This is a genomic window from Paenibacillus sp. UMB4589-SE434 (assembly GCF_030226685.1).
Taxonomy (GTDB): domain Bacteria; phylum Bacillota; class Bacilli; order Paenibacillales; family Paenibacillaceae; genus Paenibacillus_B.
In genome coordinates this window covers 1-57,671 of record NZ_JASOYK010000002.1, presented here as the reverse complement: position 1 = coordinate 57,671, position 57,671 = coordinate 1, and the positions used below count along the sequence as shown (strand labels likewise).

Below are 57,671 nucleotides of genomic sequence, written 5' to 3'. Positions count from 1 at the left end.
AAGTGAAGTTCCTTTTCAACTATCACGGTCAGGATTTCAGTGTTTTACAATACTATGGCAACAATGCCGATTCGGAGAGGATGTCTTATGTTACACAATTCATTTTTGATAACAAGCAACAACTTGCCAGTCAAACTGAATAAAAAACAGCAAGCAGCTCTTACTCGCCTTTTCAAACTTTTCAAACCTGGTAACTACGTGTATCCAGGAGTTTTAATTCGTGAATTAAACATTGAAATGAAAGTAGCTTATCAAATTTTAAATTTACTTAAAGAAAACGGCTATCTTAAAGAACTGTATGAAATTTATTGTCCTAGTGAATCCAAGTCTATTGGTAAACTTTACGACAACCTTTTGGACTTATTAGGAGATGATTTAGAGCAATATTGCCCAGAATGTGGTCAAATGATTAATGTACAAGAAAATAATATTTTGATTTATCAAGTACTACATCAGGTGGAGATTACTTATGAAGAGCAAACCTGATGGTTATAATGCATTAGAATTAATATTTGAACAATGTCATAGAGAAGCTACAGAATTTCAAAAATCTTTGCTTCTTAATGATGGAAACAAAGCGTTATTATCCACTTTAATCGATAAAATAGAAACAGAGACATTCAGCACAGAGAAAGAAAAAGGCGATGCACTTGAAACATTAACTAGAGAAACATTAAAAATGTTAAAGTTTTTTGATGCACTGCCGAATATTCATACTTCAACAAACGAAATAGATTTTCTTTGTAAATTATCTACAAGTGGTACTATCGCTAAAGCAAAAGGATATTTTAATTTTGAAGATGATTTTCTTATCGAGTGTAAAAACTATGCTCGACCAGTAGATGTCACCTATGTTGGTAAGTTTGCTTGCCTACTTATAAGCCAAAATAAATCATTTGGAATTTTAGTTTCTAAGAGAGGCATTACTGGATCTAATTGGTCAGATGCTTATGGGTGGACTAAGAAGTTATTTTTAAAATGTAATGTTCTTATTATTAGCTTTACAATGAATGATTTTAGGGAGCTTATAAATAATAAATCTTTCTTCGAAATTATAGAACAAAAAAAGACGGATATCATAAACGATACAGATATTAATGGGCATCTAAAAAAACATCCAGCAATGGAATATTCCCCTCCACAATGAATTGCATCCAATTGCTAAGGGGATTTTTTATATTGTTAACTGCTTTGAATCTGATAAAAAAATTGGAAGTATTATTTACAATTCTTTTTTGCTCTTCCAGCGGGGTAATGAAATTACTGATTCAACTACTTGAAGATATTGAGGATATACTTCACCTAATAACGAAATAAAAACAATTTTCAGTCGTACAGTACCTTGATTGCGGTCTTGAAAACATGATAGCGATTTTATGGTTTGGGAGGATGAGGAAGGACCTGACTTCCTCCCGCATCCAGATTTCATAAGGCATTCTAGACTTAACTAATCCAATCTTCTCTATGCACTGTAGTAGAACTTCCCCTATCATTTAAAACAAATTTTCGACCTACTTATGATACGGTTCCCCCCGATTAATCTTCACCGCTCGGTAAATCTGCTCCACCAGCACCAGGCGCATCAACTGGTGCGGCAGCGTCATGCGCCCGAAGCTGAGCTTCGACTGCGCGCGGCGCATCACGGCTGGCGACAGGCCTACCGAGCCGCCGATAATATACACGACATGGCTCGTACCATACGTGCCGAGCTTGTCCATATGCGCCGCCAAGTCTTCGCTCGACCAGAGCTGGCCGTCGATTGCTAGCGCAACCACATGCGCCTCCGGCTTCACGTGCGCAAGAATGCGCTCGCCTTCCCGTTCCTGCACCTGCAGCAGCTCGGCGTCGCTCATATTTTCAGGTGCCTTCTCGTCAGGCACTTCGATCACCTGGAACTTCACATAAGGCGCAAGGCGTTTGCTATACTCCGCAATGCCCTGCACCAAGTATTTTTCTTTTAACTTACCTACACTGATCAATTGAATAAACATAATCACTATCCCCGTTTCGATTACAACTCACAAATAGAATAATACGGGCAAATAGCCTTCATACCTATTTAAAATGGTATGCAGCTAATCCCCTAGAGCTGCTTGCTACAAGCTAGTGTACCCGAAGGGGAACCTTCTAGTCTATGTCCACCCACTGCTTCATTTTTCAAAGTGACCACAAACAACGTCACATTTCACCCCAGTCGGACTAGAAGGTAATTATACAATAAAGAAGACAGCCTTCTTTCGAAAGCTGTCCCTGTCCTTGCACTTCCTATAAATATGAGGAGTATCCATCATCATGGCTGTTCTCACTTCTGCTTGCATCTCTACAAACAACATGATTGGCTTGCTCTTCATTTACACACCAGTCCACAGACCATCCAATGAGCGCTACATCTCCCATCCATTCACCCGAGTTAAACCCTAGCTTCCCTTCAACGCCCTTATCCCTATTTCTTAAAATACTTAGGTGCCGATACCTGATCAATATACAATATACCGTCATACTGCTCAAATGGTACGCTGCTTACAGGGGACACACCAGTGTAGTAAGAACCCATCTGCTGTCTCATCCAAGAGTTATCTGTCGTCTCTGGTTTATATCGCATGTCTACAAAGGAGTAACGATGTCCTGCCCCCTTCATCACTTCCTCGATGGAGTGCGCCATTGGTGGCAGCACATCGAAAATTTCGCCTGTCACGTGGGCATTTTTGCCGCCCCCCATATACAGACCCATCACGTAGCTTTGATCTTTGAACTTTGTCTTCTGCATCAGCTCGCCCATATGCACACGCGGCAGCGAGTTTAACTCCTTGGAATACGCCTTGGAAATGTGACCGTTGTGCGCCCACACGATCATTTTCTCTTTCGGGTACACATTCGTTGCTAGCCAGACCAAGTTGTCCGCCATCATGCGGTCACGATATTCGGAGGACTTGATAACAGATTGATAGTCCATCGACTTGCCTAACATAAATCCGGTCGAAGCAATCGTCGTCTCCATGTACTCCTTCACCACTTGGATACGGTTATCAAGTGCACGCTCGACCATCTTCACGATGTGCGGGTTGTCCGGGAATTGACGACGCAGTGCAGCGGCACGTTTAGGCGTAATCTGGCGCACTTGTTGGTACACATTTAACAGCTTCGGCTTTGCTTTGGCATAAGCAGCCAGATCCTCGCTTTGCTCCCAGCGGTCCAACTCCAGCTCGGCCTCCTGGAAGCGCTTGGCCAGCTTGGCATCCCCCATCCATTCGCCTGAGAATAATGGCCCTTGCGGCTGCATATCGAACCCAGCCAACGCCAGCGGCTTCTTCGTCTTTTGCGTATCCTGAATATATTGGAACAACGGTACCGTCTCTTCCGCCTGCCAGATGCGGAAGATGGAATCCTTCATCGTTTGTACGGGCTTCTTGGACTTCACGTTCCCGTAAGCAGAAGCGGCATTGCCGAGATTCGTCTCAAACGCAACCACATTAAAGCCCAGTTCTTGATGCATATATTGAATGAGTCGTGTCTTCACCGAATTGTATTCAGCTGCACCGTGAGAACTTTCGCCCAAGTATACGATACGTTTGTCCTTTAGCAGCGTTTTTAATGGCGCCAAGTCTTTGAATTGGTCTGCCTTGACGACTGCATTCTTTGTAGCTTCAGGCTTGATGGTTTTCAATGCAATGGCATTGCTCTTCATCCACTGCTGCCAATCTTGACGCGTTTCTGTGCTGGTTCGTGCTCCATCCTGATCTGCTGCCTTCACTTCATTTGCTTTTTGCGCTTGTGCGCCATTCTGCGCCGCTGGTTCCGCTGTCACAGCTTCCTTGCTCTCAGCAGCAGCTCCATGAACAGTCGTTGTATAGGATAATAACGTTCCCAGTGTCATGATCGTAGCGAGGAACAAGGACAAGCCCCGCTTCTTCCAAGTTAGTGATTGTGTGTTCATCCGAACATCCTCCAAGTCATATATGTAGTGGCTTATTACTAAGCACGCGTTTACCTATTTAGCCAAGCAATCATGTAACCATTTGCTAAAAAAGAAGCCTGGTTATCCTTTTCTTCATTCCATCATCTCGCATCAGATCTTCCTTATTGCACAACTACCGTTACTCTCCTACTCGATGTAATTCGATGGCTTCACTTTATCGATATACAGAATGCCATCATACTGATCGCGCGGCACAAATGTCTCTGGGTACATGCCCCAATAGTATCCGGTACGCTTCTGAGTCATCCACGAGTTACCCGGTACCTTTAACTGATGACGCATGTCCACAAACGTATACGGGCGATTAGCCGACTTTATTACCGCTTCGATCGAGTTTGGCTGCAATGCCGCGACATCGATTGGATTGCCCGTGTTGTCCGCTGTCTGACCGCTGCCCATATACAAACCAAGCGAATAGCTGTAAGGCCCAAATAACGTCTCATGCATCCGCTCACCCATTGCTTTTGCCGGGATGAACGATTGTTCTATCTTCGATTGCGCTTTGCTGATATGGGTGTTATGTCCCCAAACGATGATTTTCTCTGTCGGATAGACCTCGGTAGCCAACCAAAGCAGATTGTCGGCCATCGCTTGATCGCGCCATTCAAACGTTTTTAACATCGGCGCATAGTCAGCATTTTTAATAGCTATATTGGCGTTGATGTTCATTTCCAAATACGCTTCTACCACTCGAATCCGATCGTCCAAAGTCCGGTTAACCAGAGCAACAATATGCGGGTTGTCTGGATACTGCTCCATTAATTGTTTTTCACGTGTTGCGACCTTGCTTTTCACATCTTTGTACAGCTTCAACAGCTCGGGCTTCACCTGCTGGTAAGCTGCCAGATCTTCGGAACCAAGCCAAGAGCCCAACTTTTTATCCATCTCGGTGTACCGCTTCGCTAACTCCTCATCTCCCATCCAATCACCAGACAAGAAAGCACCCATGGATTGCATATCCACGCCCGTTAATTGCAGCGGTTGAGCCGTTGCTTGTGTATCTTTTAAATATTGAAATAATGGCAGTGTCTCTTGAGCCCACCATTGTGGGAACACAGAGCTTTTCATCATCTGTTCTGGCGTCTTGCTCTTTACGTTTCCATACCCTGTAGCCGCATTGCCCATCGGTGTTTCAAAGGCAACTACGTTAAAGCCCAGCTCTTCATGCAAAAATTGAATGATGCGTGACTTCGCCGAATTGAACTCGGCTGCTCCATGAGAGCTCTCACCGAGGTATACGATACGTTTGTCCATTAGAAGCGGCTTCAGCATATCAAGATCTGAAAAGCTGCCTTTCGCAAACTTGCCATCCTTCATCGCTGCAGGCTGAATCGTATCCAGCGAATAGGCGTATGTCTTCATCCACTTCTTCCACTGCTCCAGCTGAGCCGCAGATGTTGTATCCTTTATTTCAATAGTAGTGTTAGAGGCAGACTTGCTTGCTTCCTCTCCTTGAGCATATATAGATGTTCCAAATGAGAACATGGAACCTAATGATAGGATAGATGCAAGCGCAATCTGGATCGTGCGGCGCTTCCAATTTGTTGTGAATGTGTTTGTGCTAGTCAACTTAAACATCTCCTCTGTGTCGTCGTTCTTGATGTCCCCATCTTAACCCGCTACACATATAAAAACCTTATAATACCGCCGAATTATACCCTTTTCAGGGTTGAGTGGAGCATCTAAATGGATGAATGGAACGCTTATGAACGTTGAAGGTATACCCCCAGTATCGTAATTCCCATCCATGATCTAGTCTTATCGCTCGATGAGTTACATCTGCATACACAGCAAAAAGACGCTGCCCCATTTTCAAGAGCATACGCCTTTGACCTAGCTTGTTTTGTACCACCTGTTCTTGTTACCTTACTACTTACTTCCTCGCGTCATCGATGGACACCGTTCTTTATTTCTTTACTTTTGCTATCGCTCTGTTGACTTCGTTACTTTAGTGCCATCACAATAAGCCTGTCTGTTGTCTGCCATTCGTCTATCGATCTAACGATATTTACTCTGCAGCAGCCAATGGCTTTTTGTCACCCTTCTCTTTATCGCTCGATAAGAACCAACCGCCTACAGCAATTAATACCAGCACAACATAGAACGTAATTTTCCACGCAGAAGAATGAGCAAACGATTCTGGAATAATGGCCAACGCCGGATGAGACATCGTATATACCGCCAGCTTCACCCCGACCCAACCTACAATTGCAAAGGCCGCAACCTCTAAGCCAGGCTTACGCTCCAGCAGCTTCACAAACAACGTCGCCGCAAAGCGCATAATGACCAACCCGACAAAGCCCCCAATAAAGATCACAAGGAAGTGACCACCATCCATGCCGCCGATATTCGGCAGCTTCGTAGCCGGGAGTGCAACAGCAAGTGCAACGGCTGCTAGAATTGAATCAACAGCAAACGCAATATCCGCTACTTCGACTTTAATGACCGTTGTCCAGAAGCCTGCGCCTTTTACTTTCTTAGCGGCAGCATCCGCCTCAGCTTGCGAATCGCCATGTTTCTTGAAGATTACTTTTCTGAAAATGTGGTTCAGCGACATAAATAAGAGATATAAAGCTCCGATCGCCTGCACCTGCCATACATCTACTAGATACGAGATCGCAAACAATGAGCCGAATCGGAATACAAAAGCGCCCGCGAGTCCATAAAATAACGCTCTTTTCCGTTCTTTCTCCGGCAAATGCTTCACCATGATAGCTAGAACCAGCGCATTGTCCGCTGCCAGGAGACCTTCGATGGCAATTAAGACTAATAATACCCATCCGTACTCCATCAATAATGCAAAATCCATCTTGATCCCTCCATTGTTATCTTATTAATGCCCATTTTGTCTGCACATGATGAGTGGATTGCCGCTTTGCAGGTTGTTCGCATGTTATTACACAAAAAAGACCTTTGCCTAAATAGGCAAAGGTCTCGCTAACAACGTTACGTTGCCAATAAAGCCGGAGAAGTTCATTCTCGAAATGACGACTTTACTGTAGCAGCTACTCCCCTTTGGAGTATGTCACACACTATGAAGTTCGACTTGTTACCTTCTTGCTCTTAATGACTACGTTACAAATACGCGCGTAGACGGCAGCAGGTTTCAAAACTTTTTATATTATTTTTTTAAAATCCTAACAAACGTCTAAACCAATAAAATAAGTCTTCCGTAATAGGAACGAGGCCGAATCCATGCTTCCCAATCACTACGACACCGTAGGCCCACTCGCCAATACTCCCTACACCAAGTGCCTTCTCTGCAATCACTAACGCGCCAAGTCCCCACTCTCCGATCGCAATAGCACCAACCGCCGCTTCGCCAATCGCGATGGCACCTATAGCAAATGGCGCTAAAGCGATTGCCCCTAGTGCGAGGCCATTGCTTATAGAGATGGCGCCCACTGCCAACCACAGAGCTGCTGCTATCGCTCCGACAGAGAATAACCCCAGGCTAATAACGCCAATCGAGATCAAACCAACCGCAATATCACCGATCGCAATCAAGCCTACCGCCACTTTGGGGCGGTGAAATTTCCCTTGTCGATAGGACAAGTTGCTTCTAATACTAATGATCGGAAAGCTTGAAGAAGGCCACTGGTAATCAATTTCCCTGTCGTGTCCGCTCGCATATTCATCTGTCATCATTCGTTTGAATCGTTGATGCCATTTCATGCTAACACCCCGCTCTATTATCTTCATGTACCTCTATTGTACTTCAGCCGAAGAAAATCGTGATCAGGCCGTGACTGTACAGCAGTTCCGTCCCTAGACCGATATATGCACAACTGTAAAAGAGTATGACATGCTCCTCAAACGTTCATCCACATGTGGATAACCTCATTTTTGCTTCCAATCCGACTTATCCCCAAGCAAATAAAAGAACAAGGGCTCGGTCTTCACACCATTACCCTTGTTCTCACATTCTCATCAATATATCCACAAGCATTCGCTCTGCTACAATCAGAGCTTCATCTTCCTAATGGCGCTCCGGCCATGCTTACACAACCAGAAACTGCGCTTCCGCTTCACAGTTCATGCAGCACTTGATCGGACGCTCCCAGTCACTGAACTGCGCATCGTCCAGATTAACGATATCCGGCGCATCTTCAAATTCATCCACAAACTTATCAATGGCGAGCTCCACGTGCTCTTTACATACTACGTACATGATGTTCCCTCTTTCTTGCCTTCTTGCTGACTGTGTATACGTATAACTCTACCCCATCAGTATGATTTGTTCAAGGGTGAAGCGTCATCCCACTATGATTCTGGCTTATCCGTAAGTGTGATTGCAACTGTCATCATCTCGCCATCGCGATAGAACACGACATTCATAGAATCGCCAATCTTCTTGTTCTCATACAAATATTTACGAAGCTCAAGGGTGGAACCGATGTCCTCACTGTCAAACTTCACAATAACGTCATTCAGCTTCAGGCCCGCCGTTTCTGCAGGTCCTGTTGCTTCAAGCACGATTACACCTTGAGTAACGGAATCAGGCAGCTTCATATCCGCCCGCTGCTCCTTTGTAATCGGTGCATATGGATTGTTAAGGTCAACCGTGTATACCCCAAGGTATGGACGAACGACCTTGCCGTTCTCCATCAATTGCTCGACGATAGACGTCACTTCGTGCGATGGAATCGCAAATCCCAATCCTTCTACACCTGTCGTGGAAATCTTCATCGTATTGATGCCGATGACACGTCCGCTCAGGTCCACGAGAGCACCGCCGCTGTTGCCTTCATTGATGGCGGCATCCGTCTGAATGACACTTTGCTCCCAGTCATAGACGCCATCTGCATTCAGCGAGACTGGTATTACCCTGTTTGTGTAGCTGATAATACCGGCAGTCAAGGAGTCGCCTAGGCCGAGTGGATTGCCGATGGCAATTACCGTCTCGCCTCGGCGCAGCTTGCGGGAATCACCAAGCTCCGCAACAGCCGAAATGCCAGCGCTGTCCATCTTCAGTACAGCAATATCTGTCACTTTATCCTTGCCGACCAGTTCAGCATGCTTGCGCTGTCCATTCGCCATCACAACTTCCAATAAATCAGCACCCTGCACAACATGATCATTAGTCATCACATAAGCTTTGCCATCTTCTTGCTTAAAAATGACGCCAGAACCAAGGCTCGCCTCTTGGGGCTTGCTTTCCTGCTCCATCAGATCCTTCTGCTTGTTGACGATGCTGACGACTGTTGGGCTTACTTTCGCTGCGGCCTGCACGATCCGTTCATATGGATCATTCACATATCCCCCGCTAGCTGATGCAATCTGCTGGCTCGGAGTCCCCGTTCCCGTAAGCCAGCTATATAGAATAACCGCCATTAATGCACTGATTACAGAGCTAATGACAGCAACCTTAACGGTTGATATCTGCCGTCTGCTCCGCGCTCTGCTAAGCTTGCGCCACCCTGTACGCGGTGCCTGTTCCTCTTCCAGCCAAGCACGTTCGCGCCTGCGTGATATTTTTGGCGAATAGAAATCATCATCAAACAAGCCCATCCGCAACCAACTCCCTCTCAACCAGGGCCCTCGCCCCTCCGGTTGTTCCCAATTCGAAGCCCTCACTTGGCTCTATTTCCATTTACACATGAATGCGACTGCTTCAAACGGTTAACAATATATATTAATGCATATGACAAGCTTACAATGAACATGAAATGAAAAGAATTCTGTTTGCCCATAAACGCTGAACAATTGTCATAGACTGTCTGTCTGATTCATATTCTATCACAAGATACTTCATAGAGGGCTTGATTACGAGAAAGTATTCTCTATTATTTCATCCCATTTCGAGAGGAGAATGAGCTGTGTCACGAATATCCCCTACTTGGTCGGACATCGACCTTATCGGTAAAATTGCCGATCTCAAGCATGACAATTATCGTCTTACCTTGGCCGTCTCCACCATGATGGAGCTGTTGGTCGAGAAAGGACTGCTAACGCATGATGATATCTCACGCAAGGCAGCCGACCTAGATGCCTTCCTGCAAGTTACAGATGAAGCGCCAACTTCTGCTCGCGCACGGTATCCCATGACGTAGGACGGTCATAATACGTATCTAGAATCTTCAGTTCCGACTCTTTGTAGAAATGGCCCCGGTCCTCCATCACATTCTGGACCGTCATCTTAGCCAAGTCCTGCTGATTATGCTCACGGCTGAGATGCGCCAGATAGACACGGCGCGTGTTACCAGTCATAGCATCACATAGCGCCTCACCAGCCGCTTCATTAGATAAGTGACCCATATCGCCAAGGATGCGGCGCTTGATGTTCCAAGGATAACGGCCCATGCGGAGCATTTCCACATCGTGATTCGACTCCAGCACCATAACGTCAGAGTCTATAATGGCATCACGAACCTTGTCGCTCATGTAGCCCAGATCTGTTGTCACGCTTAGCTTTGTATCACCCTCGTGAAACGTATACGCGACTGGCTCCGCTGCATCATGTGAGATGCCAACGGATTCGACACGCAAGTCGCCAAAGTCTTTTGCCTCCCCCGTCTGCATCACAATCCGATTCTCTTCTGCAATTGTCCCAATATGCTTTTCTAGTGCTTCCCATGTCTTCTCATTGGCATAGACAGGAACGTTGTGCTTACGTGCGAATGCACCTAGCCCCTTAATATGGTCCGAGTGCTCATGCGTAACTAGAATACCGTCAATATTAGCGCCAGACAGACCCTGTTCCTTCAAAAGTTCGTCTGTCCGCTTGCAGCTTAATCCAACATCTATCATCAAGGTGGCATCGTCATTTTGAATAACCGTTGCATTCCCTGTAGAACCGCTCGACAACACGGTAAATCGTAAACTCATAGCTTGCTCTCCTTCTTTCCTACTGGCACATGCTCTACTGCTCCGTTAATCGCGTTCATATAGTACGCGTCGCCACTATCCAACAATACTCTCCAAGTAGGTGCTGCTACCTGCGTATCCGTGTTAAACAATTGCCCATGATACCCGAGCCGCACATCTCTTACGACCGCATTGGTTGGCAATATTTCAATAACCCTGCCAAGTGCTTGTGTAGCAGGGAGTATTTTCTGCTCCTGGGCATCCTTCGAATCTTCCGGCTCCGCATATTGCTGGCTGAAAGCCTTGATCTTCTGACTTTCATAATACAACTCAAGCTTTACCTCAAATAGTGGCAGTCCGTTAGCCATTTGCTGATGCAGCACAAATACACGATCATCACCGGAAAATTGATCATAGTGGTACATTTCCATATGCTCAATTTCATCATCCAACCCGCGGACAAGCTCCTTTTGTGAGAAAATAATTTTCGTATCTTCCTGCTGCTTCAAAGGTGTCTTGTACTTCCTAGTTGTAATCCGATACGTCAACTCATGCAAGGACGGCGTCTCGGACGGTATGGTCGCCAACACTTGGATCTGCTTCTTATTCATAATAAGCTGCGTCTCCGCAGACAAGGAAGTCCAATCCAGCTCAGAGTGCATCTTATCTCGCAAATCCTGCCATAACTGATAACCGAGCACTACATTAAGCAGCAGAAACGCATAAATAAGCACACTTTTGGCACGGCTCCAATCCATCCTGGACACCTCCTTTTCTCTATTAATGGGGGAAAGCTATCGGAAGGCCTTTTATCACTCATGGCCCTCCGCATCGTCCTATGGTTCCAACAGCTCGGTTGTACCATCTGTATACTTTACTTGCCATACGGGATGTAATCGAATTTGCTCTTCACTCATAGACGGTTCATATACCGGGTTTATTTCAGCAATAAGCGCGTATTTAGATAATTTCTTCAGTTGCGCAATCAGTGCCTCGCCAGCGATCAACTTCTTGATCTGCTTCTCATCCGCATGAGCACCAAGTTGTATCAATGAACGCTCATAGTTCATGACCATCCCCTGCTGCAGCGTAACCTGCACATAACCAAATCGAGTGTCCTTTGTGCTAATAATCGGGTAAGATCCCCAATATTGCTGGAACACCAGCCGATTGTGCGTTCCGCTTAGAGTAGGGATGCCCGGACTTCCTTGAGCCATGTTCTCCATCACAGACAAACGAAAGCGACCACTCCAGCCACCGCGCTGATTAATGAAGTTAACGGAGGTCATCACATCACTCGTCATGTCCGTTCGTTCCTCTGTCGGCGCAGTAGCATCTGAATACGTAATCCAAAGCTGATTTCGCTGTACTTGCAGCCCCCGTTTACCATCTGTATATATCTTAGAGCCATCATTCTCTTGAATGATCTTTGTCAGGGTAGGGTCAAAAAATAAACTCCGCTGCATCTGCTCCGGTGAAAATACCGTGTACGGCAGCTTGACCTCTACCATCTCGATCGGCTCCTGCGGTACATAAAATGTTCCGTTTACCAGTCGATAAGGTGTCCCTGAGCTCCCGAATTCTACTAGCTGCTTTACATCTTGCACGGACAAGTCCGCTCTAGTCGACTCATAAATCCGATTATCTTCCGCCGTAAAGAAGAAGACTCGTACCTCGTTTAACTCTTCTGATGCGTAAAGCCATACTTTATATATACTTTCCGTCTGGAATGCCGCATCTTCTGAAATAGGCAGCACTTTCTGCAGCAGCTTTGCCGGTACAGGTGAGTTAAAGCGCAGTTCCAAGCCTTGCTTCTTCTCCTGTATTGCGGCCCAGTCTAGATCTATCCCTGATTTTAATTGGAACCCATCGTATGAGCGTCCTTGCAGACGTTTCATAATAAAGTTAAAGAAAATCGTTCCCGGGTCCATAATCGTATGCTTGTTGCCACCAAGGTGAAGCACCATATGTTCAGGATAAATCAGATTATCCACTTTCTCTTCCGGCCCCAAAGGGTCTGCTTTAATGTACGTGCTGCCCGCTCGTTTAACGACATCGAAGTTCGGCATGCTATAAGCCAAGAGGAAGCTTTGCACCAAACTTAGCAGTACAAGCACCGCCAGTACGATTGATTTACTCCGCTCCATCATACTTCAGCTTCACTCCCCTCAGTCTCCTCCGGCTGTGCCGATGACACTGGAGCAGACAATGGCAGTGTGAATGTAACACAGGTGCCCTCATTCCATTCCGACTCGATGCCGATTGTGCCGCCGTGTGAAATTACCATTTCCCGGGCAATGGATAAACCAAGGCCTGTCCCGCCCATATTACGCGAGCGCGCCTTATCCACGCGATAGAAACGTTCAAATATTCGCTCCACATCTTTCTCCGGTATGCCCATTCCATCATCCTGCACAACAATAGCGACATACTTACAATCATCTGTAATCGATGCAGACAATGTAATCGTGCCTTGTTCCGGTGTGTACTTAAAAGCATTCGATACCAGATTATCCAGTACCTGATCAATTTGATCTCGGTCCATTGTGACTTTCGGGATACCGAACTCTATCTGAACGACAGATTGAATATGCTTATTTTGAAATTGAAACGAGAAGCGGTCGACGACCTCCTCTAGTAATTCAGAGATCTCGATAGGCTGCATACGTATCTTCGCCTGCTTCGAATCTAGACGAGACAGATGAAGCAGATCCGTAACCAACCGGATCATCCGTTCCGTCTCGTTGTGAATGACACCTACAAAGCGGCCAGCTAATTGTGGCTCGTCCAACGCACCGTCATCCAGCGCTTCGACGTAACTTTTGATCGTCGTTAACGGTGTGCGCAGCTCGTGCGACACATTTGCTACGAATTCACGGCGAGATTGATCCAACTTCTCTTGCTCTGTCACGTCTTGAAGGACGACAATCGTACCCGTAATACCTTCTCCTCTACGGTGAATCGGCGTAAACGTGACCCGCAAAATGGAATCATGATCAGCTTCTCCCTCTTCCTCTGCATGAACAGGAAGCAGCATCCAATTGGTCTTGTCCTCAACCCGCTCCCTGAGCTCTAACTCCGATAAGCCAAGCAAGGCTGATAATTGCTTGCCTTCACATGCTGCAGGACGAATCCTGAGCATCAGGCTGGCCCGCTTATTCATCACGATAACCCGTCCGTGCTCATCCGTAGCCAATACGCCGTCACTCATGTTGGTTAGAATGGAGGCCAGCTTCTCCTTTTCTTCCTCGTTGACACTAAGCGCCTCCTGAAGCCTGCGCGTCATATCGTTAAACGCTTCGCTTAATTGGCCAATTTCATCATTTCCGAGTACAGGGACCTGTCCCTCAAAGTTACCTTCAGCAACTCGAGTAGCCTGCTTCGTAATGTCCTTGATCGGCTGTGTAATCGTATGCGCCAATATAATGCCAAGCACAGCAGTAAGACCAAGTGCAATCGCCATCCCTGACAAAAAAATACGATTAATATTATCGATAGTATCGTACAAGTCTTTCATCGAGGCCACAACGTAGAGTGCTCCGAGATTTTTGGCGCCATACTGAATCGGCTGTGCCAACACCTTTTTGCGCTCATTATCCTTGCCGATAATGACTTCCTCATTGTCCCGCAGTCCCTGTAGAGCTCGGTTAACAACCGTTTCCGTATTCTTACGGCCTACGTAATTATCGTCAGGCTGGCTGGAAGTGGTAAGTACTTTACCCGTAGCGTCAAGCACTTGAATTTCGATTCCGTTCATATTAGACACACTTCGAACGATCGCATTTAAGTCTTCTCGTGAACGTTCAAAATCTGTTCCCTCGACCATATCCAGCTTCGGCCCGACTTGCATCAGAACAAAGTTGGTAGTGGTCTGCAATTCCTGTGTAAAATTGTTCGTGAGTGTATGCTTCATCGTACTGACAAAATAGACCCCGATAAGCTGCATCGCAATCAAGATCAACAGTACATAAATAATGATTAACTTGGCTTGAATCGTACGTAAAAACCGGCTGATCCACACCGCCATCACAGCCCTCCGGACTTGGGATTACGCATCATGTAGCCAAGTCCACGCCGTGTAATAATATACTCCGGTTTGCTTGGATCGTCTTCGATCTTTTCGCGCAGACGCCGTATTGTCACATCCACTGTGCGAACGTCGCCAAAATACTCATAACCCCATACTGCCTGCAGCAAATGTTCGCGAGTCATGACTTTCCCACTGCTTCGCACCAAATAATGCAGCAGCTCAAACTCGCGGTGGGTCAGATCGAGCGGTTCGCCATTCTTGTAGACAATATACATATCCGTATCAATAAGCAGCTCGTGCAGGCGGATACCCTGCTTCTCCTCTGCTGCCGCTGTCGATTCTACCTTCTGTTGACGACGGAGATGTGCTTTTACGCGGGCAAGCAGTTCACGTGTACTAAACGGTTTGGTGACATAGTCATCTGCACCCATTTCGAGACCGAGTACCTTGTCCAACTCCGTATCCTTGGCCGTAAGCATAATAATCGGCATATGCAAATGCTGCCGCACTTCACGACATACATCCATGCCATCCTTCACTGGCAGCATCAAGTCTAATAACATCAAGTCGGGCTTCTCCTGGAGCGCCAACTCCACCGCCGCGCCTCCATCAAATGCACAAACGACTTCATAGCCTTCCTTCTCCAAGTTGAACTTCAAAATATCTGCAATCGGCTGTTCATCGTCCACGACCAATATTTTGCCGTACATGAACTCCACCTCTTTTCTTATAAATCCAAATCCCATTCGTCTATTTTATCATACTTGTCGCTATACCCTGATAGTAAACGTTGGAGAGTGCACTGTCCACTTTATGCAGCCCCGTTGCCCAAGAAATGTCTAGACTCTCGCAGCCAATTAAATAAGTACTATAATCTTATACGCTGGATCTCCTTGGGTTTCATATATTCCGTTTCATGATGTTCACTGCATGCTGACGTTCTGGAAGGCCCCAATAATCTATTTCGTATATAGTCACTTACCGCACTCGGATATACATGTACAAAAAGAAGCAAGGCAACGTTTGCCCTGCTTCTCATATGGTTATAAATATTTAAGTGGATTTTCAATGTCATCGCCTTTATGGATCTCAAAGTGCAGGTGAGTTCCAGTGGAATTCCCGGTACTGCCCATCACCCCGATTGCTTGGCCTTTCTCAACAATGTCGCCCACATTAATGTTAATCTCGCTGAGATGGCCATACAACGTCTCATAGCCATTCCGATGGTTAATAATAATTGTGTTGCCGTATCCATTCTTCACGCCCGCAAAAGACACTACGCCTTCATCAGAAGCCATAATCGTCCGATCTGAAGAGACAAGATCGATCCCCTTATGCATACGTCCCCAGCGCGTGCCATAACCGCTCGTTAATTGTGCGCCGCTCACAGGATAAGCAAATGTACCTGAACCTTCGCCACGAACTACCTTCGTTCCACGAATAATAATTTCGGGAATCGTTGGTTCAATAACTTCCTGATTGATCCACTCTTCCTTCGTCAAGCGTCCATTATCCTTGATCAAGCGATAAGACATGCGCTTTAATCCTTGCTTGCCTTGACGAACTACTTTGGATTGACCCGCTTTCATCTCCGGGTCTTCTTTGATTATTTTCTGAGGCTCGGTAACCAAATACTCACTGTAAGCTTCAACCGTCTTAACTGTTATTAACGGCTTCGGCTCTGTTAAATCGAGTACTTGTCCGATCTGAATAAATTCTTCGCCTACACTCGGGTTATTGCGGTAGATCGTCTCGATAGATACCTCTTTATCACGGGCAATCGAGGATACCGTATCCCCCTTCTTTACCTCGTACTTAACCGGTCGGGTACTGCCCGTCGTTAGCATCGACATCGCTTCTACCGGCGTGAGCACCTTGTTCGGATCAATCTTCTTATCCACGGTTGCTACACGTTCACGAAGGGTAACCGATTCGACGCGAGATACCGCCTTCATCGCATGTGTCGAGCGTGTTGCCGACAAAGTACGAACTTGTCCTGCTCTCTTGCCGTGATCGGGATCGTACTTAGCCTTCGCCTGCGCCAGGATCTGATCAGCCGTCGTCTGGTCCTTCACATAACCAACGGCCTCTCCGTTAACCTTCAGCTCAATAGCAGCAGCATAGGCCGGAATCTGGCCTTTCAGTTTGGATAGCGTCTCTTCAGTCGCTGGCTCGGCTTTGTACTTAGCATCTGCAACCGTATGAATAGCAGAAGTATCAATCTCCATAATCGCATTCGGATGCTTCTCTTGTACTTCCTCAAGACGAACTGCGTACATACGCTTCAAGTCATCTTGTGTTGATACAGTACCGACTAATTCATTGCCTCTATATACGTTCAAGAATGTTATTGTATTTGCATCGACATAAGCTGTGCCGCCCCATATCGCGGCAGTCATAACAGCTACTCCAGTAACCGATAGAACGATCTGCTTACGGGATTGGCTCACCCATTGCTTCATAGTGGCGGCGTTCGCCTTGTTGCGCCATGCAGACGTCAACTTCCCCCATCGGCTAGGAGATTGAGGTCTATTCAAGCCTTCATCATGAAGGTCTTTATCGAATTGTTCCATGATACTCTCCTTATAATGATCTTGCCTAATTGTCCCTTTATCTGTTGCTGCATCTATACTTTCTGTACATAAGTTGCCCCTAGTACAACATCTCATGCGACAAAAGTTAACGTTTTGTCACCTTTTTTACTGTAACACAAGTCGAAGAAGAGATGCAACTGACGCATTCAGCCAAAAAAACAAGAAAAAAGGCCCCTCTATGAGAGGCAGCCATTTTACATTATCGTTTGATTTTATTGTATTTTGTATTTCTCCATCAAGGTTGTGTCTTAGGGTCAGTGCCTGTAAGCAGCTGCCGCATCTCTTTATATTGCTCATCATCTAAGTGTTTAGCTAGTATTTGTTCGACCTCTGTCATTTCAGATGAAGTTAATCCACCCTCCATTAGAGTCGAAATCCGCTGCCATCCCTCCTGCGGCAGCTTCTTCATTAAGGTGGTGAATACTTTATTTTTGGCTTCCGCTGACAATTGATCTTTATTCTGTGTCAAAGCCTCTGGCGACATCACAACCTCTTCTTGATTACCCAACTGGGATGATTGTCCGTTCGCCTCTTCTGTAGATACTGAGCCCCATACCGGAAGTGCACCATCTTTCTCTTGTGGAGTTGTTGATTTCTGACCATCTTCTCCACTAGTCCGATTACTTTGCCCCAACTTATCACCTTGAGATGATGCACCTAAGTCCGAATGGCCCTGTTGTGTATTCGTGTTTGCGTCATTGGTTCTACTTTCATTAGCGTCATCTGCCTTAGAGATATCCTTAGCCTGCTCATTAGTGGAAGAGGAAGTCGTATTATTTGGTCCAGTGCTGGAACTTGCCGCCTCTTTATGATGCTCACCACCCCACAAGGAAGCCCACATCGTCATCACCGTCATAGATTGACGCTGTATAGGGATATTGTATTGTGAAATAGCAGACTGAATATACCGATCAACAACGAGTGCTGTTGTGCCTATCGTCAACAAGCTTGAGATAATGCCTACAATAACAATGATTGCAGTCATCTGGAAAATGCGAAGAAACCATCGCATAGTAATGTTGCCTCCTTTTGCATCTATGGAATTTTCTAAGTGACATGACGTTCGATTTATTTGCGTTCGACTAGTTTTTTACTTCTCAGTATTTCCGGTTGAGTTAAGATTCATGCAGGGATTAACTAAATCATTGAGGATCAATACATCAAGCGTGGAATCGTATTTTAAAGTTGTAAAACACAACAGAAACTTTCAAGTGCAAGCAGTGTGTTAGGGGGCGGATTTGTCCACTGCTGCCAGAACAACAAAAAGCGTCCTAACCTGAGCATACAGGCTAGAACGCTTTTGTTCGGGACTTTAAGGAGTCCCTATGCTAGAATGCCGCTCCAATCGATTAACGATAGATGGAACGCACTTGATTGGTTTGTTCACGGTTACGGCCTACAGAGAAGATCGACACCGGAATTCCAGTCAGTTCAGATACACGTGTCAAATAGTTGCGTGTTGTCTCAGGAAGCTCATCAAGTGACTTACACTGTGTGATATCTTCTGACCAGCCTGGCATTTCCTCATAGATAGCTTCGCATTCAGCGAGCATCTTCAGGTTAGCCGGGTAATAATCAATAACCTCATCGCGGAACTTGTATGCCGTACAAATCTTAACTGAATCCAGTCCAGTTAATACGTCAAGCGAGTTCAAGGACAAACCCGTAATACCACTTACACGACGAGCATGGCGTACGACCACACTGTCGAACCAGCCAACGCGACGTGCGCGGCCTGTCGTTGTGCCATACTCATGACCCGCTTCACGAATGAATTCACCAATCTCATTGTTCAGCTCAGTTGGGAACGGACCATCGCCAACACGAGTCGTATAGGACTTCGCAACACCAATAACTTCTTCGATCTTGGATGGGCCTACACCCGAACCAATACATACGCCGCCCGCTGTCGGGTTCGACGATGTAACATAAGGATAAGTACCTTGATCGATATCAAGCATTACGCCTTGCGCGCCTTCGAAGAGTACTTTCTTGTTGTCATCGATTGCATCGTTAAGTACAACGGAAGTATCTACTACATAATGACGAATGTACTCAGCGTAAGCCAAGTATTCCTTCAACATCGCTTCGATATCAAGCGGTTGACCTCCGTACATCTTAATGAGCTCATTCTTTTCATTAGCAATATGACGGAGTTTCTTTGTGAACTCTTCTTCATCAAGAAGATCAGCAATACGAATACCGATACGAGCAGCTTTATCCATATAAGCAGGACCGATACCTTTACGTGTTGTGCCGATCTTATTCGGACCTTTACGTTCTTCCTCAAGTTCATCCTGAACCATGTGGTAAGGAAGAATAACGTGAGCACGATCACTTATACGCAGGTTATCCGTCTTGAATCCATTTTCATGAATATACTCAATCTCTTCGATTAAAGCTTTCGGATTGATCACCATGCCGTTACCGATGACACACAACTTGTTATCGTAAAAAATACCGGATGGAATCAAATGCAGCTTGTATTTCTTGTTGTCGATTAGAATTGTGTGTCCCGCGTTGTTACCACCTTGGTAACGCGCTACGACGTCAGCGCTCTCAGCGAGAAAGTCTGTAATCTTACCTTTCCCCTCGTCGCCCCATTGGGTTCCTACAACAACTACTGTAGACATAACTTATACCCCCATCGGGTGTTCAACACACCAATATTGGCCGCCCTCCGGGTGAAAGGCAGCACTCCAAGTTTATCAGCCTTAACTGGCAAAGTCAATCAAATGGCGAACAATAAATAAGCCCCCATATGGAATGTTCGGGATCATGTTCAACGTTTAGCCACTTTCCTGTAAATAGAAGCTTTGTATAAGCTTTTTGTAAACGTAACCTTGTGTCTCATTCATTCCTTTGCACAGAATCTGACATAGAACTATGCTGCTGAGAAAAATAGAGCAGCAGCGTGTATCCCTCTTTATGTCCACTTATGGACTGTCATGTGGGTCACGCTGCTTGTGCTCGTTAAGGCTATTATCCCGCATGCGGGTCTGCATGATTCCGTTCGTAACTTACGAATTTATTGAAATTTTTGAGAAAGACAAGTTCAACCGTACCTACGGGTCCGTTACGCTGTTTAGCAATAATGATCTCGATAATGTTCTTCTTCTCCGACTCTTTGTCATAATAATCGTCGCGGTACAGGAAGGCAACAATATCCGCATCTTGCTCAATCGATCCAGATTCCCGAAGGTCAGACATCATCGGTCTTTTATCTTGACGTTGTTCTACCCCACGGCTTAACTGTGACAACGCAATTACCGGAACCTCCAGCTCACGCGCAATCTGCTTCAATGTACGGGATATCTCCGATACTTCCTGCTGACGGTTCTCGCCGGCTTTGCCGCGTCCATGAATAAGCTGCAAGTAATCGATCAGGATCATACCTAGACCGCGCTCCTTCTTCAAGCGGCGGCACTTGGCTCGAATATCAGCTACTGTAACACCTGGCGTATCGTCGATGTAGATCTGCGCTTCAGATAATGAAGCAATCGACATCGTCAGCTTCTCCCAATCGTCATCCTCAAGATGGCCGGTACGCAGACGAGTAGCATCTACATTTGATTCTGCACATATCATCCGCTGAACGAGCTGTGCTGCTGACATCTCCAAACTGAAGATGGCAACTGTTTCTTTGGCTCGAACGCCTACGTTCTGGGCTATGTTGAGGGCAAAAGCCGTCTTGCCGACAGAGGGGCGCGCCGCAACGATGATCAAGTCACTACGTTGAAAGCCTGCCGTCATCTTATCTAAGTCCGTGAAGCCTGACGGTATGCCTGTCGTCCCACCCTTATTCTCGTGCAAGTTCTCGACTTTCTCAAAAACTTCCATCAGGACGTCTTTAATCGCAATAAAGCCGCTGGAAGAACGGCGATTGGATATTTCAAGGATACGACGCTCAGCATCACTCAGCAGCGCGCCTACATCATCGTCTCCAGCATAACCCTCGCTGACAATCTGCGTAGCCGTGTTGATCAAACGCCTAATCATTGATTTCTCTTCAATAATTTGCGCGTAATAGTCCACGTTAGCCGCAGTGGGGACTGCATTGGCAAGCTTGGCCAAATACGATACGCCGCCAACGTCATCCAGCTGCTTCTTAACCTGCAGCTTGGCCGTCAACGTGATCATGTCAATTGGCTGGCCTTCCTCACCCAACTCGATCATCGCTTCATATATAAACTGATGAGCGGGCAGGTAGAAATCTACCGCTTGCACCCGCTCCATCGCTGTTATTAACGCTTCAGATTGCAGCAGAATCGCGCCAAGTACAGCTGCCTCGGCCTCAGAACTCTGCGGGGGAACACGATCGACAAACATGTCGTTCATCTTATTCCTCCGTTACATGGACCTTAACCGTCGCACGAACCTCTGGATGAAGCTTAATACTTACATTTGTATAACCAAGTGAACGAATTGGCTCTTGCAGCTCAATCTTACGTTTATCAAGCTTCAAATTTACTTTGGCTAGTGCCTCTGCAATTTGTTTGGTCGTTACCGCTCCGAACAAACGTCCACCCTCGCCGGCTTTGGTCTTTACTTCAATAGTGGTTTCGCCTAATGTTGCAGCTAACGCTTCAGCATCTGCTTTCTCTTGTTCTTTACGCTTCAACTCAGCTTTGTCCTGCTGTTCGAGCGTTTTCAGATTGCCGTCGGTCGCTGGACGCGCCAGGTTGCGTGGAAATAAAAAGTTAGAAGCGTACCCTTCGGAAACTTCTTTTATTTGTCCTTTTTTACCTTGTCCTTTGACATCTTGCAGCAAGATGACTTTCATTCGAACAACCCCTCTTCTGCATCAATTTCTGCGAGCACTTGCTTTAGCTTAGTCTCGGCTTCTTTCAGCGTACTGGTCAACTGTGCAGCCGCATTTGTGAGATGCCCACCGCCGCCCAATCGCTCCATGACCAGCTGAACGTTCATCTGGCCGAGCGAACGAGCACTAATACCAATAAAACCATCTGGCCGTTCACTAATTACAAACGAAGCAAGTACGCCCGTCATATTTAACAGCGTATCAGCAACCTGAGCGATGAGCAACTGTGAAAATTTGCGCTCCGGCTCCGTTACCGCAATCGCTATGTGCTCATAAACCATTTCCGTATGGCGGATTACTTCTGCTTTCTGGACATATTCACTTAAGTCTTCTTTAAGCATCTTCTGAATCAGCGACGTATCCGCCCCATGACGACGCAAGAAGCTGGCCGCATCAAACGTTCTCGAGCCTGTACGCAGCGTAAAATGCTTCGTATCTACTGTCATACCTGCAAGTAAACAAGTAGCCTCAAGCACACTCAGACTTAACTTATTGTGAATGTATTGCAGAAGCTCCGTCACCAATTCGCAGGCAGATGACGCATACGGTTCCAAATAAATTAATACCGCATCAGAAATAAATTCCTCGCCCCTACGATGATGGTCAATTAATACGATCCGATTGGTCGTTTGTAACAGACGAGGCTCCTCAACCATTGAGGCCTTATGGGTATCTACTACGACCACAAGGCTGTCTTCACTTGCCATTTCCAACGCCTCGTTATGAGAAATAAATCGTGACCATAACAATTCATCCTTCTTCAGCATCGCCACTAAGCGGTCAATTGAAGGATTGCTCTCTTCAAGTACAATGTACGCCTCTACACCCAACATACGACACGCGTTCAGTACGCCAATGGCTGCTCCAATCGCATCCGTATCGGGTATGCGATGCCCCATAATAATGACGCAATCGCTTTGCTGGATAAAGTCACGCAGTGCATGGGCAATTACACGAGCTCGCACACGTGTGCGCTTCTCAACTGCATTGGACTTGCCACCGTAGAACGACAATCGTTGCCCGACACGTACCGCTACTTGATCGCCGCCGCGTCCAAGTGCGATGTCTAAGCTGGATTGTGCGAGCTGCCCCAGTTCCATAATCGACTCAGCACCAGCAGCAAAACCCATGCTTAGGGTTACAGGCAGTTTATTATCGACCTTCATTTCCCTGACTTCATCTAAGATGATAAATCGAGTCTGCTCAAGCAGCTTTAACGTTTGTACATCCATCACCATAAACTGCCGCTCTGAGGATAAGCGTTTCATTAACACACCGTTCTCAGCCGCCCATTCAGTCAAGTGGCCCGTAACACGGGACAACAATGCTGAACGTTGCTGATCGTCAAGTCCCTGGGTGGATTCCTCCAGATTATCAAGAACAACGATTCCAACGGCCATCCGTTCTTCATCATAACGCTTTCGCAGCGCAGCAATCTCTGAAATATCGGTAAAGTAAATTAAACGTTCTTCCGATATAATTTGGGCCTGAATCATACGTTCGTCGAGTTCCAGCTCCAGTAAGCCGTCCTTTTCCTTGCCTGTAAGCAACTGAGGGAAGAGGTCATTGACCTTCTCCCCAATTAAGCTGTCTTGGTTCGTCATCCCGCTCACATAACGATTGGTCCATTCGACGATATTCTGTTCATTGTACAACAAGATCCCATAAGGCAGTTCTATAATCGCATCATCTGTCGCATGCTTGATACGATGCCCAAGCGTAGCCAGATACGCTTCCACCTCGGCACGGAAATTACGCTCGGCCATCAGGCTGATAACAAACAGCGCAATGAGTCCGACCAGAGCCAAGATTCCTAATATTAAGTTGTAAAAAGCTACAACAACTGTAAGCACAAGCATAAATACGAGCGCCCAGCTTGTATTTCTTGCATACCATCGCTGGAACCACAATTTTGGCATATCTGCTCACCCTATTGTTTTGGTTTAAATACCATTTTTCGCAGTGGAAATGCCAGATCGAAAAGCCCCACATAACGTACAAGCACATGCAGAAATGGCACAAAAAGCATCACAATTGTCAATATTACCGGAATTGTCTTGTTCCATCCTTTAGCGTCACTTAAGAAGAACAGGAATGAAATGCCTTGCACAATAAACGCAAGCTGCAGCAGTGGCAATAAATTCAATAAAATGAGATTGATAAAGCTGCCTGAGTTCTTCGTTATAACCAATTCAAGGATTAGTGTGACCAAGTAATATAACAGAAATGACTTCGGCAGCATCCAATGCTTTATCGATTTCATCTTGTTCACTTCGACGCCTTGAGCTGTCAACAATCTCCGACTGATAGCATATGTAATCGTACCCATATACAACGAACTCATAATTAACATAAGCGGTATCATTGAGCTGATTGTTCTTACAAACGTATCCGTCATATCCGTGGTCCACTCAGACGAAATAGCGGTTGTGTCTTTGAGTGTCTGTAAGCTTTCATTAATCTGTGAGGTTAGGAAGTCGGCCATGTTAAACTTCATTACAAGCGTTGCAACTGCAAGTAATATTAAAGATTCCACGAGGAATGTTAATGTGCCTGCGCTAAATACGTTCCAACCAGGCCTTTTTCGTTTGAACATGTAGCCCATAACGATTCCCGGAATAATAAAGTAGAACGATGTCAGCACCACAATCGATCCGAGCTGGCCAAATAACAAGAATGCGATAACCAGCAGCGGTGCCACATGCATAACAAAAGCTCTCACAGAGAGCGTCGTAAACAAAATAACAAATGGAACCGCGATGAAGCTCATCGTCAATATTTGTACTTGGTTGCCGATCGAAAGCAGCAGCACAAGCGCAGCGGCCGCCCATGCTAATGATGCCCAACGTTTATTCAATATGTTCACCTCTTGCGTAAATGTTCATCCAGCGCTGAAAAATCTTAATACCCGTCCTCAAGCTGGTGTTCTTCTTGTTTGGATTGATGTAGTCTGTCTAGGATGCTGTCGTCAAGCTCACGGGACTTAAGATATAGCTGCTTACAGTGAGGCTCACTGAGGTGCCTACAGCGCTTAGTGTGCTGCCTTCCTATAAGGGATCAATCATCCAGGCTACGTATTCGTTACCTCCGCATTAACCTCTCCGCGATCTTGGCATGCTTAGCAATAGCCAATTCCCTCTGCATCGCTAGATATTCCACATCCTTTCCGAACATGCATTATTCTTCATTATAACATAATTAGTGCGCGTCTATAGCCTTCATCACGTACTGCTCGCAATATTCAATGATCTGGCTCCGTCTCACAATTCCGATAAAACGGTTCCGATCATCGACTACCGGAACAAAGTTCTGCACCTTGGCTAGATTGATCAAATCTTCCATGTTGGAATCTATCCTTACGGATTGAATTCTCATATTTAATTGTACATCCTTCAACGTAAACTTAGCCGCATTTTCAAACGAGATCTCGCCGTTAGAGTTCTTCATATGCCAGAGCAGATCGCCTTCTGTGACGGTACCTACGTATTCCCCTTGATCATTAATGATTGGCACTGCCGTATAACGATGATACTCCATACGCTCAAGTGTTTGCCGCAGTGTGGCCTGATCGCTTACGCAAACAACTTCAACTTTTGGCAGCAAGAAAAAAGCAATGTTCATTCCTTCGTTCTCCTCCTCAATTCATAAGCCGAACCTACTTATACTTTTCCCTACCCTTAAATTAACACATTTTGAGGTTTAAAAACAAAAGTCAGCCGCAAGAGCTGCGGCTGACCTGTAAACTTCATCCTTATTCTTCTTTCATCTTGCGAGGTATCATCAATTGAGCCGACTCTGTCTTAGGGTCCATCCAATTCGTAATTAAACTCTTGATGTATGTGAGATCTTCTTCATTCGGAAGATAGTACCACACACCATCAATCCGTTTACCTTCGCCATGCAGCATATAACTATTAATGGTCGGCGCCCCATCCATTTGGAACATCTGTTTCGCCAAGTCAATCATATAACGAGGCCTCATATCTGTCGTAAAATTCTTGCCCATAATGTCCATCAGGCTTGGAATTTTAGTAATCTGGTCCATCTCAATAGCCCGATCCATGATTGCCTTCAAGAAGATACGATGGCGCTCCGTTCGATTCATGTCCGAATCCTCACGGTAGCGTACAAAGTAAAGTGCTTCTTGACCACTGTAAATTGGCTTATTTGCCTCTATACGGAACTTCTCATGCTCTGCTGCCTTATTGACGATATCCTCTTTAATCGGCAGCTTCACACCGCCCACGGCATCAACTACGTCTTTAAGCCCCTCGAAGTTAATCGTTGCATAATGATTAATCTCATGATCCAACAAATTACCGACTGTATCCATACTCATTTTTGGACCGCCAATCTCCTTATTAGCGCTACCGAAAGCAAAGGCATGGTTGATCTTGTCTGACGATCCGTGTCCTATAATCTCGGTGTACGTATCACGCGGTATTGAGACGAGCAATACTTTGTTGTCCTTCGGGCGCACAACTGAGAAAATGATCGTATCTGATCGTCCAATTTCATGATCCCGCTGATCGACTCCAAGAAGAAGAGCAGAGAACGGCTCTGTAATTTCTCGATTGACTTCAGGCTTGCCTTTAATTGGCTTATAAGAATCTGACAGCTTATCTTCCACTGATCCGGATAAAAATACATCAAATGCAAAAATGGCTAGTTGCTTCCGGAAAATAAAACCGCTAAGTCCAAGAATAAGTACAACACCTAATATGATCCACCATTTCCTAGCTGTGTTTTTACCTTTTTTCTTTTTTCTCTTTTCCATTTTTTCCACTTGTTCCACTTCTTCCCCTGAGATTATTGAATCCATCCCGTTAATATCCCAATTGACTTAAGCTCAATCCTATTGTTCATCCGCACACCGCGTGATCTGCTTCGACCACATGTTATTTTTATTTGATTCGGTGTGCACGCTTGAGCTTTTTCGGTTGATTAAATAAATCAATAAATAATTGAAAATTAGAATTGACCTCAACAATAAATACATCGTGTTCGTGCAGTCCCCGTTTGTATAACTCCATCCGCAGCCACGATGCATCCTTGCCGATACGATACAGCTCCTGCTCCAAAATTGATCCGTCCATCAGCACGATGACTGGCTCGTGCTCGGCTATCAACTCCTTATGGAAATGCCTTAACGTAATCGGCTGATGTTCCCTTTTTAACAACACGTTAATTTCACCGCTTGGTTCCATAATGGCAAATTCAACGTCAGCCAAGTGAAAAGCGTTACGATTGCGCAGCTGCGTCATCATTTCATCAATCGTCAGACGTTCTTTACGCATGTTTTGTTCCAGAATACGACCATTCTGGATCAGTACTGTCCCGCTGCTGTGCACGACGTCACGGAATCGCTTGCTCTTCAGCTGCAGCCATTCAATCCCCAGCAAAGTAAATACCCATACCAATAAAGATAAGACCCCTAGAACCCATTGGCCATCCGTATTTAATGAAATATATACGACTAGACCACCAATCGTTAAACCCGTCATATACTCAAATAAGGACAGCTGCGATACCTGCCGCTTACCAAGCAGCTTTGTCATTATAAATAACACAGCCATCGCCAACCAAGTTCGTCCTGCAACCGCGAGCCAATCCTCCATGGCACACCCTCCTCCATTAACGTTTAGGATGAGCATGGCCTCCGCTTTTTATCTGTCTAGGCGGTATTGTAAAGAATGACTATTTAGGTGCGTATACAACGATTCATTTTGCATAGATATGTGTACATATGACATTTCATACATGCAAGTACTAGCAAAACAATATGTCTATTTTACTAGGTCGACAGCAAAAAATAAAATACCAAATTGTCTCCACGTTAATTTTTTCAGAAAATGGAATGAAAATCTTAAAGAAAATTCCAGTTACGACCTTATATTGAGACAATTTTTACAATATTGTGGCGTAATTAGCCAATATATATTTAAAATTTAACTAATGTTACAGTAGTTAACTGTAATTATTTTCTACTAGTTTTTGAGGGATATTAAAATGTCGTCGTGTGACAAAGTTTGGATGTAATCCATATTTGAGGAATTTATAACTAGCTCATTATCTGCCGCCTTGGTTGATCTTCAACAACTGGTTAACGATAACCTTAACAAGGCCATAGTCCTGCTCCATAGCTCCATAGCTCCATATTCCAGGTATCGTGGAATGCTATCAGGTAATCAGGTAATTGATGTAATCAATAACACAAAGAGGCTGTCCTCTGTCATACGAAATGACGAGAGAACAGCCTTCTGTGCAGGAGTAAGAACTACTCCGTAGTGTATGGCAACAACGCTACTTGACGGGAACGCTTGATTGCGATTGTCAACGCACGTTGGTACTTTGCACTTGTACCTGTTACACGACGTGGCAAGATTTTGCCGCGCTCGCTGATGAATTTCTTCAACAGGTCGATATCTTTATAATCGATGTGTTTGATCTTGTTAGCAGTAAAGAAGCACACTTTACGGCGCTTGTTACGGCCACGACGTCCGCCGAATTTACGTTCGCCGCGTTCGCCGCCATCATTTTGCTTAAAGCTCATTCTGTCCAACTCCTTCTCTTAAAATTCCGCTCCAGTTGCTGCTAGCAGCATCTTAGAATGGCAAATCATCATCCGATATGTCGATCGGTTTGCCGTCGTCGGAGAATGGATCCGCTGATGGACCGCGATTATAGCTGGAATTGTTACCGCTGCGTGGCTGGGAGAATTGCTGTTGCTGTTGGTTAGGCGCTGGTGCGCTGTAACCTCCACCCATATCATCGCTGCGAGAACCGCCGCTATCGCGATTGGATTCCAAGAAACGTACATTATCAGCAATAACTTCCGTCACGTATACACGTTTACCTTCGTTATTCTCATAATTACGTACTTGAATGCGTCCTTCTACCGCGGTTAGCCGACCTTTACGCAAATAATTTGCACATGTCTCTGCTAACTGCCGCCAAGTGACGACAGGAATAAAGTCCGCTTCACGTTCGCCGCCCTGACTAGAAAACGGTCGATCTACTGCAATGGTAAATTGCGTTACCGCAACACCCGCAGGCGTGTAGCGTAATTCAGGGTCTCTTGTCAGACGACCAATCAAAATGACGCGATTTAACATCGTATCCCTCCTTCAACAGCTTGTTTACGAATCAGACAAGATTCATGGTTGGCATTAAGCCACATCGTTTACGACGAGATGACGGATAACATCGTCAGAAATCTTCAACTGACGATCCAATTCCGCAACAACTGCAGGTTCTGCTGTGAAGTTAACCAACACATAGACACCATCACGGAATTTCTTGATCTCGTACGCAAGACGGCGTTTACCCATTACATCGTGCTTCGTAATTTCACCGCCGTTAGAGATGACGCCCTGGAATTTTTCGACAGCAGCTTGAACAGCTTCTTGCTCGATGTCCGGACGAATGATGTACATCAATTCGTACTTGCGCATATATTTCACCTCCTTATGGACTTTGGCCCCTGGATTTGCGCCAGGAACAAGGAGTACGAGTCAGTAAAACTCGCACTAAATTAATATATCAAATACAGGCGATTAACGCAACTGGAAGCTTGTTTCCATGACGACAAAACGCATTGAAAGTGCTCGTCGGTAACTTGGAAAAGCATTTTCTTTAAACCAATGTTAAATTACATCCGATTCCCACTCATTGAATATCTCGTTCAGTCGCATAATACGGAGTGCCTCAACAATTACGATGAATGGAGGAAAGTACAATGGGTGAACGTACCGAATACAATCCAGGCGATAGAGCCCCCAATGATGGCATCTACATGGAGGTTGGCGAAGTAAGCTTCCATACGGAGATTCAGAATCCTAAGCAAATCAAGTTAGCCAAAGGTGAAAAATTTCCGGATACCACTAACAAAGATCGCAAGTGGAAGAAGAAGTCCCATGCAATGGTTCATTAATTTTTTGTAAATAACGATGTATAATAATTTGAATGGTGGTCATAATAATTACTGACGGTGCAAAGCGAGGTGTGGTTCCATTGAACAATGGAGCAGTTGAACCAGAGCAGGCTTGTCTTATACAACAATGAAGAGAAGCGAGGGGTTGTGCTAAAGACTATTAAGTCCCAAACACAAAGCAAGTGTGGCTAAATACCATGCATGTTCCAAGCGATCAGACGTGAAGTATTCGAATAGTCCCAATAAAGCACCGTCACCAGAAAGAGACCTTATGCAAATAAGGTCTCTTCATTTATGATTATTTTAACTTAGGTCTTGATAAAAGTCGGATTAACTGTGCTCCAACCCCTAGAAATATCAGACTCCCCGCAACAGCCAAATTCCACTCACCATCTACTGCACAAATAATGGTGAACTGATAACTGATCAAGGTGGCAACTGCAGTTACGGCGATCTGAATAGCTCTCTTATGAGTTGCCTGATTATCTAACAGCTCTTTAAACACTGGCATCGATAATAACAGTGACAACAGCAGACACGAAGCAGCCGGATAAACTAGAACATGAGCTATCCATCCATCACCAAGGGTATTAGATACAAAAGCGAGCAGCAGCCCTGCAAATAGAAAATAAATGTTTCCCTTCATTGTAATCCTCCTGACATGCATAACATATAGGTCAGCCCATATTATGAATATGCACGGGAAGAGGCAGCGGTTACGAGTACCACACATGTCAGTTTTAATGACCTTATGTGACTTTACATCTTAGATGTGAAAATGTAGATTTATAAATTGTCCACGCTATATTGAATTCTCATTAACGGTACGATGTGGCAGATACATCGCACGCTCCTTGTCCCTTTCATGCCCTAAAACGCAAAAATACCCCTCACGTAGTAACGTAAGAAGGTATCGTCAATTCATTATGTATCCATGATTCGATCGTGGATGTCATCCAGATCAAAAAATATGGTGGCGGAAAGGGTGGGATTCGAACCCACGCACGCCTCGCGACGCCTAGTTGATTTCGAGTCAACCCCCTTGGGCCTCTTGGGTACCTTTCCACAGCATAAGTGATTGTACCATATTAACAAGCAGGATGCAATAGCATAGTCACTTTTTTTGGAAAATAACCGACATTTCCTTTATCCGTCTCCTATCGTTCAAACGGATAAATCATAATTACCACATCCTGCTGCTTGTTTAATGGCTTATCACTTAATAAATACTATTTTCATCGTCTTTAATAGAATCGCGCGGCGCGGCTTGGAGCACTTTTTTCATGCTTTTTTCGAACTTGGCACGAGGAATCATCACACTATGCTTGCATCCTACACATTTAATTCGAATATCCATTCCCATACGGATAATTTCCATTTCATTTGTACCGCATGGATGAGGCTTCTTCATTTGCACAATATCACCAAGCCCAAACACCTTACGCTCCATAATTGATTCCTCCCTGTTCTTGTCTATGTAATGTCACTACACGTGGATATGGAATTTCAATTCCGTGCTCATCAAGTGCTTTCTTAAGTTCCTTATTGATATGACGGGCAACAGAAGCTTGGGTTGATGGTCGGCATTCCGTAATTATTCGAATAATAATCTCTGAAGCACCCAGCTGCTGTACACCAAGAACCTGCGGCACGTTTACAACATTATCATCGCGTTCAGGCATATCTGCCAACGTATTTTTCATAACTTCCGTGGCTTTCTCTATATTTTCTTCGTACGCAATTGAGATATCGACAACGGCTATCGAGTTATTTAATGAGAAATTAGTCACATCTGTGATATTACCGTTTGGAATAATAAATACTTCGCCTGTCCAGCTATGAATACGAGTCGACCGCAGTCCAATCATCTCAACTGTACCTTGGAACTGACCTACCTTAATCACATCGCCAACAGCAAACTGGTCCTCAAAGATGATAAAAAATCCTGTCATCACATCTTTGACTAGGCTCTGTGCGCCAAAGCCGATCGCAAGACCGATGACTCCAGCCCCTGCTAATAGAGGTGCCAAATTAATGTGGAACACAGATAAAATAAACATAATCATAATAAAATTCATGGCTAACGATGTAACATTTTTGAGCAGCTTGCCCACGGTAACCAAGCGTCGCGGGTTTACTGTCACTCGGCTCTGCTCCTTAGCCGACATGGCATGATTAATCATACGGTGCACGACCTTGATCGCAATTCGTGTAAGCACCACAATTAGTAATATCTTTACTGTATTAATAAATAACAATTCCCATGTTGCACTATCAGTTAACCATTTGAACGTTGTATCCTTCCATTTTTCAAATACATTTAAGGTTTGTTCAATACTCTCCTCAGTCTCGCCTTGTGCTGCTAGTAGATATGACCTCATTATTCTATTCCCCCATCTTCAGGCCATACGCAGATATATCCTTCTCCCACTGGTTCGAATATGCCACGTATGACCACACTTTCTGTCGTTATCAACTTTGTGACATCCTCTAGTATTGCAGCCGGAAATCGTATAGATAATGCGCATCCTGCTGTGATCTCCTTTGGTGTTGGGTAAGTATCTACGTCCATGTCCATATATTCCATAAGCATCTCAGCACGTAATGCCTGCTGTGTCGAATCAAATGCCATCACAAGCCACTGGTTAGCTGACACTTTAGCTTCTTCCTCTCACTGCTGCAAGATTTGTAGAGTTAATCATTTTCCATCAATGAAATTGCTTCATTTCATGTCTGATACAAGTATAAAACAAGCCTCTCATCCATATACTAAATACTACCATTCATAGAAACGGAGGCTATTACCCATGAATTTTCCCTTATTTCGTCCACTATCTACTCCAGATCCTGTTGCCGCTAAAATTGCACATGACAAGCCGAATGCACAACAATCCATCGTGCAAGCATGCACTGATCATCTCCGCCTTCGTTCGCATCATCAACCTGTAACTGTCATCTGTATCGGCACCGATCGTTCTACGGGCGATTGTCTGGGTCCATTAGTGGGAAGTCGGTTAACGAGATATAGCAGCAATCAATACGCAACACTAGGTACACTTTCCAATCCTGTCCATGCAATGAATCTTCAAGATACGCTTGATCAGCTGCATCTCCAGCATCCGGACAGCTTTATCATCGCCATTGATGCATGCCTGGGTCAAAGCAGCAGCGTTGGACATATTCAAGTCCAATCGGGACCTGTTCGACCTGGTGCTGGTGTAAATAAACAATTACCTCCGGTTGGCGACATGCACATTACAGGCATTGTCAACATCGGAGGCTTCATGGAATACTTTGTACTGCAAAATACAAGGCTTCATCTTGTTATGAGTATGGCGGATATGATTGCTGACTCTCTGCACGACTCCCTGCTTCGTGCTAATCCATCAACTTAGCATTGGTGCTTGAAGCCCAATGCCTAGTTACTTACCCAGTTGACGGTTAGCTGCAACTTCAACTGCCTGTTTCTCTTCTGGCGATAACGCATAAGCAGACTGGCCTTTTTCAAGCGGCTTGGCATAGACGTACGTATGCTCGCGCCCATGAATGCCTGTAAATACAAGACCATCTCGCTCATCGTCAATAAGCGCAATCGAGAAGCTGAGATCATTCCCATGTTCTCCAAATGCATTATAGCGATGCACCGCTATATGTCCTGTATGCTTGCGAAGTTTATCCTTCAACGCTTGAAGTTTTTCGGAATGTTCTTCCGTACGAACTTGCATGCTCTCCATATCGAGATGGATTTGAGTTAATACGGACTCTAAATCGTTAACACCATTGCCGTTCATTACACCCTCATAACTACGACGAAGCTTCTTCAGCTTAGATCCTTGCACCATAACCATAATAAATAAAATGATACATAGCACTGCCGTTACCAATACCATAACTGGCAATCCCTGATTTAACGTTTCATTCATTGATGTTCGCTCTCCTGCCTTATCGAGTGTTCTGTTATATTCTGTATTGCATCTAACACCGTATCAATGTCATCATCGGTCGTATTCCATCCTACACTGACACGTACGGCGCCAGTTGCGGTTGTCCCTGCTGCTTGATGCGCTAGCGGTGTGCAGTGATATCCCGCCCTAACAGCAATTCCATACTCTCGATCCAATCGAAAGGCAAATTCAGCGCTATCCATAGTCGAAGAAATAAAGGATACAATCCCCGTACGAGGCTCACCTAGCTGTGGCCCTAAAATATGCAATGTATCTATGGATTGAAGGCCCTCCATCAATCGCTGCGCCAGTGTCCACTCTTTATTATAAAGTTTCTCAACTGTTTCATGCAGCACTGTGTTAACCCCCGCTTCTAACCCTGCAATTCCCATCGTATTTGGCGTCCCCGCTTCATATCGATCAGGTCTAGTTGCGGGTTGCAGCGGCTCGTCAGAATGGCTGCCCGTACCCCCTTGAATAATAGGTTGTACATCCAGTTCTGGATCGATATACAATCCCCCTGTCCCCGTAGGTCCAAGCAACCCTTTATGTCCCGGAAATGCCAGCATATCAATCCCCATCTTACGAACATCAATAGGCAGCAGTCCAGCCGATTGTGCTCCATCAACAAGTAATTTCGCACCTTTCTTATGCGCAATCATTGCGATCTCCTCTATGGGAAGAATGGACCCCAGCAGATTAGAACTATGATTGCAGACGACCAATCTCGTATTGTCAGTCACTGCATCTTGTAATTGGTTCAAATTCAAGCTGCCATACGGATCTGTATCGATATAGGTGACACGAACATCTCGATGTATCTTCAACCATTCAAGAGGCCGTCGTACCGAATTATGCTCAACGGCAGTAGCTACCACATGATCTCCCGGTCTAACATAACCGTGTATAGCCATGTTTAAGGCCATTGTTGCATTTAGTGTAAATGCTATGTCAGTTGGATTCGCAATACCAAACAGCTTCGCTAACGCCATTCGTGCTCGCATGAGACGTTTCCCAGCTTGGACAGCCATCCAATGGCCTCCCCTGCCTGGATTAGCCCCTTCCTCCAGCATCGCTTTAACGATTGCTTCCTGAACAGCAGCAGGCTTGGGCCAAGAAGTAGCCGCGTGGTCCATATATATAACGGAACGATGCTGTCCCATTGCGGTGCTTCCCCCTTATTACTTTGTGTTTATTATTAACGTTTACGAATGAAGGACGTTTCATGACTTTACATTAAAAGTTGCACATTTGCAGGTTAGAACGGAAATATGGACTTCATGATTTGACTATATAGTAACTCACAGGGTATACAAACGTGGTTAAAACAATGTAACAAAATACTTTTTTATCTGTAAATCGATCTCCTGTATTTACATATTGCACCACAGGACTCATAATATTTTTTTCTATAATATACCATAATCAATAAAAGAAAAAGATTAGCATTCTTAGTTTAATCCTTCTCACAACGGATGACAACCAAGCTTGCTAATCTTTTATTAGACTTTTCTTAAACCTCTTATACAAGGGACTATTTAGCCGCCGATTGAAGCAATTCTAACAAGCGTTCCAAATCCTGCTGGCTAAAATATGAAATTTCGATTTTGCCTTTGTTTTTGCTCGATTTAATCTTAACTGTAGTACGGAATTGTTCCCGTAACGACTCTTCTAGCTGATCCAGATAAGGGTCTTTGCTGATTGATTTCTTCTTTTCTCCAGCCTTACCTTTTCGATGCATCAATTGAATCGCTTCTTCTAACTGACGAACACTCCACTCTTGATCAATGGTTGATTTTGCCAACTGCTTCACAATTACAGTATCTTTAACCCCTGCAATTGCCCTGGCATGTCCCATAGATAGTGTTCCACGTGAAACATAATCTTTTACTTCATCTGGAAGCTGCAACAATCTTAAAAAGTTAGCAATATGTGATCGTGACTTCCCTACTTTTACAGATAATTCCTCCTGTGTCATAGAGAGCTGATCCATTAAATTTTGATAAGCTTGCGCAAGCTCAATAGCATTAAGGTTTTCTCGCTGCAAATTCTCAATAAGCGCAATTTCCATTGCTTGCTCATCTGTAAAGTTACGAACAACAGCGGGGATATGCTCTAGGCCAAGCAACTGGGATGCGCGAAATCTTCGTTCACCTGCAATAATTTCATGTCCCTTTAATACACTGCGTACAATAATTGGCTGAATAACTCCATGCTGTTTAATGGATTCAGCTAATTCTTGAATAGATGTATCGTCAAAATGTTTACGCGGCTGATATGGATTAGGTCTTATTTGTTTGAGCGGAATTTCAATGACCTTATCATCATCTTGAACAGCTAACGATGGAATCAGTGCATCTAGTCCACGCCCTAAACGTTTACTCATATGAAACCACTTCCTTCGCAAGCTCCAGGTACACTTCTGCACCTTTCGATTTGGGATCGTAAGTCATAATCGATTGACCGTGCGATGGTGCTTCACTCAACCGAATATTCCGAGGAATAATGGTTTGATACACCTTTTGTTGAAAGTACTTCTTCACTTCTTCGATAACCTGTATACCCAGATTCGTACGCGCATCCAGCATCGTTAATAATACACCTTCAATTTGCAGCGCAGTATTTAGATGCTTCTGTACCAGACGAACTGTGTTTAGCAATTGGCTCAACCCTTCGAGCGCGTAATATTCACATTGAATGGGAATAATGACCGAATGAGCAGCCGTTAACGAATTAATCGTTAATATTCCTAACGATGGCGGGCAATCAATCAATATATAGTCATACTGATGCGCAACAAGCTGAAGGGACTTCTTTAACCTTACTTCACGTGATATCGTTGGTACCAACTCAATCTCAGCGCCTGCCAATTGAATGGTAGCCGGAATGATATGAAGATTTTCAATATCCGTTTTCATAATGGCTTCTTGTGGATGAATATCATTAATGATGACATCATAAATACAATTCGTCACATCAGCTTTATTTACACCAATGCCGCTTGTTGTATTTCCTTGAGGATCGATATCCACAAGCAGTACTCGTTTACCAACTAATGCTAAGCCTGCACCCAAATTGACGGTTGTTGTTGTCTTCCCCACACCGCCCTTTTGGTTGGTAATGGCAATTACTTTGGCCATTCCTATTCACCCCAATGCCCTTTCTACTTGTCCATCTAGCTGCTCTTCGCTGCTTAACCTCATAATTCTAAACACTAAAAGGATTATTTCATCCTCAAGCAACCAACTCACACTTTGTCATTATACATTTGTATCCGCATACACTCTACCTGAATCTGTTCGAAAAAAAGAGCGGCATAAGAAGCCGCTTCATTTATCGGCAAAGCGCATCTGTGAGGATAGACTTAGCTGTTTGAGCACTTTCGCCTCTTTATCGTTTCGGAATACGAATAACAATTTCGTAATGATCTTCGTGATCCCGTTCATCCGTCTTGATGGCTAATCCTGAACCGGATACCATATCTATAGATTGGCGAATCGTGTTTAATGCCAGACGAACATCCTTTGTAAAGGATACACGTTTGGATTTTTTAGATTTATTCACTTCTTTATAAAATGCAACTCTTGCTTCTGTTTGTTTTACGTTAAGCTCTTTCGAAATGATTTCTTCCAACAGCTTTAGTTGCAGCTCTTGTGAATCCAGCCCGAGTAGCGCCCTTGCGTGCCGCTCCGTCACCTTTCGTTCCATCAGCGCCTGCTTCACTTCATCAGGCAGCTGCAGCAGACGAATTTTATTTGCAATCGTCGATTGGCTCTTACCAAGACGCTGCGCTAAACTTTCCTGCGTCAGGTCATGCAAGTCAATTAGCTTTTGGTAGGCGATCGCTTCTTCAATAGACGTTAGCCCTTCACGCTGCAAATTTTCAATAAGTGCAATTGATGCGGCCTGGGAATCGTTAATTTCACGGATAATGCCAGGAATGGTATCCATACCAAGCTTCATCACCGCACGATATCGGCGTTCACCTGCAATTATTTCATATTTACCATTGCGCTGACGAACAACGATAGGTTGAATGACACCATGCGTCTTTATCGTTTGGGCTAATTCCTCAATCCGATCATCATCAAATACGGTACGTGGCTGATAGGGACTCATAACGATCTCATCAACAGGGAGCTGCTTGACCTCATCCTGCGCCGGACGATCCGCAAAACCAAATAACCGGGACAATTGTTCTTTCATCTGTGAGTCATACCACCTAACTTCATAGTAATGCCAGGCAAGTCAAATGAGTTGTCAAGGATGACCTTTCACTCTAAATGAACATAGAGACGTTGACAGCTTTCTTCGGAAAGCGCCCTTTACGAAGCAACGCAAGTTGCGTTGTGACAGGAAAAACTTTTATCCCATAAAAAGAGACAGCCATCTCCTCAATTAAAACAACATGCTGATTTGTTTAACGCGAAGGATGCCTCGATACATAATTATTCTCCAGTCGCTCGCCTTTTTCCTGCCTTCTGGTAACTAGCGTAATAAAAACTTATGAACATAACATCTTTAAATCCTTATCACCTTAAAAGTGGTTCCAATTTCAATTTTGTTCAAATCAAAATCGTGCCCTACCCTCTTGAGTCTATCTTTTGCTTAATTAACGATCACAAAAAACAGCCCCATACTGGTAATTATAAACAAACAAATAGTAGACTTAAGCCTGTTTCACGTGGAACAATTCACCAATTATGGTCGCTACTTATCTTCTTATCCTACCATAAATATGACGTTTAAAGATGATAAAATCCCCTTAAACTCAAAAATAAATCTCTAAAAAGATAGTTATTAGAGTATAAGACTGTACTCTTATCTTATTTTTACATTACAATTAATTCCATAAAATTGAGATAGCTATCTCCTATCCTCTTTAAAACCTATATGCAGCCATTTATACAAAAAAACTTCTGTCCTCTTTTGCATTCACAAAAAAGGACAGAAGTTCAAGCTTACAACCATGTATTACGTTTAGATAATAGGCGTCCTAATCGGAGTTCCCGGTTTTCGTGGATACGCTTTGGGAGTAAGACCTGTCTTCTCCAATACAACAATATGACGCTCAGATTGCTCAACTGGCAGCATCAATTTATGATCTCCCGCCAGCTTGGCTTGCAGCACTTGCATGCTGCGTGCAGCTTCTGCAATCTCATCTGTAGGATTGGACCCCTTCATAGCTGCAAATACTCCGCCCTTTCGTGTAAACGGCAAGCAGAACTCATTCAGTACGTTTAAGCGGGCTACTGCTCGCGCAGTAACCAGATCGTAGTTATCACGGTGCTCTGGCTTACGAGCTGCTTCTTCAGCCCGCGCATGCACACAAGTAACCCCTTCAAGTTCTAACGAACCTGCCAGGTGCTCCAAAAATTGAATCCGTTTATTTAAAGAATCAATAATCGTAAGCTGAATATGAGGAAACAGAATCTTTAGCGGAATACCAGGAAACCCCGCACCAGAACCGATATCTGCCATCTTTTGCACACTCATCATTGGTACATGAAACGAAAGTGTAATAGAATCATAAAAATGCTTCTCATACACAGCTGATCGTTCCGTAATACCTGTTAAATTCATTCTTTCATTCCAATCCGCAAGCACTTCCACGTAACGGTCCAATTGTTCAAATTGTCTCTCCGAGACGGACAAACCATACGGTTCCAGCCAGCCTGCAAATTGCTGTTGTACGTTATCCATGTATATCGTTCCCCACTATATAAGTTCCGTTAGCCTGCATCAGAGTTTGCATGCTTTTGTGCAGTAACACGGTTATAATGCTCCAGATAAACAAGCAAAATTGAGATATCTGCCGGCGTAACCCCAGAGATACGAGTTGCTTGACCAATCGAGAGTGGACGGATCTTCGCCAACTTCTGTTTGGCTTCCATAGCCAGTCCATGCACATCCTCATATTGTAAGTCATCCGGAATTCGTTTCTTCTCCATCTTTTGCAGACGTTCTACCTGAATTAACTGCTTCTCGATATAACCGGCATACTTAATCTGAATTTCCACCTGCTCCTTCATCTCTTCATCTAAAGGAAGATCGGATGGAAATAACTTTTCCACATGTGCATAACTTATTTCCGGTCGTCTGAGCAGCGTTAATGCATCGATACCATTTGTCAACGGCGCTGATCCAGCCTCAGCAAGCATCCCTTGTACGGCTTCGTCAGGACGCACTTTTGTCGCTTTTAAACGCTCCATCTCCTGACGCACAAGCTCTACTTTTTGTTCAAATGCAGCAAATCGTTCGCCCGTAATTAATCCAATGTCATACCCAATCGGTGTCAATCTCAGATCCGCATTGTCATGACGCAGCAGCAGACGATATTCGGCCCGAGAGGTCAATAGACGATAAGGTTCATTCGTCCCCTTTGTGACTAGATCATCAATAAGTACACCAATATATCCTTGTGATCGATCCAATACGACAGGCTCATTGCCTTGTACCTTGCGTGCGGCATTAATGCCAGCCATCAGGCCTTGGCCTGCTGCTTCTTCATAACCCGAAGTACCGTTGATCTGGCCAGCTGTAAATAGACCTTCCACCTTTTTAGTCTCCAAAGAAGGCCATAACTGGGTAGGAACGATCGCATCATACTCAATTGCATAACCCGTCCGCATCATTTCCACTTTTTCGAGGCCTGGGACTGACCGCAGTATACTTAACTGTACGTCCTCCGGCATACTAGTGGACAGACCTTGAACATAATATTCTTTCGTGTTCTTACCTTCTGGTTCTAGAAAAATTTGATGCTTGGACTTATCCGCAAAGCGTACAATTTTGTCTTCTATGGAAGGACAGTATCGCGGACCCGTTCCTTCAATTACACCAGAAAACATCGGTGCACGATGTAAGTTGTCATTGATAATACGATGAGTATCTTCTGATGTATAGGTTAACCAACAAGGCAGCTGCTCATTGTCGGAATGCTTTGTTTCATATGAGAAAAATTTCGGGTTGTTGTCTCCCGGCTGGATCTCTGTCTTGGTAAAATCAATTGTATCTCCATGTACACGAGGAGGTGTCCCTGTTTTAAAGCGTACAAGCTCAAAACCAAGCTGCTTCAGGCTATCCGACAACTTCAGGGATGGTTGCTGATTATTGGGTCCGCTCTCATACAGCAGCTCGCCCATAATAATTTTGCCTCGAAGATAAGTACCTGTCGTAACAACAACTGCTTTTGCACGATATTGAGCGCCACTTTTCGTTTCTACACCTACACATTTTCCTTCTTCAACAAGCAGCTCTTCAACCATTCCTTGACGTAAGGTTAAGTTAGGTGTACTTTCTATTGTTTCTTTCATTGTTTGCTGATATAGAAATTTATCCGCTTGCGCGCGAAGTGCATGAACTGCCGGGCCTTTACCGGTATTAAGCATGCGCATTTGAATAAATGTCTTGTCTATATTGCGTCCCATTTCGCCGCCCAGTGCATCAATTTCTCGTACGACGTGTCCCTTTGCCGGTCCGCCGACAGATGGATTGCAGGGCATAAATGCAACCATATCTAAATTAATCGTCAGCAACAACGTATTACTGCCCATACGTGCTGAAGCAAGTGCCGCTTCGCAGCCTGCATGCCCCGCTCCGATGACGATTACCTCATACTCACCTGCTACAAATGGCATCTAATTCCCTCCTTTGCTTTCTTCTATTCCAAAAGCATATCCCTAATCATATTACAATTTTAATTGAAAATTAAGCAATATTGCGGTGCTTTATTTACCCAGACAAAATTGCGAGAATATTTGGTCAATCAGTGACTCACCTACTGCATCACCGATAATTTCACCAAGCTGCTCCCATGCAGCACGTACATCTATCTGGATAATATCGATGGGAACGCCTTGGTGTACAGCAGCAACTGCATCTTCCAAAGATAGCCTTGTCTTGTGAAGCAAGCCAATGTGACGTACATTGCTGACATACGTTACATCCTGGGATTCAATCTTGCCAGTGAAGAACAAGTCTGATATTGCTTCCTCAAGCGCATCAATTCCCTCTTGCAGCATTGCTGACATCTGTACGACACGAACGGTACCCTTCAGCGTCTCCAGCTCCGCCATATCCAATCGATTAGATAGATCCATCTTATTTACGATTACAATCACTTGTCTGCCCTGCATTTGTGCAAGCATTGCCCGCTCATCCTCATGCAGCGGCTCATTGTTGTTCACAACGAACAAGATCAGATCAGCATCTTGCAGCGCAGTACGCGAGCGTTCCACTCCGATTCGTTCTACAACGTCTGACGTCTCACGTATACCAGCCGTGTCCAACAAACGGAGTGGAATTCCATTGATCGTAATCATCTCTTCAATGACATCGCGAGTTGTCCCAGGGATATCCGTCACAATTGCTTTGTTATCTTGTGCTAGTGCGTTCAACAATGACGATTTCCCAACATTGGGGCGTCCAACTATCGCTGTTATGATGCCCTCTCTTAATATTTTACCTTCCGAAGCCGTTTTCAGTAATTTTTCGATATCCTTCAGAACGGTTCCGCACTGTGATTGAATATAGTTACTCGTCAGCTCTTCCACATCATGTTCGGGGTAATCAATATTAACTTCTATATGGGCAAGTGTCTCTATAAGCGTTTGTCGTAAGGCTTTAATACGAGTTGATAGCTGGCCTTGGGCCTGCTTCATCGCAACATCAAACGCACGATCTGACTTGGAACGGATTAGGTCCATAACCGCCTCCGCCTGCGACAAGTCAATACGCCCGTTCAAAAATGCGCGCTTTGTGAATTCCCCTGGCTCAGCTACTCGTATATTTTGCTGCAGCAGCAGCTCCATTACCCGCTTCATGGACACAACGCCACCATGAGTGTTTATTTCCACGACATCTTCCGTTGTATAAGAACGCGGACCTTTCATCACGGATACGAGCACTTCTTCGATGTGCTCATCCGTCTTCGGATCTGCGATATAGCCATATTGAATTGTATGCGATGCCGCCTCCGTCAACCTTGTCTTGGAACGGAATATGCGCTCTACTTCCTTTAACGCATCGTCTCCACTCACCCGGATGATCGCGATCCCGCCTTCACCAAGCGGCGTCGATATTGCAGCAATCGTATCTGTTATCATCGTTCTTCCCTCCATATAAGAGCCTATAAGTCGGATTTTCATCGCTTGGATGGCGGAATCCCAGCCCATATGCCTATTCAATTGTATCAGAAAATCGGTTCTTTTTAGAAAAAAAGCAATGACTGCCTCTGAAATACAGAGACAATCATTGCGTTATACACGTCTATGTGAGCAACGTTCTATTCTACATGAACATAATTTATGATTTCAAAGTGATGACGATACGCCGATTAGGCTCTTCACCCTTGCTGTACGTCTTCACCTTTGGATGATCCTGCAGCTTCGCATGAATAATCTTGCGCTCTTGCGGGGACATCGGTTCGAGCATTAACTCCTTACGTGTGCGAATTACCTTGTTCGCCAGTCGTTCGGATAAAGATTCTAAGGTTTGTTTCCGGCGTTCACGGAATTGCTCTGCATCAAGTACAATACGCAGATGGTGATCAGAATATCGATTTGCGACCAAATTGGTCAAGTATTGCAAGGAGTCAAGCGTTTGACCGCGGCGACCGATAATGAGACCTAAATCTGAACCTGCAATATCAAACATAATGTTATCTTTGCGCTTGTCCACATGAATCTCAACTTCAAGTCCCATCGATCGAGCTACATCCAAAACGAATTGCTTCGCTTCTTCAATACCATCGATTTGAGGACTTCCTCCATTACTTGCTGCTTCTTCGTGTGCATGCTTGCCTGCCTGCTGCGGCTTATGCGCGGATACGGAGTCCGCTACAGACACGCTGGACAGATGAGCGGATGGATCTGCCTTACGAATGGCTGATTGTTCTATAGCCTTAGCCGGTGCCTCTTGAAGCGTTAGCTCCACCTTGGCAGCACGAACACCTATAAGTCCAAACAACCCCCGCGACGGCTGATCGATTACGCGGACCGTAACTTGGTCCTTCGTCGCTTCAAGCTGTGCCAATCCTTTCTGAACGGCATCTTCGATTGTCTTCCCTGATACAATCAATGTGATCATTTCGCCGGTAGTACCTCCTTATCTTTGTTTCGATAAAGGAAATAGTTCTGCACAATCGTAAAGATATTGCTGTATACCCAGTATAACGGCAGCGCTGCCGGGAAGTTGATCGACATGACGAAGATCAGAACCGGGAATACTAACAGCATAAATTGCATCGAAGAAGCCATCTGTGCAGACATCATCTTCGATTGAATAAACGTCGTCAAAGCCGCAACTACAGGCAAGACATAGTAAGGATCCGGCGTTCCGAGCTGCAGCCACAAAAATTGGTGGTCACGGACGGCGGAATTCATATAGATGGCGTTATACAACGCAATAAACACTGGCATCTGGATTAACATCGGCAAGCAGCCTGCTAGTGGATTGACGTTGTGCTGTTGGAACAGTTTCATCGTCTCCTCTTGCTGCTTTTGCGGATTGTCTTTATGCTTTTTCTTCAGCTCAGCCAACTGCGGCTGCAGCTTTTGCATAGCCTTTGAACTCTTCATCTGCTTTATCGTAAGCGGCAGGATAGCCGAACGTACAATAATGGTGATCATGAGGATCGCAATTCCGTACGCTCCATTAAACCACCCTGCAAACGTATCCAACGTTAATGAAAAATAATAAACAACATTCTTCTCCCAGAAGTTTCCCTGCAGCAGGTCTTCGGTCTTCATCGTTCCATGGTTAGTGGTACATCCGGAAAGCACCATAATCAGCACTAGGGATAACGCCACCAAGAGCCATTTACGGTTAGTAAGCAACTTCTTAAGCGACAATAGCAAAACTCCTCTCTAAAACCATCCGATTCCAAAGTAAATATATCACATTTCAGGTTTCAAAGGAAACGGTCCAAGCCCTATGACCATTACGTATTTCACAAGTTTAACTTATTTTAATACGGAGGCCTTTCGGCAAACATGAAGCACACTCTTGCGGAGCTGCTCATAATCCATATCAACTGCGCCTTTACGCACGATAAATACAAGATCAACATGGCTAATTACACGATCAGAATTAAGACGGACTACTTCTTTAATGACACGTCTCATCCTATTGCGGACAACCGCATTTCCTATTTTCTTGCTGGTGGAGACCCCAACACGGAATCTTTCTACAGCTGGACGAGGAAACACATACAGCACAAGCTGATGGTTCGCCCATGATCGTCCATATCGATAGACTCGGCTGAAATCCGCACGATCCTTTAGACGGTATTGTTTTTGCACGATTGTACTCCTGCCTAATCCCGACTCTTGTATATGTCCCAAGTATGTACGTGAGCCGGAGAGAATAAACGTCTAGCCTGTATACAAAAAGAAAAAAAGACCACCGCGGGTGGTCTTGCATTCACGCTCTTATGCGCTCAATACTTTACGGCCTTTAAGACGACGAGCAGCCAATACCTTGCGGCCATTTTTAGTGCTCATACGTGTACGGAAACCGTGAACCTTTTTACGTTTGCTTACATTTGGTTTAAATGTAGGTCTCATTTCAGCTTGCACCTCCTTAAAACACAATTATTCATGTAGAACCAGTCCATTGCACTGTTTATATGTTCGCGCAAAACGCCTTTATACATTTAATCAAAAACGTCATAAAAAGTCAATGGCGCGAGTCCCTCTTCTCTCTTCCTCTTTTTGTGATCTCACTATTTGTTCACATGTATAGACCCTCTTTTTGTTTGCCAAACTATCCACAACCCCATTGAGTTCACATTGCTTATTATTTTAAATAAGAAGTTATTCACATGTGCAAAAGTTTTAGAGATAAGAACATCTTTAATTCGATCTCTGTGTATAACGTTCGACACCATAATTCCCCTTTTTGTCGAATTGACACAAGTTATAAACAATATCTTGTGGTGTATATAATTTTTGTACACAAGTTATTGAATTTGTGGATAAAATACCTGCTATCGTTGAAATATAAGGGCTCATCTGCTATGATTATATTGTTTTTCGGTTGTGCATAGTTATTAACAATCCTATTTTATACACAGGCTGTGGATAAAGTTGTGAACAACTTATTTTATACTGTGCCTAACCTACATTGTTCGTTGTTGTTAGTGTGGATAATTAATGTCAGAATGTACGGTATATTTCGACATGTACGTTTCATGTCACAACATAGACCCCGACAAAGCGCCCTACTAAGCAGAGGGCTTTCTGTGCCTTTGGAGAGCCTCTTCTTAAATAAAGCGCGTTGTCGGGGAACTTGTCCTTTTAGGCGACTTTGCCGGAAAGCGCGTTCTAATGACGACGCAACAGGTTTGAAGGAGTGAAACCATCTGTGGATCGCCAAGTAAATGAACATTGGCAGGAAGTACTTACCGTTATCCAGACGAAGCTGAGCAAACCAAGCTTTGATACCTGGTTTAAAGCTACAAAGGCGGTTAAGTATACCGACACCCAACTTATAATTACAGCACCGACCACATTTGCTGTCGAATGGCTGGAGAGTCGCTACACGAAGCTCGTTAGTTCCACAATATTCGAAATGGCCGGCAAGCAAGTGGACGTTAAATTCATCATTGAGGAAGCAGCTCAAGCTGAACCGGAGTTAATGCAGCCGCCGACAACTATTCCTCGTGCAGTGTCACAAGAGGAACCCGTATCGAACATTTTGAATCCGAAGTACACGTTTGATACGTTTGTTATCGGTTCTAACAACCGATTTGCGCATGCGGCATCGTTGGCTGTTGCTGAAGCACCAGCCAAAGCGTATAATCCACTGTTCTTGTACGGAGGAGTCGGACTTGGTAAGACACACTTAATGCACGCGATTGGGCATTATATATTGGAGCACAATCCGAATAGTCGAGTTGTCTATACGACGTCTGAGAAGTTTATGAATGAGTTTATTAATGCTATTCGTGACAATCGCGGCGAAAGCTTCCGCAATAAGTATCGAACCATTGATATTCTGCTCATTGACGACATTCAGTTTCTGGCAGGCAAAGAGTCAACACAGGAAGAGTTCTTCCATACGTTTAATGCGCTGCATACCGAGAATAAGCAGATTGTCATCTCAAGTGATCGTCCACCGAAGGAAATTGAAACATTGGAAGAGCGACTTCGCTCCCGCTTTGAATGGGGACTAATTACAGACATTCAACCGCCTGATCTGGAGACACGTATCGCAATTTTGCGCAAAAAAGCGAAGGCTGACAATTTGGATATCCCGAATGAAGCTATGGTCTACATCGCGAATCAGATCAACACAAACATTCGTGAGCTTGAAGGCGCCCTAACCCGCGTAGTTGCGTACTCTACGATGACCAATCAGGATATTACAACACATTTGACTGCCGAAGCACTAAAAGATATCATTCCGACAAGTCGTCCCAAGATCATTACGATTCAAGACATCCAGCATCGAGTCGGTGAATTTTATGGCTTGCGCCTAGAGGATTTTAAAGCACGGAAGCGTACGAAAGCAGTCGCTTTTCCGCGCCAGATTGCGATGTATTTGTCGCGTGAATTAACCGACTACTCCTTGCCTAAGATTGGCGAAGCCTTCGGAGGGCGTGACCATACAACTGTCATTCACGCACACGAAAAGATCACGAATAATATCGAACAGGATCAAGAATTATACAAAGTCATTCAAAGTTTAATCGATAAAATTAAAAATCCGACCCTGTGAACAAAATGATAAGCCTATACACAAACTATACACATGTGGATAGGCTTTATCTTATGCTGTTATAATAGGGTTATCCACATATTCAGGGCCCCTACTATTACTACTATCTTTTTAAATAAAGATCATCTTATAAAATATAAGAAAAACTTATAATCGACATCATCAGATACAACGCAAATTTGCGTTAAGGAGTGAAAGCATGAAGTTAACTATTCTCAAAAATGAACTGAACGAAGCGATACAAAATGTGTCTAAAGCTATTTCAAGCCGAACCACAATACCTATTTTGACAGGCATTAAGATGGACGTTACCTTTCAAGGCGTCACACTTACAGCAAGCGACACGGATATTTCCATTCAAAGCTTTATCCCTGTTGAAGATGATCGACAAACAATTGCTCAAGTAGAACGCCCAGGAAGTGTAGTATTGCCTGCTAAGTTTTTTGTCGAGATCATTAAGAAGCTGCCATCGCAGAACATCGAGATCGAAGTGAAGGAACAGTTTCAGACCTTTTTGCGAGCTGGAGCAACAGATATCCAAATGGTCGGACTTGATCCTGAGGAATATCCAGTGCTGCCAAACATCGAAGAAAATCAAGTGGTTACAGTGAATGGTGATTTGCTGAAGACGATGATTAAACAGACGGCATTTGCCATTTCCTCCAATGAGACGACTCCTATTTTGACAGGTGTATTGTGGAATTTGCAGGACAGTGAGCTTAAGTTTGTAGCTACTGATCGTCATCGCTTGGCAAGCCGCCTTGCGGATATACAGGTAGATTCTTCTTTGCGTTTTCAAAATATCGTGATTTCTGGAAAAACGTTAAATGAATTGAGTAAAATTATTCCAGATCAAAACACAATGGTTGATATTGTCGTTGCGGAAAATCAAGTGTTATTCAAAATTGATCGTGTTTTGTTCTATTCCCGTATATTGGACGGAACTTATCCTGACACTTCTAAGATTATTCCGACTAACTACAAAACAGAACTCGTACTCGATACAAAAAAATTAACGGAAGCAATTGATCGTGCCTATTTGTTGTCTCGTGAAGAGAAAACCAACATTGTGCGCTTGCAAACGAAAGAGGATGGGACCATTGAAATATCATCCAGTTCTTCTGAGCTCGGACGCGTACAAGAACAACTTGAAGTCAAACAATTTAATGGCGAGCCTTTACGAATTGCTTTTAACTCGAAATATATGCTTGATGTACTTAAGGTCGTGGAATGTGAGCATATTTTCATTGGGTTTACCGGAGCGATGAGTCCAATTATTATAAAGCCTACTGAACGTGTAAACAGTTTGCATTTGATTCTTCCATACCGGACAACCAACTAATTTGCACTTTTAAAGCAGCTCGTGAATGAAGCCAGGAGGAATAACGATGAAAGAAGTGTCCATTCGGACGGATTACATTACATTAGGGCAGGCACTGAAGCTTGCTGATATTGCTTCGACAGGTGGACATGCCAAAGTACTGCTTCAAGAGCAGGCAGTACTCGTTAACGGTGAAATAGATGAGCGCAGAGGCCGCAAGTTGTATGATGGCGACAAGGTTGAAGTGAAGAGTGAAGGTTCCTTCCGCATTGTCAAGTCACAGGAGGCTTAGCGGGTGCTTGTCCGATCATTAGCCCTTGGAAACTATCGCAATTATGAATCATTGGAGCTTGATACGAACCATAAGGTTAATATATTTGTAGGCCGCAATGCGCAAGGGAAGACGAATCTCTTAGAAGCTATATTTGTACTTGCTCTGACGAAATCGCACCGGACCTCCAAAGATAAAGAGCTTATCGGATGGGAAGACAACACCGCTCAGCTTAAAGCTGTCGTGGAGCGCAAGTATGGACCCTGCACGTTGGATCTGTCCATATCTCGACAAGGGAAGAAAGCTAAGCTTAATGGACTAGAACAGCGTAAGCTAAGTGGCTTTATCGGTTCGCTGAACGTGGTGATGTTTGCGCCAGAAGACCTGGAGATTGTCAAAGGCGGACCAAGTGTGCGTCGTCGTTTTCTTGATATGGAGATCGGGCAGGTGCAGCCTAGCTATTTATACCACCTGCAGCAGTATCAGAAGGTGCTTGTGCAGCGTAATAATTTGTTGAAGCAGATGTGGAATGAGAAAGGCAAACAATCTCATGCCATGTTGGAAATATGGAACGAGCAATTGGCTGATAATGGTGTTAAAATTGTAAAGAAACGGAAACAATATTTAAAGAAGCTGCAGATTTGGGCGGAACATATTCATGCCGGCATTACGAATGGTCAGGAGCAGCTTAGCATAGAGTATGTACCTTCCTTCACGGCGCCGGTCGATGACGATGCTGTCTTATTTGAGCAATTTATGTTAAAGTTAACACAAATGAATGATCAGGAAGTGCGGCGTGGTATGACGCTAGTCGGCCCGCACAGGGATGATTTGACCTTTTTTATTAACGGTAAAGAAGTGCAAACATATGGCTCCCAGGGGCAGCAGCGCACAACAGCATTATCGCTCAAGCTTGCTGAAATCGAATTGATGCATGAAGAAATCGGCGAATATCCTGTGTTGTTACTTGATGACGTCTTATCAGAGCTGGATGCGTATCGGCAGACTCAGCTTATTGAGACGTTTCAGGATAAGGTGCAGACCTTTATCACAACAACCGGCATAGAAGGAATTCATACGAATAAACTGCAAGATGCTAATGTATTTCATGTTGAGAGCGGGCAAGTGAAGCGCTAAGGGGTGATTGTGTTGTATATTCACTTAGGTGGCGAAAAGGTTATCCGCTCTTCGGAGCTGGTTGCTATTTTCGATATTTCAATCGAGAAATCATCCAAGCTGTCCAAACAGTTTGTGGCTCATTCACATAAACGGAAAAATGTGGAGTCGATCGGCGAGGAAGAAGCCAAATCTATTGTCGTGACAAAAGGGAAAGTGTATTATTCTCCGATCTCATCGACAACGTTGAAGAAGCGTTCGCATCTTTTGCCGCGGATGGATGAAGCTTAGACGGAACTGAAATTTGAGAAGTGGGTGAAGGGCATGTCTTTGAATCAGCATACTTATGATGAGAACCAGATCCAGGTGTTGGAAGGCCTTGAAGCCGTTCGGAAACGGCCAGGTATGTATATCGGCTCTACCAGCGCTAAGGGGCTTCATCATCTGGTGTGGGAAGTTGTCGACAACAGTATAGACGAAGCACTGGCAGGCTTCTGTACACGTATTGAAGTAATTGTACATGAAGACAACAGCGTTTCTGTCATTGATAACGGTCGCGGAATTCCTGTCGGAGAACATGCAAAGATGAAACGCTCGACGGTGGAAGTTGTCATGACGGTACTTCATGCTGGCGGTAAATTTGGCGGCGATGGTTATAAAGTATCTGGCGGCTTGCACGGTGTTGGTGTATCGGTAGTAAACGCATTGTCTGAGTTGCTTATCGTAACGGTCAAACGGGACGGACATATCCACCAACAAGAATATCGTCGTGGCGCTCCGCAATACGATCTAAAAGTGGTCGGTGATACGGATGAGACAGGAACGACGGTTACATTTAAGCCGGATCATGAAGTGTTTACGGAAACGGTAATCTTTGAATACGATATTTTGACCTCTCGTATACGCGAGTTGGCATTTTTGAATAAAGGCATCGAACTTGTATTGACGGATGAACGTCCTGGTCAGGAACAGTCGCAAACGTTTAAGTACGATGGGGGCATTATTGAGTTCGTCGAATATTTGAACCGCAATCGTGAGAAGGTTCATGAGCCACCTATTTATGTGGAGGGCTTAAAAGATAACATTTCGTGTGAAGTAGCACTACAGTATAATGACAGTTACTCAGAGCATATCTACTCATTTGCGAACAATATTCATACGCATGAGGGCGGAACGCATGAATCCGGCTTTAAGAGTGCCTTGACACGGATCATTAACGACTATGCGCGCAAGATGAACTTGATGAAGGATAACGATTCGAACCTAAGTGGGGACGACGTGCGTGAGGGCTTAACGACTATTATTTCAGTTAAGATTCCAGATCCACAGTTCGAAGGACAGACGAAGACGAAGCTTGGCAACAGCGAGGTTCGCGGAATTGTTGAGTCTATGTTCGCCGAGAAGTTTTTGCAATTTTTAAATGAAAACCCTGCAATATCCCGAAAAATTGTAGAAAAAGGTACGCAGGCTGCACGCGCTCGCGAAGCCGCTCGTCGTGCGCGTGAATTGACACGCCGCAAGAGTGCGCTAGAAGTAAGCTCGCTGCCCGGCAAATTAGCTGACTGCTCGTCCAAAGATCCATCCATTAGCGAATTGTATATCGTTGAGGGTGACTCTGCAGGCGGTTCCGCAAAGCAAGGACGCGATCGCCATTTTCAAGCCATTCTGCCGCTGCGCGGTAAGATTCTGAACGTAGAAAAGTCTCGTTTGGATAAGATCCTGTCTAATGCAGAGATTCGTGCAATCATAACGGCACTTGGAACGGGTATCGGTGAAGATTTTGACCTAGCCAAAGCTCGCTACCACAAGATCGTGATCATGACTGATGCCGACGTTGACGGTGCGCATATTCGAACGCTGTTGCTTACGTTCTTCTATCGTTACATGAGACAATTGGTGGAGGCTGGATACGTGTATATTGCCCAACCACCGCTCTTCAAAGTCGAAAGAAACAAAGTGGTTCGTTATGCAGATAGTGAGAAAATGCGTGACGAGATTATTGCTGAGTTTGGTGAAGGCATGAAGATCAACGTTCAGCGCTATAAAGGTCTCGGCGAGATGAATGCTATTCAGCTTTGGGAAACGACTATGGACCCTGAAAGTCGTACGATGCTTCAAGTGTCGGTAGATGATGCTAAGCTGGCTGATGAGATATTTGATACCCTTATGGGGGATCAAGTTGAACCTCGTCGCGATTACATTATCAAACACGCCAAGTTCGTTAAGAATTTGGATATTTAATACATCCAATCTTTGGTCCCCTGTCTAGCCAGATGGGGGACTTTTAATAATATTAAAGAGACTGTTTGCGTATTTCTTCTTACGTCATCTTTTCCGTGGCACAAGCAGTAACGTTTAAAAACATTCTAATTGTTTCACATGAAACAATAGGGACAGTAAGACTATTATTATTTTTGTTTTGTTGTAATTAAGCCTGACAAGTTTGACGCTCGTCTAACAATTGATGTCTGGCCACATACTTGTTTGGTTTAAGCACCTAGAAGTATAGAATGACGGTCTATTTCAACGTTTATCCTTTGGGAATACGGATATATAACATGTTTTTAGTACAGTATAGGGCCGCATTCATGGTATAATAGAGAATAGTATGAATACCCATCCGCGTGGGAAAGGAACAAACACCTAATTGCGTTAGCCTAATGTTCGGAACTAGCCGCTGTTGATGAGAACGTTTAATTGTTTCTCATTTGTGAAAGTAATATAATATAAATAGCGTATTAATGGGCAAGACGACAGATGATCAAGAGGAAGACGGTGCTGTTTCCTATGAGGGAATCATGCCGTTTTTTCGTGTGATGACATACGTTCGTCTTGTAGAGACATATGTCCTAAGAGAGTCCAAATGGATAATATCCTCCCATTTGCTGAGCAATTATAGGGCTATCACCACACCAATGCGGACGCTGTTAATGAAATATTAGAAGGAGGTCCAGCATGGCGGAAGAAAAACACTCGCAAGTCAAGGACCGCGACATTGGAACGGAGATGCGGGAATCCTTTCTTGACTATGCGATGAGCATCATCGTTAGTCGTGCGCTGCCAGATGTGCGCGATGGTTTGAAGCCGGTTCATCGCCGTATCTTGTATGCGATGTCGGAACTCGGAATGGCGCCAGACAAGCCACATAAAAAATCGGCGAGAATCGTCGGTGAAGTAATCGGTAAGTATCATCCTCACGGGGATTCTGCCGTATATGAGACGATGGTCCGTATGGCGCAGGACTTTTCACTGCGGTATATGTTGATCGATGGACATGGCAACTTTGGTTCAATCGATGGTGACATGGCGGCAGCTATGCGTTATACAGAAGCACGTCTATCCAAGATTGCAACAGAGATGCTGCGTGATCTGAACAAAGAAACGGTCGACTTTGCACCTAACTATGATGGTGAAGAGAAGGAACCGGTCGTGCTGCCAGCACGTTTCCCGAACTTACTCGTTAATGGTTTGTCAGGTATTGCCGTAGGTATGGCGACCAATATACCACCACATAATTTGACTGAGGTCATTAACGGGGTTCAAGCGTTGATCCACAACCCGGATCTAACGCCGCTTGATCTCATGGAATATATTAAAGGACCAGACTTCCCGACATCCGGTCTTATTTTAGGCCGTGAGGGGATCCGTCAGGCTTATATGACGGGGCGAGGTTCAGTAATGATGCGCGCAAGAGCCGAGATTGAGGAGAATGGCGGCAAGGCACGTATCGTCGTACAGGAACTTCCTTATCAGGTAAACAAAGCACGTCTCGTTGAGAAGATTGCCGAGCTTGTTCGTGAGAAGAAGATTGACGGTATTACTGATCTTCGTGATGAGTCGGACCGCAACGGAATGCGAATCGTAATTGAGCTGCGTCGTGACGTTACACCAAGTGTTGTATTAAATAACCTGTATCGTCATACACAGATGCAATCCAACTTTGGTGTGAACATGCTGGCGCTTGTAAATCAAGAGCCGCGTGTGTTGAACTTGCGCGAAGTGCTGCATTATTATATTCAGCACCAAATAGAGGTTATTCGTCGTCGTACAGAGTATGACTTGAAGAAGGCGGAAGCACGCGCTCACATTCTGGAAGGCTTGCGCATTGCGCTTGATCATCTGGATGAGATCATTGCACTTATCCGTGCTTCGCGTAATGACGAAGAAGCACGGAATGGCTTGATTGAACGCTTTAGCTTATCTTATGAGCAAGCACAAGCAATCCTTGATATGCGTTTGCGTCGTCTCACAGGTCTGGAACGTGAGAAGATCGAAGAAGAGTACAACGAAATCATGAAGAAGATTGCAGAGTACCGCGAAATTTTAGCTAGCGAGCAGCTTGTTCTTAATATCATTCACGATGAGCTTGAAGAAGTGAAGGAGAAATACGGGGACGAGCGTCGTACTGAAATTACGTTTGGTGATGATATCTTAGACGAGGATCTAATTCCACGTGAAGATGTTATTATTACCATTACGCATAGCGGATACATTAAGCGATTGCCTGCTACCACTTACCGCAGCCAGAAGCGTGGTGGTCGTGGCGTAGTCGGCATGGGGACAAAGGATGATGACTTTGTTGAACATTTATTTGTCACAAACTCACATCACTATCTCATGTTCTTCACCGATAAGGGTAAAGTGTACCGTATCAAAGCTTATGAGATTCCGGACTTGAGCCGCACAGCAAGAGGAACGCCAATTATCAATCTAATTCAGATTGAACAAGGTGAGACCATTAATGCGGTTATTCCAGTGGAAGAATTCGATGCAGACACGTATCTGTTCTTTGCTACCCGTCAAGGAATCGTGAAGAAGACGCCGCTCGATGATTATGTCAACATTCGTAAGGGCGGTTTGATTGCGATTAACCTGCGTGACGATGATGACTTGATTGGCGTTCGCTTAACCGATGGTAACCAACAGATCATAATGGGTACGAGCACAGGTATGTCGATTCGATTTAATGAGCAGGACGTAAGGTCAATGGGACGTTCGGCTACTGGAGTTAAGGGGATTTCCTTGGACAATAACGATAAGGTTATTGATATGGATGTTATTGATCCAGCCAATGATGTTCTCATTGTCACGGCTAAAGGCTACGGCAAGCGTACTCCGACTACAGAATATCGTTCGCAGACACGTGGTGGTAAAGGAATCAAGACCATTAACGTTACCGACAAAAACGGTGCGGTTGTTGGCCTGAAGGTAGTCAGTGATGATGATGATCTCATGGTAATTACCGAATCGGGTACGATTATCCGTACGAGCATTGCCGGCATCTCGCAAATGGGCCGTTACGCACAAGGTGTGAAGATTATTAATATTCGCGACGAGGATGCTGTATCCACAGTAACCCGTTGCAGCAAAAACGAAGAAGATGACGCTGAAGAGGTATTGGAAGAGTCACCCTCAGACAACGAATAAAATGATAAATGTGTGTATGCCTAGTCATTCGACGGAGATTATACAACACCATCAAGAATAGATATAAGGGCGCACAGTTAAAGTTGCGCCCTTATTTTTAACTTCATACGAGTATAAGACGACTGAGAGAATGATACTTACACCTGCACTAGATACTAATTGGGGTAGGAGCGTGTAATTTTCATGGTTATGATTCCTCTTGCGCAAACGAAACCTGGAGATCGTCTCAACCAGGATATCCATACTTCGTTAGGGGGGCTGCTGATGCTTAAGGGCAGACAGTTGTCTCCACGTGATCTGAATGTGCTTCAAGCCTTTATGGTTAAGCATATCGATATAGATCGTTCATCTGGCGGGGGGAGTCACATTGAAATGGCGTCAATAGCAGCCGCTGTGGAGCAAACTTCAAATTCTACAGAAACTGCAGTATTGGACCAAGAAAATGCAAAAGATGAGGAACAGTTTATCCAGGCGTGGCTGTCGCTTGCTAAATATATGTCAAAAATGCTAGCTACAGCAGCTCTCAACCGGCTTCCTATTCTGGAACTGCGTCAAGTCTTGGAGCAACTTCTTGCTAACATATCCAGTTATCGGCCAATGTCTGTCAAATCACAAATAGTAGAGCTCCTAAAAGAAGATGCATCCGACTATTTAATTAATAAATCAATAGCAGTATGTCTAACTTCTTATCTTATTGGCCAGTGGTGTGATTATCCTTCCAAGGAAGGAATGCAGATTGCAATGGCAGGCCTGCTTCACGATATCGGCATGATTAAAATAGATGAAGATATATTGTATAAGAAAACATATCTTAGCGAGTCCGAGAAAGCAGAAATGAAGCGTCATCCTCAGTATGGATATGAAATTCTGCGCAATGTGCCGGCAATTAATGATGGAGTTAAACTTGCAGCACTGCAACATCATGAACGATTAGATGGAAGTGGTTATCCATTACGCGTGAAAGCTGACAAAATTCACTCGTATGCTAAGATTGTTGCGATAGCAGATATGTTCCATGCTATGACACAAGACCGTGTTTATAAACGAGCAGAGTCACCTTATGTTGCACTGGAGCATTTACATGAGGCTTCATTTGGCAAGCTGGAGCCGCTTATGGTTCAAACCTTCATTCAGAAAATGACACAACTTGCTCAGGGAACTGTCGTTAAGCTTAATGATGGTCGAATTGGTCGTATTGTAGTTATAGACGCCAATAATCCAACAAGACCTATAGTGTCTATTAATGGTGAGATGGTACATCTAGATCAGGATAAGAAGTTATGGATAGTCTCGGTCGTTCAGGCTTAGAAAAATAGAGCATATACATTATATTTTTAAAATAAGTACCGAGGTAATATGCAATGATAAAGGCCAGAATCACCTTTATCATTGCATGATTATGATGGATAACGATAAAGTTTTAGCATTTTTTAAATTAGGGGTTGCGTTTGTATAGGCGTTATGATATATTAATTAGGTCGCCGCTGAGCGACACGGTGAAACGAAGCGAAACGGTGCTTCAGTAATCACACATTGTTCCTTGAAAACTGAACAACGAGCAACGTTGAATGAAGGACATGATCTTGATCATGAAGCGCATTGAACGGGAATGTTAAGAATCACGAGATTTATCTCGTCAGCAATACAATGAGCAAGTCAAACACTTTAATGGAGAGTTTGATCCTGGCTCAGGACGAACGCTGGCGGC

At 44.5% G+C, this 57,671-nt stretch carries 56 protein-coding genes and 1 tRNA gene (1 of these 57 running past the window's edge); 15 read left to right on the top strand and 42 right to left on the bottom strand.

All coding sequences use genetic code 11. From position 1 onward, the window contains the following. The 3 genes in view from QP775_RS10475 to QP775_RS10465 are tightly spaced (each overlapping or abutting the next) and all read left to right on the top strand, a layout consistent with a single transcriptional unit that may run on beyond the window. Positions 1–143: the end of a hypothetical protein gene (locus QP775_RS10475; RefSeq protein WP_285105861.1), read on the top strand. The gene continues 991 nt to the left of window position 1, outside the view; 143 of the gene's 1,134 nt are visible here — the last part of the coding sequence; the start codon falls outside the window, past its left edge; it ends in the stop codon at positions 141–143. Then, the gene (locus tag QP775_RS10470) at positions 124–486 is read left to right on the top strand and encodes a hypothetical protein (protein ID WP_285105859.1); all 363 of its coding nucleotides are present in this window, start codon (positions 124–126) and stop codon (positions 484–486) included. The genes QP775_RS10475 and QP775_RS10470 overlap by 20 nt, the downstream gene beginning before the upstream one ends. Further along, entirely contained in the window at positions 470–1,147 is a 678-nt protein-coding gene (locus tag QP775_RS10465; RefSeq protein ID WP_285105857.1) for a hypothetical protein, read from the top strand. The genes QP775_RS10470 and QP775_RS10465 overlap by 17 nt, the downstream gene beginning before the upstream one ends. Before the next feature lie 364 nt (positions 1,148–1,511). Here QP775_RS10465 and rlmH read toward each other — a convergent pair whose 3' ends face one another. The 7 genes from rlmH to QP775_RS10430 form a co-directional block, all read right to left on the bottom strand. Beyond that, a complete protein-coding gene (gene rlmH, locus QP775_RS10460; RefSeq protein WP_028543668.1) occupies positions 1,512–1,991 on the bottom strand; it encodes a 23S rRNA (pseudouridine(1915)-N(3))-methyltransferase RlmH in 480 nt (159 codons plus the stop codon). A 452-nt stretch (positions 1,992–2,443) separates the two neighbouring features. Continuing rightward, positions 2,444–3,934 (bottom strand): erythromycin esterase family protein, encoded by a 1,491-nt coding sequence (locus QP775_RS10455; RefSeq protein WP_285105855.1) that lies wholly within the window; start codon positions 3,932–3,934, stop codon positions 2,444–2,446. A 168-nt stretch (positions 3,935–4,102) separates the two neighbouring features. After that, the gene (locus QP775_RS10450; RefSeq protein WP_285105854.1) at positions 4,103–5,545 is read right to left on the bottom strand and encodes an erythromycin esterase family protein; all 1,443 of its coding nucleotides are present in this window, start codon (positions 5,543–5,545) and stop codon (positions 4,103–4,105) included. Between the two features lie 439 nt (positions 5,546–5,984). Continuing rightward, positions 5,985–6,785 (bottom strand): TerC family protein, encoded by an 801-nt coding sequence (locus QP775_RS10445; RefSeq protein WP_285105852.1) that lies wholly within the window; start codon positions 6,783–6,785, stop codon positions 5,985–5,987. A gap of 320 nt (positions 6,786–7,105) precedes the next feature. Continuing rightward, positions 7,106–7,651 (bottom strand): hypothetical protein, encoded by a 546-nt coding sequence (locus QP775_RS10440; protein WP_285105850.1) that lies wholly within the window; start codon positions 7,649–7,651, stop codon positions 7,106–7,108. 325 nt (positions 7,652–7,976) lie between these two features. Further along, positions 7,977–8,147 carry a CxxH/CxxC protein gene (locus QP775_RS10435; protein WP_239329152.1) on the bottom strand — a complete coding sequence of 57 codons (171 nt, stop codon included), beginning with the start codon at positions 8,145–8,147 and terminating at the stop codon, positions 7,977–7,979. 92 nt (positions 8,148–8,239) lie between these two features. Then, the gene (locus tag QP775_RS10430; RefSeq protein WP_285105847.1) at positions 8,240–9,487 is read right to left on the bottom strand and encodes a S1C family serine protease; all 1,248 of its coding nucleotides are present in this window, start codon (positions 9,485–9,487) and stop codon (positions 8,240–8,242) included. 308 nt (positions 9,488–9,795) lie between these two features. On the opposite strand from QP775_RS10430, the gene QP775_RS10425 reads away from it, so the two are divergent. Next, positions 9,796–10,029 carry a hypothetical protein gene (locus QP775_RS10425; RefSeq protein ID WP_285105845.1) on the top strand — a complete coding sequence of 78 codons (234 nt, stop codon included), beginning with the start codon at positions 9,796–9,798 and terminating at the stop codon, positions 10,027–10,029. On the opposite strand, the gene QP775_RS10420 is transcribed toward QP775_RS10425, so the two are convergent. The 18 genes from QP775_RS10420 to rpsF all read right to left on the bottom strand — a co-directional run bounded on the left by QP775_RS10420 (position 9,980) and on the right by rpsF (position 29,683). Next, complete coding sequence (locus QP775_RS10420) at positions 9,980–10,804, bottom strand: MBL fold metallo-hydrolase (protein ID WP_285105843.1); 825 nt, start codon at positions 10,802–10,804, stop codon at positions 9,980–9,982. The two genes, QP775_RS10425 and QP775_RS10420, sit on opposite strands and share 50 nt — an antisense overlap. Continuing rightward, entirely contained in the window at positions 10,801–11,541 is a 741-nt protein-coding gene (gene yycI / locus QP775_RS10415) for a two-component system regulatory protein YycI (RefSeq protein WP_239329156.1), read from the bottom strand. The genes QP775_RS10420 and yycI overlap by 4 nt, the downstream gene beginning before the upstream one ends. 78 nt (positions 11,542–11,619) lie before the next feature. Continuing rightward, positions 11,620–12,933, bottom strand: a complete 1,314-nt coding sequence (locus tag QP775_RS10410; protein ID WP_285105840.1) for a YycH family regulatory protein — start codon at positions 12,931–12,933, stop codon at positions 11,620–11,622. Then, positions 12,930–14,810: a cell wall metabolism sensor histidine kinase WalK gene (gene walK / locus QP775_RS10405; protein ID WP_239329158.1), complete on the bottom strand. Its 1,881-nt coding sequence runs from the start codon at positions 14,808–14,810 to the stop codon at positions 12,930–12,932. Before walK ends, QP775_RS10410 begins: the two co-directional genes overlap by 4 nt. Continuing rightward, positions 14,810–15,523 (bottom strand): response regulator YycF, encoded by a 714-nt coding sequence (yycF, locus tag QP775_RS10400; protein WP_239329160.1) that lies wholly within the window; start codon positions 15,521–15,523, stop codon positions 14,810–14,812. Before yycF ends, walK begins: the two co-directional genes overlap by 1 nt. Positions 15,524–15,856: 333 nt before the next feature. Then, positions 15,857–17,386, bottom strand: coding sequence for a M23 family metallopeptidase (locus QP775_RS10395; RefSeq protein ID WP_239329161.1), 1,530 nt, complete (start codon positions 17,384–17,386; stop codon positions 15,857–15,859). A gap of 256 nt (positions 17,387–17,642) precedes the next feature. Next, complete coding sequence (locus tag QP775_RS10390) at positions 17,643–18,419, bottom strand: spore coat protein (protein ID WP_285105836.1); 777 nt, start codon at positions 18,417–18,419, stop codon at positions 17,643–17,645. Positions 18,420–18,756: 337 nt separating this feature from the next. Beyond that, positions 18,757–20,040: an adenylosuccinate synthase gene (locus QP775_RS10385; protein ID WP_239329163.1), complete on the bottom strand. Its 1,284-nt coding sequence runs from the start codon at positions 20,038–20,040 to the stop codon at positions 18,757–18,759. 349 nt (positions 20,041–20,389) lie between these two features. Further along, the gene (gene dnaB, locus QP775_RS10380; protein ID WP_239329164.1) at positions 20,390–21,745 is read right to left on the bottom strand and encodes a replicative DNA helicase; all 1,356 of its coding nucleotides are present in this window, start codon (positions 21,743–21,745) and stop codon (positions 20,390–20,392) included. A 1-nt stretch (position 21,746) separates the two neighbouring features. Then, positions 21,747–22,190: a 50S ribosomal protein L9 gene (gene rplI / locus QP775_RS10375; protein ID WP_028543655.1), complete on the bottom strand. Its 444-nt coding sequence runs from the start codon at positions 22,188–22,190 to the stop codon at positions 21,747–21,749. Beyond that, positions 22,187–24,148, bottom strand: coding sequence for a DHH family phosphoesterase (locus QP775_RS10370; RefSeq protein ID WP_239329165.1), 1,962 nt, complete (start codon positions 24,146–24,148; stop codon positions 22,187–22,189). The genes rplI and QP775_RS10370 overlap by 4 nt, the downstream gene beginning before the upstream one ends. A gap of 11 nt (positions 24,149–24,159) precedes the next feature. Further along, positions 24,160–25,095: a DUF2232 domain-containing protein gene (locus QP775_RS10365; RefSeq protein WP_483312011.1), complete on the bottom strand. Its 936-nt coding sequence runs from the start codon at positions 25,093–25,095 to the stop codon at positions 24,160–24,162. A gap of 332 nt (positions 25,096–25,427) precedes the next feature. After that, the gene (locus QP775_RS10360) at positions 25,428–25,850 is read right to left on the bottom strand and encodes a CBS domain-containing protein (protein ID WP_239329167.1); all 423 of its coding nucleotides are present in this window, start codon (positions 25,848–25,850) and stop codon (positions 25,428–25,430) included. A gap of 130 nt (positions 25,851–25,980) precedes the next feature. Then, on the bottom strand, positions 25,981–27,051 hold the full coding sequence (locus tag QP775_RS10355) for an LCP family protein (protein WP_343224461.1): 1,071 nt from the start codon (positions 27,049–27,051) through the stop codon (positions 25,981–25,983). Between the two features lie 82 nt (positions 27,052–27,133). Next, positions 27,134–27,847: a DUF421 domain-containing protein gene (locus QP775_RS10350; RefSeq protein WP_239329168.1), complete on the bottom strand. Its 714-nt coding sequence runs from the start codon at positions 27,845–27,847 to the stop codon at positions 27,134–27,136. Between the two features lie 659 nt (positions 27,848–28,506). Beyond that, positions 28,507–28,782 (bottom strand): 30S ribosomal protein S18, encoded by a 276-nt coding sequence (gene rpsR, locus QP775_RS10345; RefSeq protein ID WP_028543650.1) that lies wholly within the window; start codon positions 28,780–28,782, stop codon positions 28,507–28,509. 52 nt (positions 28,783–28,834) lie between these two features. Then, positions 28,835–29,344 (bottom strand): single-stranded DNA-binding protein, encoded by a 510-nt coding sequence (gene ssb / locus QP775_RS10340; RefSeq protein ID WP_239329169.1) that lies wholly within the window; start codon positions 29,342–29,344, stop codon positions 28,835–28,837. A gap of 54 nt (positions 29,345–29,398) precedes the next feature. Next, positions 29,399–29,683 (bottom strand): 30S ribosomal protein S6, encoded by a 285-nt coding sequence (gene rpsF, locus QP775_RS10335; RefSeq protein WP_028543648.1) that lies wholly within the window; start codon positions 29,681–29,683, stop codon positions 29,399–29,401. A 284-nt stretch (positions 29,684–29,967) separates the two neighbouring features. Here rpsF and QP775_RS10330 point away from each other — a divergent pair, with 284 nt between their 5' ends. Then, positions 29,968–30,162: a YjzC family protein gene (locus tag QP775_RS10330; RefSeq protein ID WP_239329170.1), complete on the top strand. Its 195-nt coding sequence runs from the start codon at positions 29,968–29,970 to the stop codon at positions 30,160–30,162. Positions 30,163–30,460: 298 nt separating this feature from the next. Here QP775_RS10330 and QP775_RS10325 read toward each other — a convergent pair whose 3' ends face one another. From QP775_RS10325 to QP775_RS10305, 5 genes are all read right to left on the bottom strand, one after another. Next, positions 30,461–30,808 (bottom strand): hypothetical protein, encoded by a 348-nt coding sequence (locus tag QP775_RS10325; protein ID WP_239329171.1) that lies wholly within the window; start codon positions 30,806–30,808, stop codon positions 30,461–30,463. A 328-nt stretch (positions 30,809–31,136) separates the two neighbouring features. Further along, positions 31,137–31,227, bottom strand: a tRNA-Ser gene (locus QP775_RS10320). Between the two features lie 154 nt (positions 31,228–31,381). Continuing rightward, positions 31,382–31,612: a DUF951 domain-containing protein gene (locus QP775_RS10315; RefSeq protein ID WP_239329172.1), complete on the bottom strand. Its 231-nt coding sequence runs from the start codon at positions 31,610–31,612 to the stop codon at positions 31,382–31,384. Continuing rightward, complete coding sequence (locus QP775_RS10310; RefSeq protein WP_285105828.1) at positions 31,602–32,543, bottom strand: mechanosensitive ion channel family protein; 942 nt, start codon at positions 32,541–32,543, stop codon at positions 31,602–31,604. The genes QP775_RS10315 and QP775_RS10310 overlap by 11 nt, the downstream gene beginning before the upstream one ends. Next, positions 32,543–32,794 (bottom strand): putative Se/S carrier protein, encoded by a 252-nt coding sequence (locus QP775_RS10305; RefSeq protein WP_239329228.1) that lies wholly within the window; start codon positions 32,792–32,794, stop codon positions 32,543–32,545. Before QP775_RS10305 ends, QP775_RS10310 begins: the two co-directional genes overlap by 1 nt. A gap of 175 nt (positions 32,795–32,969) precedes the next feature. Here QP775_RS10305 and yyaC point away from each other — a divergent pair, with 175 nt between their 5' ends. Then, on the top strand, positions 32,970–33,557 hold the full coding sequence (gene yyaC / locus QP775_RS10300; RefSeq protein WP_285105826.1) for a spore protease YyaC: 588 nt from the start codon (positions 32,970–32,972) through the stop codon (positions 33,555–33,557). Positions 33,558–33,584: 27 nt separating this feature from the next. Here the strand turns inward: yyaC and QP775_RS10295 are convergent, their stop codons facing one another. From QP775_RS10295 to rpmH, 12 genes are all read right to left on the bottom strand, one after another. Beyond that, a complete protein-coding gene (locus tag QP775_RS10295) occupies positions 33,585–34,085 on the bottom strand; it encodes a DUF4446 family protein (protein ID WP_285105824.1) in 501 nt (166 codons plus the stop codon). Then, positions 34,082–35,269 carry an aminotransferase class V-fold PLP-dependent enzyme gene (locus QP775_RS10290; RefSeq protein WP_285105822.1) on the bottom strand — a complete coding sequence of 396 codons (1,188 nt, stop codon included), beginning with the start codon at positions 35,267–35,269 and terminating at the stop codon, positions 34,082–34,084. Before QP775_RS10290 ends, QP775_RS10295 begins: the two co-directional genes overlap by 4 nt. A 371-nt stretch (positions 35,270–35,640) precedes the next feature. Further along, positions 35,641–36,492 (bottom strand): ParB/RepB/Spo0J family partition protein, encoded by an 852-nt coding sequence (locus tag QP775_RS10285; protein ID WP_239329177.1) that lies wholly within the window; start codon positions 36,490–36,492, stop codon positions 35,641–35,643. Next, complete coding sequence (locus QP775_RS10280) at positions 36,485–37,246, bottom strand: ParA family protein (protein ID WP_239329178.1); 762 nt, start codon at positions 37,244–37,246, stop codon at positions 36,485–36,487. The genes QP775_RS10285 and QP775_RS10280 overlap by 8 nt, the downstream gene beginning before the upstream one ends. Positions 37,247–37,496: 250 nt before the next feature. Beyond that, positions 37,497–38,312, bottom strand: a complete 816-nt coding sequence (gene noc / locus QP775_RS10275) for a nucleoid occlusion protein (RefSeq protein WP_239329179.1) — start codon at positions 38,310–38,312, stop codon at positions 37,497–37,499. A 774-nt stretch (positions 38,313–39,086) separates the two neighbouring features. After that, positions 39,087–39,809: a 16S rRNA (guanine(527)-N(7))-methyltransferase RsmG gene (gene rsmG, locus QP775_RS10270; RefSeq protein WP_239329180.1), complete on the bottom strand. Its 723-nt coding sequence runs from the start codon at positions 39,807–39,809 to the stop codon at positions 39,087–39,089. A 29-nt stretch (positions 39,810–39,838) separates the two neighbouring features. Beyond that, positions 39,839–41,746 (bottom strand): tRNA uridine-5-carboxymethylaminomethyl(34) synthesis enzyme MnmG, encoded by a 1,908-nt coding sequence (gene mnmG, locus QP775_RS10265; protein ID WP_239329181.1) that lies wholly within the window; start codon positions 41,744–41,746, stop codon positions 39,839–39,841. 90 nt (positions 41,747–41,836) lie between these two features. Continuing rightward, on the bottom strand, positions 41,837–43,213 hold the full coding sequence (mnmE, locus tag QP775_RS10260) for a tRNA uridine-5-carboxymethylaminomethyl(34) synthesis GTPase MnmE (protein ID WP_239329182.1): 1,377 nt from the start codon (positions 43,211–43,213) through the stop codon (positions 41,837–41,839). Positions 43,214–43,412: 199 nt separating this feature from the next. Then, positions 43,413–44,195, bottom strand: coding sequence for an RNA-binding cell elongation regulator Jag/EloR (gene jag / locus QP775_RS10255; protein WP_239329183.1), 783 nt, complete (start codon positions 44,193–44,195; stop codon positions 43,413–43,415). Further along, positions 44,192–44,959, bottom strand: a complete 768-nt coding sequence (locus QP775_RS10250) for a YidC/Oxa1 family membrane protein insertase (protein WP_239329185.1) — start codon at positions 44,957–44,959, stop codon at positions 44,192–44,194. The genes jag and QP775_RS10250 overlap by 4 nt, the downstream gene beginning before the upstream one ends. Positions 44,960–45,070: 111 nt before the next feature. Next, positions 45,071–45,409 (bottom strand): ribonuclease P protein component, encoded by a 339-nt coding sequence (gene rnpA / locus QP775_RS10245; RefSeq protein WP_239329186.1) that lies wholly within the window; start codon positions 45,407–45,409, stop codon positions 45,071–45,073. 129 nt (positions 45,410–45,538) lie between these two features. After that, positions 45,539–45,673, bottom strand: coding sequence for a 50S ribosomal protein L34 (gene rpmH / locus QP775_RS10240; RefSeq protein ID WP_028543631.1), 135 nt, complete (start codon positions 45,671–45,673; stop codon positions 45,539–45,541). Between the two features lie 799 nt (positions 45,674–46,472). Here rpmH and dnaA point away from each other — a divergent pair. From dnaA to QP775_RS10195, 9 genes are all read left to right on the top strand, one after another. Continuing rightward, complete coding sequence (dnaA, locus tag QP775_RS10235; protein WP_239329187.1) at positions 46,473–47,828, top strand: chromosomal replication initiator protein DnaA; 1,356 nt, start codon at positions 46,473–46,475, stop codon at positions 47,826–47,828. A gap of 199 nt (positions 47,829–48,027) precedes the next feature. Continuing rightward, positions 48,028–49,170, top strand: a complete 1,143-nt coding sequence (gene dnaN, locus QP775_RS10230) for a DNA polymerase III subunit beta (protein WP_239329188.1) — start codon at positions 48,028–48,030, stop codon at positions 49,168–49,170. A 46-nt stretch (positions 49,171–49,216) separates the two neighbouring features. Continuing rightward, positions 49,217–49,441 carry a S4 domain-containing protein YaaA gene (yaaA, locus tag QP775_RS10225; protein ID WP_028543628.1) on the top strand — a complete coding sequence of 75 codons (225 nt, stop codon included), beginning with the start codon at positions 49,217–49,219 and terminating at the stop codon, positions 49,439–49,441. Between the two features lie 3 nt (positions 49,442–49,444). Continuing rightward, positions 49,445–50,557, top strand: coding sequence for a DNA replication/repair protein RecF (gene recF / locus QP775_RS10220; RefSeq protein WP_239329189.1), 1,113 nt, complete (start codon positions 49,445–49,447; stop codon positions 50,555–50,557). 12 nt (positions 50,558–50,569) lie between these two features. Then, on the top strand, positions 50,570–50,827 hold the full coding sequence (gene remB / locus QP775_RS10215) for an extracellular matrix regulator RemB (RefSeq protein ID WP_239329190.1): 258 nt from the start codon (positions 50,570–50,572) through the stop codon (positions 50,825–50,827). 33 nt (positions 50,828–50,860) lie between these two features. Next, entirely contained in the window at positions 50,861–52,777 is a 1,917-nt protein-coding gene (gyrB, locus tag QP775_RS10210; protein WP_239329191.1) for a DNA topoisomerase (ATP-hydrolyzing) subunit B, read from the top strand. A gap of 500 nt (positions 52,778–53,277) precedes the next feature. After that, complete coding sequence (locus QP775_RS10205; protein ID WP_285105811.1) at positions 53,278–53,478, top strand: hypothetical protein; 201 nt, start codon at positions 53,278–53,280, stop codon at positions 53,476–53,478. 13 nt (positions 53,479–53,491) lie between these two features. Continuing rightward, a complete protein-coding gene (gyrA, locus tag QP775_RS10200; protein ID WP_285105809.1) occupies positions 53,492–55,963 on the top strand; it encodes a DNA gyrase subunit A in 2,472 nt (823 codons plus the stop codon). Between the two features lie 183 nt (positions 55,964–56,146). Continuing rightward, positions 56,147–57,271, top strand: coding sequence for an HD-GYP domain-containing protein (locus QP775_RS10195; protein ID WP_285105807.1), 1,125 nt, complete (start codon positions 56,147–56,149; stop codon positions 57,269–57,271). The last annotated feature ends 400 nt before the right edge of the window (positions 57,272–57,671 follow it).

What these genes read in the sequence shown, in the direction of transcription:
- QP775_RS10465 (WP_285105857.1), top strand. Translation starts at nt 470, where the DNA reads ATGAAGAGCAAACCTGATGGTTATAATGCATTAGAATTAATATTTGAA.
- rlmH (WP_028543668.1), bottom strand. Translation starts at nt 1,991, where the DNA reads ATGTTTATTCAATTGATCAGTGTAGGTAAGTTAAAAGAAAAATACTTG.
- QP775_RS10455 (WP_285105855.1), bottom strand. Translation starts at nt 3,934, where the DNA reads ATGAACACACAATCACTAACTTGGAAGAAGCGGGGCTTGTCCTTGTTC.
- QP775_RS10445 (WP_285105852.1), bottom strand. Translation starts at nt 6,785, where the DNA reads ATGGATTTTGCATTATTGATGGAGTACGGATGGGTATTATTAGTCTTA.
- QP775_RS10440 (WP_285105850.1), bottom strand. Translation starts at nt 7,651, where the DNA reads ATGAAATGGCATCAACGATTCAAACGAATGATGACAGATGAATATGCG.
- QP775_RS10435 (WP_239329152.1), bottom strand. Translation starts at nt 8,147, where the DNA reads ATGTACGTAGTATGTAAAGAGCACGTGGAGCTCGCCATTGATAAGTTT.
- QP775_RS10430 (WP_285105847.1), bottom strand. Translation starts at nt 9,487, where the DNA reads ATGGGCTTGTTTGATGATGATTTCTATTCGCCAAAAATATCACGCAGG.
- QP775_RS10420 (WP_285105843.1), bottom strand. Translation starts at nt 10,804, where the DNA reads ATGAGTTTACGATTTACCGTGTTGTCGAGCGGTTCTACAGGGAATGCA.
- yycI (WP_239329156.1), bottom strand. Translation starts at nt 11,541, where the DNA reads ATGGATTGGAGCCGTGCCAAAAGTGTGCTTATTTATGCGTTTCTGCTG.
- QP775_RS10410 (WP_285105840.1), bottom strand. Translation starts at nt 12,933, where the DNA reads ATGATGGAGCGGAGTAAATCAATCGTACTGGCGGTGCTTGTACTGCTA.
- walK (WP_239329158.1), bottom strand. Translation starts at nt 14,810, where the DNA reads ATGGCGGTGTGGATCAGCCGGTTTTTACGTACGATTCAAGCCAAGTTA.
- yycF (WP_239329160.1), bottom strand. Translation starts at nt 15,523, where the DNA reads ATGTACGGCAAAATATTGGTCGTGGACGATGAACAGCCGATTGCAGAT.
- QP775_RS10395 (WP_239329161.1), bottom strand. Translation starts at nt 17,386, where the DNA reads ATGGAACAATTCGATAAAGACCTTCATGATGAAGGCTTGAATAGACCT.
- QP775_RS10390 (WP_285105836.1), bottom strand. Translation starts at nt 18,419, where the DNA reads ATGCGATGGTTTCTTCGCATTTTCCAGATGACTGCAATCATTGTTATT.
- QP775_RS10385 (WP_239329163.1), bottom strand. Translation starts at nt 20,040, where the DNA reads ATGTCTACAGTAGTTGTTGTAGGAACCCAATGGGGCGACGAGGGGAAA.
- dnaB (WP_239329164.1), bottom strand. Translation starts at nt 21,745, where the DNA reads ATGAACGACATGTTTGTCGATCGTGTTCCCCCGCAGAGTTCTGAGGCC.
- rplI (WP_028543655.1), bottom strand. Translation starts at nt 22,190, where the DNA reads ATGAAAGTCATCTTGCTGCAAGATGTCAAAGGACAAGGTAAAAAAGGA.
- QP775_RS10370 (WP_239329165.1), bottom strand. Translation starts at nt 24,148, where the DNA reads ATGCCAAAATTGTGGTTCCAGCGATGGTATGCAAGAAATACAAGCTGG.
- QP775_RS10360 (WP_239329167.1), bottom strand. Translation starts at nt 25,850, where the DNA reads ATGAACATTGCTTTTTTCTTGCTGCCAAAAGTTGAAGTTGTTTGCGTA.
- QP775_RS10355 (WP_343224461.1), bottom strand. Translation starts at nt 27,051, where the DNA reads ATGGATTCAATAATCTCAGGGGAAGAAGTGGAACAAGTGGAAAAAATG.
- QP775_RS10350 (WP_239329168.1), bottom strand. Translation starts at nt 27,847, where the DNA reads ATGGAGGATTGGCTCGCGGTTGCAGGACGAACTTGGTTGGCGATGGCT.
- rpsR (WP_028543650.1), bottom strand. Translation starts at nt 28,782, where the DNA reads ATGAGCTTTAAGCAAAATGATGGCGGCGAACGCGGCGAACGTAAATTC.
- ssb (WP_239329169.1), bottom strand. Translation starts at nt 29,344, where the DNA reads ATGTTAAATCGCGTCATTTTGATTGGTCGTCTGACAAGAGACCCTGAA.
- rpsF (WP_028543648.1), bottom strand. Translation starts at nt 29,683, where the DNA reads ATGCGCAAGTACGAATTGATGTACATCATTCGTCCGGACATCGAGCAA.
- QP775_RS10330 (WP_239329170.1), top strand. Translation starts at nt 29,968, where the DNA reads ATGGGTGAACGTACCGAATACAATCCAGGCGATAGAGCCCCCAATGAT.
- QP775_RS10325 (WP_239329171.1), bottom strand. Translation starts at nt 30,808, where the DNA reads ATGAAGGGAAACATTTATTTTCTATTTGCAGGGCTGCTGCTCGCTTTT.
- QP775_RS10315 (WP_239329172.1), bottom strand. Translation starts at nt 31,612, where the DNA reads ATGGAGCGTAAGGTGTTTGGGCTTGGTGATATTGTGCAAATGAAGAAG.
- QP775_RS10310 (WP_285105828.1), bottom strand. Translation starts at nt 32,543, where the DNA reads ATGAGGTCATATCTACTAGCAGCACAAGGCGAGACTGAGGAGAGTATT.
- QP775_RS10305 (WP_239329228.1), bottom strand. Translation starts at nt 32,794, where the DNA reads ATGGCATTTGATTCGACACAGCAGGCATTACGTGCTGAGATGCTTATG.
- yyaC (WP_285105826.1), top strand. Translation starts at nt 32,970, where the DNA reads ATGAATTTTCCCTTATTTCGTCCACTATCTACTCCAGATCCTGTTGCC.
- QP775_RS10295 (WP_285105824.1), bottom strand. Translation starts at nt 34,085, where the DNA reads ATGAATGAAACGTTAAATCAGGGATTGCCAGTTATGGTATTGGTAACG.
- QP775_RS10290 (WP_285105822.1), bottom strand. Translation starts at nt 35,269, where the DNA reads ATGGGACAGCATCGTTCCGTTATATATATGGACCACGCGGCTACTTCT.
- QP775_RS10285 (WP_239329177.1), bottom strand. Translation starts at nt 36,492, where the DNA reads ATGAGTAAACGTTTAGGGCGTGGACTAGATGCACTGATTCCATCGTTA.
- QP775_RS10280 (WP_239329178.1), bottom strand. Translation starts at nt 37,246, where the DNA reads ATGGCCAAAGTAATTGCCATTACCAACCAAAAGGGCGGTGTGGGGAAG.
- noc (WP_239329179.1), bottom strand. Translation starts at nt 38,312, where the DNA reads ATGAAAGAACAATTGTCCCGGTTATTTGGTTTTGCGGATCGTCCGGCG.
- rsmG (WP_239329180.1), bottom strand. Translation starts at nt 39,809, where the DNA reads ATGGATAACGTACAACAGCAATTTGCAGGCTGGCTGGAACCGTATGGT.
- mnmG (WP_239329181.1), bottom strand. Translation starts at nt 41,746, where the DNA reads ATGCCATTTGTAGCAGGTGAGTATGAGGTAATCGTCATCGGAGCGGGG.
- mnmE (WP_239329182.1), bottom strand. Translation starts at nt 43,213, where the DNA reads ATGATAACAGATACGATTGCTGCAATATCGACGCCGCTTGGTGAAGGC.
- jag (WP_239329183.1), bottom strand. Translation starts at nt 44,195, where the DNA reads ATGATCACATTGATTGTATCAGGGAAGACAATCGAAGATGCCGTTCAG.
- rpmH (WP_028543631.1), bottom strand. Translation starts at nt 45,673, where the DNA reads ATGAGACCTACATTTAAACCAAATGTAAGCAAACGTAAAAAGGTTCAC.
- dnaN (WP_239329188.1), top strand. Translation starts at nt 48,028, where the DNA reads ATGAAGTTAACTATTCTCAAAAATGAACTGAACGAAGCGATACAAAAT.
- yaaA (WP_028543628.1), top strand. Translation starts at nt 49,217, where the DNA reads ATGAAAGAAGTGTCCATTCGGACGGATTACATTACATTAGGGCAGGCA.
- gyrB (WP_239329191.1), top strand. Translation starts at nt 50,861, where the DNA reads ATGTCTTTGAATCAGCATACTTATGATGAGAACCAGATCCAGGTGTTG.
- QP775_RS10205 (WP_285105811.1), top strand. Translation starts at nt 53,278, where the DNA reads ATGGGCAAGACGACAGATGATCAAGAGGAAGACGGTGCTGTTTCCTAT.
- gyrA (WP_285105809.1), top strand. Translation starts at nt 53,492, where the DNA reads ATGGCGGAAGAAAAACACTCGCAAGTCAAGGACCGCGACATTGGAACG.
- QP775_RS10195 (WP_285105807.1), top strand. Translation starts at nt 56,147, where the DNA reads ATGGTTATGATTCCTCTTGCGCAAACGAAACCTGGAGATCGTCTCAAC.